This window comes from uncultured Nitratireductor sp. (assembly GCF_913053745.1).
Lineage (GTDB): Bacteria > Pseudomonadota > Alphaproteobacteria > Rhizobiales > Rhizobiaceae > Nitratireductor.
Genome location: NZ_CAJXGF010000001.1, coordinates 1 through 56,540, shown reverse-complemented (window position 1 = coordinate 56,540; position 56,540 = coordinate 1). Strand labels below are relative to the sequence as shown.

At 59.5% G+C, this 56,540-nt stretch carries 55 protein-coding genes and 1 pseudogene (1 of these 56 running past the window's edge); 30 read left to right on the top strand and 26 right to left on the bottom strand.

The window, feature by feature from the left end; all coding sequences use genetic code 11:
* Positions 1-561, bottom strand: partial view of an ABC transporter substrate-binding protein gene (locus QZ638_RS00280; RefSeq protein WP_295805651.1) — the 5' portion only. 489 nt of this gene lie to the left of the window's left edge; 561 of the gene's 1,050 nt are visible here — the first part of the coding sequence; the start codon lies at positions 559-561; its stop codon lies off the left edge, out of view.
* Positions 562-670: 109 nt separating this feature from the next.
* Between QZ638_RS00280 and QZ638_RS00275 the strand changes: the two genes are divergently transcribed.
* Positions 671-1,594, top strand: a complete 924-nt coding sequence (locus tag QZ638_RS00275) for a LysR substrate-binding domain-containing protein (RefSeq protein WP_295805650.1) — start codon at positions 671-673, stop codon at positions 1,592-1,594.
* On the opposite strand, the pseudogene istA reads toward QZ638_RS00275, so the two are convergent.
* Positions 1,569-2,345: pseudogene (gene istA, locus QZ638_RS00270) on the bottom strand (IS21 family transposase); the annotation flags it as partial. The gene QZ638_RS00275 and the pseudogene istA overlap by 26 nt on opposite strands.
* Before the next feature lie 128 nt (positions 2,346-2,473).
* Here istA and QZ638_RS00265 point away from each other — a divergent pair.
* Positions 2,474-2,638, top strand: a complete 165-nt coding sequence (locus QZ638_RS00265) for a helix-turn-helix domain-containing protein (protein WP_295805647.1) — start codon at positions 2,474-2,476, stop codon at positions 2,636-2,638.
* Positions 2,639-2,991: 353 nt separating this feature from the next.
* Here the strand turns inward: QZ638_RS00265 and QZ638_RS00260 are convergent, their stop codons facing one another.
* Together QZ638_RS00260 and QZ638_RS00255 are read right to left on the bottom strand one after the other, a co-directional pair.
* Positions 2,992-3,303, bottom strand: coding sequence for an FAD-dependent monooxygenase (locus QZ638_RS00260; RefSeq protein WP_295805644.1), 312 nt, complete (start codon positions 3,301-3,303; stop codon positions 2,992-2,994).
* Between the two features lie 246 nt (positions 3,304-3,549).
* Positions 3,550-4,035 carry a helix-turn-helix domain-containing protein gene (locus QZ638_RS00255; protein ID WP_295805643.1) on the bottom strand — a complete coding sequence of 162 codons (486 nt, stop codon included), beginning with the start codon at positions 4,033-4,035 and terminating at the stop codon, positions 3,550-3,552.
* A gap of 299 nt (positions 4,036-4,334) precedes the next feature.
* Between QZ638_RS00255 and QZ638_RS00250 the strand changes: the two genes are divergently transcribed.
* On the top strand, positions 4,335-4,658 hold the full coding sequence (locus tag QZ638_RS00250) for a YciI family protein (protein WP_295805641.1): 324 nt from the start codon (positions 4,335-4,337) through the stop codon (positions 4,656-4,658).
* A gap of 27 nt (positions 4,659-4,685) precedes the next feature.
* The gene (locus tag QZ638_RS00245) at positions 4,686-5,216 is read left to right on the top strand and encodes a dihydrofolate reductase family protein (RefSeq protein ID WP_295805637.1); all 531 of its coding nucleotides are present in this window, start codon (positions 4,686-4,688) and stop codon (positions 5,214-5,216) included.
* Positions 5,217-5,299: 83 nt separating this feature from the next.
* On the opposite strand, the gene QZ638_RS00240 is transcribed toward QZ638_RS00245, so the two are convergent.
* From QZ638_RS00240 to QZ638_RS00220, 5 genes are read right to left on the bottom strand one after another with little or no spacing between them, the layout of a single operon-like run.
* Positions 5,300-6,043 (bottom strand): amino acid ABC transporter ATP-binding protein, encoded by a 744-nt coding sequence (locus tag QZ638_RS00240; protein WP_295805636.1) that lies wholly within the window; start codon positions 6,041-6,043, stop codon positions 5,300-5,302.
* On the bottom strand, positions 6,040-7,131 hold the full coding sequence (locus QZ638_RS00235) for an amino acid ABC transporter permease (protein ID WP_295805634.1): 1,092 nt from the start codon (positions 7,129-7,131) through the stop codon (positions 6,040-6,042). The genes QZ638_RS00240 and QZ638_RS00235 overlap by 4 nt, the downstream gene beginning before the upstream one ends.
* Complete coding sequence (locus QZ638_RS00230) at positions 7,131-8,279, bottom strand: ABC transporter permease subunit (RefSeq protein ID WP_295805632.1); 1,149 nt, start codon at positions 8,277-8,279, stop codon at positions 7,131-7,133. The genes QZ638_RS00235 and QZ638_RS00230 overlap by 1 nt, the downstream gene beginning before the upstream one ends.
* A gap of 13 nt (positions 8,280-8,292) precedes the next feature.
* Complete coding sequence (locus tag QZ638_RS00225; protein ID WP_295805630.1) at positions 8,293-9,306, bottom strand: amino acid ABC transporter substrate-binding protein; 1,014 nt, start codon at positions 9,304-9,306, stop codon at positions 8,293-8,295.
* 23 nt (positions 9,307-9,329) lie between these two features.
* Entirely contained in the window at positions 9,330-10,511 is a 1,182-nt protein-coding gene (locus QZ638_RS00220; protein ID WP_295805628.1) for a PLP-dependent transferase, read from the bottom strand.
* Between the two features lie 94 nt (positions 10,512-10,605).
* Between QZ638_RS00220 and QZ638_RS00215 the strand changes: the two genes are divergently transcribed.
* On the top strand, positions 10,606-11,511 hold the full coding sequence (locus tag QZ638_RS00215) for a LysR substrate-binding domain-containing protein (RefSeq protein WP_295805626.1): 906 nt from the start codon (positions 10,606-10,608) through the stop codon (positions 11,509-11,511).
* Positions 11,512-11,694: 183 nt separating this feature from the next.
* Here QZ638_RS00215 and QZ638_RS00210 read toward each other — a convergent pair whose 3' ends face one another.
* Complete coding sequence (locus QZ638_RS00210) at positions 11,695-13,161, bottom strand: MFS transporter (RefSeq protein ID WP_295805624.1); 1,467 nt, start codon at positions 13,159-13,161, stop codon at positions 11,695-11,697.
* A gap of 127 nt (positions 13,162-13,288) precedes the next feature.
* Between QZ638_RS00210 and QZ638_RS00205 the strand changes: the two genes are divergently transcribed.
* Positions 13,289-13,903, top strand: coding sequence for a TetR/AcrR family transcriptional regulator (locus QZ638_RS00205; RefSeq protein WP_295805622.1), 615 nt, complete (start codon positions 13,289-13,291; stop codon positions 13,901-13,903).
* A gap of 363 nt (positions 13,904-14,266) precedes the next feature.
* Complete coding sequence (locus tag QZ638_RS00200; protein WP_295805621.1) at positions 14,267-15,484, top strand: MFS transporter; 1,218 nt, start codon at positions 14,267-14,269, stop codon at positions 15,482-15,484.
* A 41-nt stretch (positions 15,485-15,525) separates the two neighbouring features.
* Here QZ638_RS00200 and QZ638_RS00195 read toward each other — a convergent pair whose 3' ends face one another.
* Entirely contained in the window at positions 15,526-16,491 is a 966-nt protein-coding gene (locus tag QZ638_RS00195) for a LysR family transcriptional regulator (RefSeq protein ID WP_295805620.1), read from the bottom strand.
* 183 nt (positions 16,492-16,674) lie between these two features.
* Between QZ638_RS00195 and QZ638_RS00190 the strand changes: the two genes are divergently transcribed.
* From QZ638_RS00190 to QZ638_RS00165, 6 genes are all read left to right on the top strand, one after another.
* Complete coding sequence (locus QZ638_RS00190) at positions 16,675-18,537, top strand: ABC transporter ATP-binding protein (RefSeq protein ID WP_295805619.1); 1,863 nt, start codon at positions 16,675-16,677, stop codon at positions 18,535-18,537.
* Positions 18,538-18,581: 44 nt separating this feature from the next.
* Positions 18,582-20,114, top strand: coding sequence for an ABC transporter substrate-binding protein (locus QZ638_RS00185; RefSeq protein ID WP_295805618.1), 1,533 nt, complete (start codon positions 18,582-18,584; stop codon positions 20,112-20,114).
* A gap of 57 nt (positions 20,115-20,171) precedes the next feature.
* Entirely contained in the window at positions 20,172-21,092 is a 921-nt protein-coding gene (locus tag QZ638_RS00180; protein WP_295805617.1) for an ABC transporter permease subunit, read from the top strand.
* 9 nt (positions 21,093-21,101) lie between these two features.
* Complete coding sequence (locus QZ638_RS00175) at positions 21,102-21,998, top strand: ABC transporter permease subunit (protein WP_295805616.1); 897 nt, start codon at positions 21,102-21,104, stop codon at positions 21,996-21,998.
* Between the two features lie 8 nt (positions 21,999-22,006).
* Positions 22,007-23,056, top strand: coding sequence for a P1 family peptidase (locus QZ638_RS00170; protein WP_295805615.1), 1,050 nt, complete (start codon positions 22,007-22,009; stop codon positions 23,054-23,056).
* A gap of 83 nt (positions 23,057-23,139) precedes the next feature.
* Complete coding sequence (locus QZ638_RS00165; protein ID WP_295805614.1) at positions 23,140-24,069, top strand: isoaspartyl peptidase/L-asparaginase family protein; 930 nt, start codon at positions 23,140-23,142, stop codon at positions 24,067-24,069.
* Between the two features lie 48 nt (positions 24,070-24,117).
* On the opposite strand, the gene QZ638_RS00160 is transcribed toward QZ638_RS00165, so the two are convergent.
* The 3 genes from QZ638_RS00160 to QZ638_RS00150 form a co-directional block, all read right to left on the bottom strand.
* Positions 24,118-25,998, bottom strand: coding sequence for an acetyl-CoA hydrolase/transferase C-terminal domain-containing protein (locus QZ638_RS00160; RefSeq protein WP_295805613.1), 1,881 nt, complete (start codon positions 25,996-25,998; stop codon positions 24,118-24,120).
* 272 nt (positions 25,999-26,270) lie between these two features.
* Complete coding sequence (locus tag QZ638_RS00155) at positions 26,271-26,516, bottom strand: dodecin family protein (protein ID WP_366936187.1); 246 nt, start codon at positions 26,514-26,516, stop codon at positions 26,271-26,273.
* Positions 26,517-26,634: 118 nt separating this feature from the next.
* A complete protein-coding gene (locus QZ638_RS00150; protein WP_295805612.1) occupies positions 26,635-27,204 on the bottom strand; it encodes a hypothetical protein in 570 nt (189 codons plus the stop codon).
* Positions 27,205-27,231: 27 nt separating this feature from the next.
* On the opposite strand from QZ638_RS00150, the gene QZ638_RS00145 reads away from it, so the two are divergent.
* On the top strand, positions 27,232-28,908 hold the full coding sequence (locus QZ638_RS00145) for a hypothetical protein (protein WP_295805611.1): 1,677 nt from the start codon (positions 27,232-27,234) through the stop codon (positions 28,906-28,908).
* Between the two features lie 58 nt (positions 28,909-28,966).
* On the opposite strand, the gene QZ638_RS00140 is transcribed toward QZ638_RS00145, so the two are convergent.
* A complete protein-coding gene (locus QZ638_RS00140) occupies positions 28,967-30,304 on the bottom strand; it encodes a PLP-dependent aminotransferase family protein (RefSeq protein WP_295805610.1) in 1,338 nt (445 codons plus the stop codon).
* Positions 30,305-30,404: 100 nt separating this feature from the next.
* On the opposite strand from QZ638_RS00140, the gene QZ638_RS00135 reads away from it, so the two are divergent.
* The 5 genes from QZ638_RS00135 to QZ638_RS00115 are packed head-to-tail and all read left to right on the top strand — an operon-like array spanning position 30,405 to position 34,813.
* On the top strand, positions 30,405-31,397 hold the full coding sequence (locus tag QZ638_RS00135; protein ID WP_295805609.1) for a nitrate ABC transporter substrate-binding protein: 993 nt from the start codon (positions 30,405-30,407) through the stop codon (positions 31,395-31,397).
* A complete protein-coding gene (locus QZ638_RS00130) occupies positions 31,394-32,185 on the top strand; it encodes a deaminated glutathione amidase (protein ID WP_295805608.1) in 792 nt (263 codons plus the stop codon). Before QZ638_RS00135 ends, QZ638_RS00130 begins: the two co-directional genes overlap by 4 nt.
* A gap of 33 nt (positions 32,186-32,218) precedes the next feature.
* The gene (locus QZ638_RS00125) at positions 32,219-33,109 is read left to right on the top strand and encodes an ABC transporter substrate-binding protein (protein WP_295805607.1); all 891 of its coding nucleotides are present in this window, start codon (positions 32,219-32,221) and stop codon (positions 33,107-33,109) included.
* Position 33,110: 1 nt separating this feature from the next.
* Positions 33,111-34,040 carry an amino acid ABC transporter permease gene (locus QZ638_RS00120; RefSeq protein ID WP_295805605.1) on the top strand — a complete coding sequence of 310 codons (930 nt, stop codon included), beginning with the start codon at positions 33,111-33,113 and terminating at the stop codon, positions 34,038-34,040.
* A 2-nt stretch (positions 34,041-34,042) separates the two neighbouring features.
* The gene (locus QZ638_RS00115) at positions 34,043-34,813 is read left to right on the top strand and encodes an amino acid ABC transporter ATP-binding protein (RefSeq protein ID WP_295805603.1); all 771 of its coding nucleotides are present in this window, start codon (positions 34,043-34,045) and stop codon (positions 34,811-34,813) included.
* A gap of 234 nt (positions 34,814-35,047) precedes the next feature.
* Here QZ638_RS00115 and QZ638_RS00110 read toward each other — a convergent pair whose 3' ends face one another.
* The 3 genes from QZ638_RS00110 to QZ638_RS00100 form a co-directional block, all read right to left on the bottom strand.
* A complete protein-coding gene (locus tag QZ638_RS00110) occupies positions 35,048-37,324 on the bottom strand; it encodes an Ig-like domain-containing protein (RefSeq protein ID WP_295805602.1) in 2,277 nt (758 codons plus the stop codon).
* Positions 37,325-37,890: 566 nt separating this feature from the next.
* Entirely contained in the window at positions 37,891-38,859 is a 969-nt protein-coding gene (locus QZ638_RS00105; RefSeq protein ID WP_295805601.1) for a helix-turn-helix domain-containing protein, read from the bottom strand.
* Between the two features lie 292 nt (positions 38,860-39,151).
* Positions 39,152-39,958, bottom strand: coding sequence for an LssY C-terminal domain-containing protein (locus QZ638_RS00100; protein WP_295805600.1), 807 nt, complete (start codon positions 39,956-39,958; stop codon positions 39,152-39,154).
* A 360-nt stretch (positions 39,959-40,318) separates the two neighbouring features.
* On the opposite strand from QZ638_RS00100, the gene QZ638_RS00095 reads away from it, so the two are divergent.
* The 7 genes from QZ638_RS00095 (at position 40,319) to QZ638_RS00065 (ending at position 43,969) form a co-directional block, all read left to right on the top strand.
* Positions 40,319-40,561, top strand: a complete 243-nt coding sequence (locus QZ638_RS00095; RefSeq protein WP_295805599.1) for a hypothetical protein — start codon at positions 40,319-40,321, stop codon at positions 40,559-40,561.
* An 18-nt stretch (positions 40,562-40,579) separates the two neighbouring features.
* Entirely contained in the window at positions 40,580-40,933 is a 354-nt protein-coding gene (locus QZ638_RS00090; RefSeq protein ID WP_295805598.1) for an EF-hand domain-containing protein, read from the top strand.
* 306 nt (positions 40,934-41,239) lie between these two features.
* Complete coding sequence (locus QZ638_RS00085; RefSeq protein WP_295805597.1) at positions 41,240-41,491, top strand: hypothetical protein; 252 nt, start codon at positions 41,240-41,242, stop codon at positions 41,489-41,491.
* A gap of 38 nt (positions 41,492-41,529) precedes the next feature.
* The gene (locus QZ638_RS00080; RefSeq protein ID WP_295805596.1) at positions 41,530-41,970 is read left to right on the top strand and encodes a hypothetical protein; all 441 of its coding nucleotides are present in this window, start codon (positions 41,530-41,532) and stop codon (positions 41,968-41,970) included.
* Complete coding sequence (locus QZ638_RS00075; protein WP_295805595.1) at positions 41,970-42,263, top strand: hypothetical protein; 294 nt, start codon at positions 41,970-41,972, stop codon at positions 42,261-42,263. The genes QZ638_RS00080 and QZ638_RS00075 overlap by 1 nt, the downstream gene beginning before the upstream one ends.
* Before the next feature lie 32 nt (positions 42,264-42,295).
* Positions 42,296-42,745: a hypothetical protein gene (locus tag QZ638_RS00070; RefSeq protein WP_295805594.1), complete on the top strand. Its 450-nt coding sequence runs from the start codon at positions 42,296-42,298 to the stop codon at positions 42,743-42,745.
* A gap of 66 nt (positions 42,746-42,811) precedes the next feature.
* Entirely contained in the window at positions 42,812-43,969 is a 1,158-nt protein-coding gene (locus QZ638_RS00065) for a transporter substrate-binding domain-containing protein (protein ID WP_295805593.1), read from the top strand.
* A 150-nt stretch (positions 43,970-44,119) separates the two neighbouring features.
* On the opposite strand, the gene QZ638_RS00060 is transcribed toward QZ638_RS00065, so the two are convergent.
* Genes QZ638_RS00060 through QZ638_RS00040 form a run of 5 tightly spaced genes read right to left on the bottom strand, consistent with a single transcriptional unit; the run spans position 44,120 to position 48,840 of the window.
* Positions 44,120-44,956, bottom strand: coding sequence for a siderophore-interacting protein (locus QZ638_RS00060; RefSeq protein WP_295805591.1), 837 nt, complete (start codon positions 44,954-44,956; stop codon positions 44,120-44,122).
* Positions 44,953-45,771 (bottom strand): ABC transporter ATP-binding protein, encoded by an 819-nt coding sequence (locus QZ638_RS00055; RefSeq protein WP_295805590.1) that lies wholly within the window; start codon positions 45,769-45,771, stop codon positions 44,953-44,955. The genes QZ638_RS00060 and QZ638_RS00055 overlap by 4 nt, the downstream gene beginning before the upstream one ends.
* Positions 45,768-46,808, bottom strand: a complete 1,041-nt coding sequence (locus tag QZ638_RS00050; RefSeq protein WP_295805588.1) for an iron chelate uptake ABC transporter family permease subunit — start codon at positions 46,806-46,808, stop codon at positions 45,768-45,770. The genes QZ638_RS00055 and QZ638_RS00050 overlap by 4 nt, the downstream gene beginning before the upstream one ends.
* On the bottom strand, positions 46,805-47,848 hold the full coding sequence (locus QZ638_RS00045) for an iron ABC transporter permease (RefSeq protein ID WP_295805586.1): 1,044 nt from the start codon (positions 47,846-47,848) through the stop codon (positions 46,805-46,807). Before QZ638_RS00045 ends, QZ638_RS00050 begins: the two co-directional genes overlap by 4 nt.
* Complete coding sequence (locus QZ638_RS00040) at positions 47,845-48,840, bottom strand: iron-siderophore ABC transporter substrate-binding protein (RefSeq protein WP_295805584.1); 996 nt, start codon at positions 48,838-48,840, stop codon at positions 47,845-47,847. Before QZ638_RS00040 ends, QZ638_RS00045 begins: the two co-directional genes overlap by 4 nt.
* Before the next feature lie 316 nt (positions 48,841-49,156).
* Between QZ638_RS00040 and QZ638_RS00035 the strand changes: the two genes are divergently transcribed.
* The gene (locus tag QZ638_RS00035) at positions 49,157-51,289 is read left to right on the top strand and encodes a TonB-dependent siderophore receptor (protein WP_295805746.1); all 2,133 of its coding nucleotides are present in this window, start codon (positions 49,157-49,159) and stop codon (positions 51,287-51,289) included.
* A 4-nt stretch (positions 51,290-51,293) separates the two neighbouring features.
* Here the strand turns inward: QZ638_RS00035 and QZ638_RS00030 are convergent, their stop codons facing one another.
* On the bottom strand, positions 51,294-52,229 hold the full coding sequence (locus QZ638_RS00030) for an AraC family transcriptional regulator (RefSeq protein WP_295805582.1): 936 nt from the start codon (positions 52,227-52,229) through the stop codon (positions 51,294-51,296).
* A gap of 378 nt (positions 52,230-52,607) precedes the next feature.
* Here QZ638_RS00030 and QZ638_RS00025 point away from each other — a divergent pair, with 378 nt between their 5' ends.
* From QZ638_RS00025 to QZ638_RS00015, 3 genes are all read left to right on the top strand, one after another.
* Positions 52,608-52,970 (top strand): ArsC family reductase, encoded by a 363-nt coding sequence (locus tag QZ638_RS00025; protein WP_295805580.1) that lies wholly within the window; start codon positions 52,608-52,610, stop codon positions 52,968-52,970.
* A gap of 213 nt (positions 52,971-53,183) precedes the next feature.
* Positions 53,184-53,690: a hypothetical protein gene (locus QZ638_RS00020; protein ID WP_295805579.1), complete on the top strand. Its 507-nt coding sequence runs from the start codon at positions 53,184-53,186 to the stop codon at positions 53,688-53,690.
* A complete protein-coding gene (locus QZ638_RS00015; RefSeq protein WP_295805578.1) occupies positions 53,683-54,762 on the top strand; it encodes an AI-2E family transporter in 1,080 nt (359 codons plus the stop codon). The genes QZ638_RS00020 and QZ638_RS00015 overlap by 8 nt, the downstream gene beginning before the upstream one ends.
* Positions 54,763-54,775: 13 nt before the next feature.
* On the opposite strand, the gene panC is transcribed toward QZ638_RS00015, so the two are convergent.
* Both panC and panB read right to left on the bottom strand, forming a co-directional pair.
* Positions 54,776-55,633, bottom strand: a complete 858-nt coding sequence (gene panC, locus QZ638_RS00010) for a pantoate--beta-alanine ligase (protein ID WP_295805577.1) — start codon at positions 55,631-55,633, stop codon at positions 54,776-54,778.
* Positions 55,630-56,475 (bottom strand): 3-methyl-2-oxobutanoate hydroxymethyltransferase, encoded by an 846-nt coding sequence (panB, locus tag QZ638_RS00005; RefSeq protein ID WP_295805744.1) that lies wholly within the window; start codon positions 56,473-56,475, stop codon positions 55,630-55,632. The genes panC and panB overlap by 4 nt, the downstream gene beginning before the upstream one ends.
* Positions 56,476-56,540: the final 65 nt, after the last annotated feature.

Here is a 56,540-nt window from a genome sequence, read left to right as displayed (position 1 = left end):
GCCATTCAGGCGTGCCATCATCACGAGCGTATGCAAGCCATATGTGTTCGAGATCGGCGGAATGGAGAGTATCTGGCTGTATTTTTCGTCTGCCAGGTCCATCCAGCTCGATGGCAGTTCCCAGCCTTCACGCTCAAACCATTCGGTGTTGTAGGTAAAGCCGGTGGCCACGAATCCGATGCCGATGGAATTGGGGCCAAGCTTGGCAATATCGTATACATCATCGCCCGGCGTGGAAGACTTCATGGGAGCGCAGAATCCGAGCGCATCGGCCTGATACATCGGGCCGTCGTCGAGAATGACGACATCGAGTTCCTGATTGCCCTTCTGAGCCTGCAGGCGCGCAAGGTTTTCCGTCGAGTTCCCTGGCACGAACTGGATCTCGACCTCATGCCGGCTTTCAAACTCCGGGATGATAAGTTCCTTCATCAACGTTTCGAAAGAACCGCCATATCCCCCGACGGTCAGCGTCTTCTCCTGGGCCAGTGCAGATCCGAAGGCCAACACAGAGCAACTCGCAGCCAGCATCCCATGCGCCAGCGATCGCCAAATCGTTTTCATTTGCTTCCCCTTTGTTCTTGTATGGTGGCGAGCCCATTCAAAGGAGAGGTTGTCTGAATTTCAAATCATATTATTTGCGATTATTATTCCAAAAGGTTATGACAAATCCATGCGGAAGACCAATGTCCGGCAGATCGAAGCCTTCAACGCGTTTATGACGAGCGGTTCGGTGACCAAGGCCGCCGAGGCGCTTCATGTCAGTCAGCCTGCCGTCAGCAAGCTTTTGAAACTGTTCGAGGACTCCTGCGAGATAAGGCTGTTCAACCGTGACACCGGCCGGCTTGTCCCGACGCCCGAAGCGCGTGTCCTCTATACGGAAACCGCAAAGCTGGAAGCGGGGGTGCTTCGGGTTCATAAGGCAGCAAGGGAAATTCGCGAATTTGATCGGGGGCAATTGACGATCGTTGGTTTCCCGGCCATCGGCCTTCAGCTCATACCGCGCGTTGTGGCCGATATGCTGGGCCGAGACACGGGGCTCAAGGTCACGCTTCTGACCCGCACCTCGCCGAGCATCGCTGATGTGATGCTGACGCGGTCGGCGGATTTCGGCCTGTCTCTGGTGCCTGCCACTCACAGCATGTTGCATTGCGAGCCCTTTGCGCAACTGCCGATGATTTGTGCCCTTCCGGTAGATCACCATTTGGCCAGCAAGCAAGTGATCTCGCTACGCGATTTGTGCGACGATCCGTTCATCGCGCTCGGGCGAAGCGACATGTCGTATCCAGCGATCTATGAAGCCTTCCACGCTATCGGCATCAGCCCACGGGAAGTTGCCGAAGTTCAAATGTTGGAAGCGGCATGTGCCATGGTGAGCGCCGGTTTCGGAGTGTCGATCATTTCAAGTCTGGCACTGGTTGCCCCGCAGGATTCAAGGGTTGTGTTTCGTCCCCTGGCAGAGCGCATTGAAACCTCCATCTGGTTGATCACCTCCCGCGTGCACGAATTGCCGCTCGTTGGACGTGAAGTGATCAGTCGCATAAGGGATGCGGTCTCCCGGATCGACATTATGCGTTCAGCTCCTCGTAGTTCCTGAAGCGCAATCGCGGTGTGAAGAAGCGCTTGCGCACGAGCCCGACCTAGTCGTCAACCTGCCCCTTCTACCAGCCCAAGGCCGGCGTGCAGGCGACGGCTCGACGAGATGGTGACTGCACATCTACCCGAAGCGGCGGTTGAACTGGCGGTCCTTGCCGACGAAGACCGCATCCACGGGCTAACTTCATGTTGTCGCAGATGCCGCGCCTGCAGGTACTGCGGAAGAAGGCAAACGCCCGATCATGGCATCGAACACCATCTCCTGCGTCTCGCGCGGATAGGCCCGCAAGAACTGCGTCCGGATGTAGCACAGACGAACATGGGGCGACCTTCACCATGGTCGTCGCCCGCCCAGCACAACGATCTCGTGGCTCCAGTCGAACCGGTAGGCTTCGCCCGGTGCAAAGCTCAGCGGCGCATAGGCGGCGACGGAGGTGTTGCCGCGCTTCTCTTTCCGGGCCTGCGCATGCCGCCAGATCGAGCTGTAGCTGCCTCGTAGCCAAGGCCTCGAAACTCTTCAAAAATCCGCACCAGGGTCAGCTTTTCGCGCGATGGCTTGGCCGCATTGGCTGGCAACAGTCACTCCAGCTCATCCCGCCAGGCACCCATCTTGGCATCGGCTCATGTTTGCGTTCGTAGCGAAACTCCGTTGCCTCCGGGCGCGCGACCTTCAGCGCCCGGAAAATCGCCTTGATCGACTTGTGGTGAACGAAATAGGCCCGCCGTATCTTCGCGATCGTTTCCACAACCAACGTCCAAAAACAAATGCCTCCGATGATAATCGAAGGCAGTCTGATGCCCCTCTGTCTAGGGGTTCCTTTTGGATGAAAATTACCCCTCAGACGGGGTCCCTATTCCACGAAGAATCACATTCGCCGAGGTGGCTCGATTCGATGCCGCACGCCTGCTGCTATCGCGCGGCCTCTCACTCAAAACGGTTGCCGCGCAGGTCGGTCTGTTCCCCACCGCGCGCTTTTCGGAAGCCTTCGAACGGCGCTTCGGCGCCGCGCCTAGATTGTTCCGCGACATGCATGCGGGGCTGTGAGTGGAGATATTTGCGGTCGACAACCGCTTTGTGCCCCGGAGGCGACCCATCCGTCGCGCAAAGCGCTGGTGGGCTCAATGTCGTGTGTTCACTCCAAAGAAACAGTGTTCCCTTCGTCGAGACTTCCATGGGCAGCCGTCTTAATCATCGGATCCAATAGCCGCTACCGAATTAAGCTGGCGATTTCGCATCCTCGGGACGCGCGACGCGCGCGCCTCGCGACATTCGACGGAGACCGGTTTGCGATCCGCCGGGCGACACTCGCCGAGACCATCTGAAGAACCGGAAGTCCGCTATTGCCTCGAGAATCCTGCAAGATTGGCATAGCCACGCACAACGGCTTCGCGCTCGTCCTACGACGCGACCGCTCCAATGTCGGTAAATCCGTCGGGAGCGCGCGCCTCGATCATGTCGATCACGCTCTCCGGGCCGCCGTTGCGGTTCGGTTGGATAAGGTCATGTGTCCGGATGCCGATTGCGTCCGGTTCTGCCAGCAAACCCAACTCGGCCAGAGCTTCCACGGCATGGGGCAACATGTTGATACCAACGCAAAGTTCGCGGATCTCTTCGGCGCGTTCGAGTATTCCGACGTCGATGCCGACTCTGTGAAGATACAAGGCCGCAACAATACCGCCGATGCTGCCTCCCGCGATCAGCGTTTTCATCTGCGTGCTTCCTTTGCGTGCTTGTTGCCTGCACCTACCCGCGAGACGCCATAGTGAAACGGTATTCCGACACGGTCGGAAGATTTTCCGCAGAACTTATGTCGCAATTCACGACACTGAGTTTTCGACGAAAGGTTCTGTTGCCGACTTCTGGCGCCCCACGTCGTCGAAATGTTCGCGCGAGGTCGGTGCTCATAACGGTGTACGAAACAGCAATGCCGACAACAGTTTCAAAGCTTGTGGAGATCAGCTGGCTAAGGCCACCAGATAAGCATCGGTCAGTTCTCTGATCACAGAGCGTTCCGGTGACGCCGCACCGAGATGCAGGCTGCGCAATTCCGCCATGAAAGCGCCCCACATCTCCGGCCCGCCTTCTTCGAGCAACTGAGCACGGATTGAGAGTTCTTGCGTTGCTGGCGTAAATCGCCGACCCCAGGCGCCCATCTGGACAAGCAACGGCACGAGTTGGATGGCTGGCTCTGTAAGACTATAGACGGTTTTCTGCTTGTGCGCGGGATCCGGACTGATCGACAGCAAACCTGCCCGCACCAGCTTCCTTAACCGGTCGGCGAGGATGTTCGAGGCGATGCATTCCTCGGAATTGTTCAGGAGGTCGCGATAATGCCTGCGGTTCCCGAACATGATGTCGCGGATAACGATCAGGCTCCAGCGGTCCCCCAACGTTTCCAGCGTCAGGTTGATCGGGCAACCGGAGCGGATTGGCTTGTTCATGCGGATCTCCGTAAACTGCTTGCAATATAGATACGGTTTTGTTACATCGCAACTGCTTGCAATATGCTTGCGGAAAGGAGCCGGCATGGGCGCGATTATCGTCGCGAATTTCCGGCTATCCGTTGATGTCTATGGAGCCGGACAGAAGCGGCGCGCGACTTTGGTGGCGAGAACCCGCGCGACTGGCAACTGGCCATCACGGACGTTCCAGAAGATGCACAGCTACCGCGTTACCAAGCACAGCCACGGAAGCGGTAACCCACATCATGCCGGCAAAACAGGCGTAAGGAGTTCACACCATGCCCAAATTCGTCACCATCGGTTATGGCGACCAGGCCGGCTATGACCGCACGTCTCAACCTGTGAAGGACGCCGCTCACGCACAGGACGCGAAGCTCGTGGCGGAAGGGGCAATAATCGGGGTCGCCGGCACGCCGGTGCAGGTGCGCAATCCGGAGGCGGTCGGCGTTAAGACACAGGCCGGCCCGTTCACCGTCTCGGATCTGCCAATTGCCGGTTTTACGATAATCGAAGCCGCCGATATGGCCGATGCGATCACGAAAGTCTCGGGCGTGCCCTGCGCGGTTGCGCATGGTGTGGTCGAGATATGGCCGCTGAAATAGCAGTTCAACAATGCGACGGAGAAAGAGATGGCGAAGTTCGTATTCGGTATGAACGTGTCACTGGATGGCTATGTCGATCACACGGCGTTTCAGCCGGACCCCGCGCTCTTCCGCCATTTCATCGACGAAGCCGATAAGCAGACAGGCAGTATATACGGCCGCGAGATATACGAGATTATGCGGTACTGGGATGAAGACCACGCCGACTGGGAGCCGGAGGGAGCAGCCTTTGCGGCGGCCTGGCGGAAGCAGACGAAATGGGTCGTCTCACGGACGCTGAAGTCGGTCGGTCCCAACGCAAGGCTGATCGAAGATGATCTCGAAGGCACGATCCGCAAGCTGAAGGCCGAGCACGACGGGGAAATCGAGATTGCCGGTCCGAACCTGGCGCGAAGCCTCACAGATCTCAACCTGATCGACGAGTATCGAATTTACCTTCACCCAGTCGTACTCGGTCACGGCAAACCCTACTTTGGCGGTCCCCGGCCACCGCTTCGTCTGGTATCGCATCAACGGTTTGGCGAGGACGTGGTTCGGTTAACCTATGTTCCGGCATGATCTCTTTTCCTGCCGGGCGGAAAGCATCGCTGGCTTCCAATCGTTGATCGCACGCGTGCAGGTAGATTGCGAGGTTGTTCGCATCATGCCGAAGCGGCGATCGTTGACATGAAGCGTTGCGTCCTTGGATCCCGGGCATTCCCGAACATCTCCTTCGGTGGTCCGGTTTCAACGATTTCGCCAGCCTCCATATAGACGACGCGATCAGCAACGCTGCGCGCAAATCCCATTTCATGTGTCACGACCATCATGGTCATCCCGCCCTCTGCCAACTCGGTCATTGCGTCGAGCACTTCATGGATCATTTCCGGATCCAGCGCGGATGTCGGCTCGTCGAAAAGCATGATCTTCGGCCGCATGCACAAAGCACGGGCTATCGCAACGCGCTGCTTCTGGCCGCCCGACAATTGCCCCGGATATTTCTCCGCCTGATCGAGAATATGAACCCTGTCGAGATACGCCCGCGCGTTCTCTTCCGCTGCCTTGCGTCTCGTTCCGCGCGAGAGAATCTGCGGCAGGGCGCAGTTCTCCATCACGGTCAGATGGGGAAAGAGATTGAATTGCTGGAACACCATGCCGGCTTCACGGCGAACGGCATCCAGGTTGCGTAAATCATCACCCAGTTCGACGTCACCGACGAAGATTCGGCCGCCGTCATGTTTCTCCAGACGGTTTATGCAACGTATGATGGTGGACTTTCCCGAACCAGACGGCCCGCACACCACAACGCGCTCTCCGAGCGACACGGAGAGTGAAGCCCGTTTCAAGGCATGAAAGCCACCGTAGAACTTCTCGACGCCCTGCAACTCGATCGCGTTTCGGCTCATCCGTGGGCCCTCGCCGAAACCTTCAATTCCAGATGACGCGAATAGAGCGAGATTCCGAAGCATATGAGGAAATAGATAAGTGCAACGAACATGTAAGCTTCGGTGGAGGGGGCGGGCCAGGCAGGGTCCGTCGTCGCGCTGCGTGCCGCGCTCAGCATATCGAAAACGCCCACGATCAAAACCAGGGACGTGTTCTTCACCATCACGATTGCCGTGTTCGTCAGTGGAGGGATGACGTTCTGGATCGCCTGCGGCAAGACGATGTGCCAGATCATCTTCCAATATGGGATGCCGAGCGCCTCGGCGGCCTCGATCTGCCCGTCATCCAGTCCCTGCAATCCACCACGTATGACTTCGGCGAGATAGGCTGCGGCGAAAATCGTCAGAGCTGCGAGCGTTCGGCCCAGCTTATCGATCGTCCAGCCTGCCGGCAGGAGAAGAGGGAGCAAAATTGCGGCGACGAACAATAGGCCCACAAGCGGCAGACCACGAACCAACTCGATGACGGCGACGCTGATGGAGCGGATGACGGGAAGGGGGCTTCTTCGTCCAAGCGCAAGCAGAACCGCCAAGGGGAAGGCCAGTCCCAGCGAAAGAACCGCGAGCAACAGTGTGACCGGTAGGCCGCCCCATTTCGATGTCGGTACGAAACGAAGTCCGGCAATGCCGCCGCCCATCAAGATGAGCATCACACCGATGGCCGTGGCCCATACGGCGAGAAGTTTCGCATTCCAAAGCCGTGGGGAAAGCGATGCCAGGATCATCGCCAGAATCAGCAGGATCACTGCCACCGCACGCCATTGCTCTCCGGGAGGATAGAGGCCGAACATGATGAGCCGCGCCTTGGCGCGGATGAAGGCCCAGCACGCGCCGCCGTCCTGGCACTCTGCCGGCGAGGCGACGTTCCAATGGGCATTGATCAAAGCCCAATTCAAAACCGGCAGGATCGAGAGGATTATCGCGATCGCGACAATGGTGAGTGTGGCTGAAAGAAAGTCGCCAAAGACGATTTTGAGAAGAGGCTTCCTGGCAATATGTGGAGGAAGCTGTGGCTCGATGTAATTGTATACGGCACCTGGAGCGTTCATCAGCGCACCACCAAGGCCACACGGGCGTTATACCAGTTCATAAAGACGGCGACGGACAGCGAGATCGTCAGGAAGACGCCAAGCATAACCATGATGCTCTCGATTGCCTGACCGGTCTGATTGATCACCGTGTTCACCACAAGGCCGAGTTCCGGATATCCGACAGCAACGGCGAGTGTGGTGTTTTTGACCGTCGACAGATACTGCGTCGTCAAAGGCGGAACGATGATGCGAAGGGCTTGTGGCAGCACCACCTTGAACATGATGCGCCGTTCGGACAATCCGAGCGCGCGCGCTCCTTCCCATTGTCCTTTGTTGACCGCCTCGATGCCGCCGCGAATGATCTCTCCGACGAAGGCCGATGTGTAGATGGTCAGTCCGAGAATGATGGCGGCGAATTCCGGCGACAACGTCGTTCCGCCGCGAAAATTAAGGCCTTTGAGTTCGGGAAATTCTAGGCCGACGGGTGTGCCGAGAGCCTTGAAAAGCGCCACCGAAACCACCGCCCACGCGGCCGTGGTGATGAAAAGCAACCATGGCCTGCGGATCGAACTTGGCCGAGGGTATCGCCACGCCGCGACCATCGCCGCGATGAAAAGCAAGGTGCAAGACATTAGAAAGAATGCGCCCGTAGGAGCCAGCGTCAGACTCGGGGCGTAAACTCCGCGGATCGACAGATAAAGACCCGGCAAAGGTTGCAGCGCCTCACGCGGGGCAGGAAAAAGCGATGTGGCAACACCGTACCAGCACAAGAGCTGTACGATCAGTGGTATGTTTCGAAGTGTCGTGACATAGATGCCCGCCAGTCGGGACAGAAACGGATGACTGGAGCGTCTGGCGAGCCCTACGAAAAGCCCGAGAACCGTCGCCAAAACGATTGCGATCACAGATAGCCAAAGCGTGTTGGCGAGGCCGACGACATAAGCCCAGAAAAAGCTGTCCGACGGGTTGTAGGTCACAACCGATTCAGAAATGGGGAAGCGGGCAGGGCGCCAGAGATAGTCGAAGCCGGTGCGAATTCCGCGTTCAGCGAGGTTCGTGGCCGTGTTGCCGGCGATCCAACTGACGAACAGCACCACGCCCGCGACGAGGGCCGCCTGGGCGGCCCATGCGCGGAGGCGGGCGGAATACCACAATGAGGAAAACACCGCCCACCGCCTCTTACTGGAACGCGAGCGGGAACATCAGCCCGCCGTCGCTGAACAAAGCGTTGCGGCCTCGCTCGAGCTTGAGCGGGCTTCCGCCGCCAACATTGCGATCGAACATCTCGCCGTAGTTTCCGAGCGCCTTGACGATCCGGTAGGCGAAATCCTCCGAAAGCCCGAGGGCGGAACCGTTGCCGGGGTCGAGCCCGAGGAAACGGCGGATTCTCGGGTCCTCGGTCTCGGCGAAGCTGTCGATGTTGTCCTGGGTGATGCCGAAGGCTTCGGCCGCGATTAGCGCCTGAATGGACCATGTGACGATATCCATCCACTGGTCGTCACCGTGCCGTACGGCCGGCGTGAGTGCGTCCATGTAAGGCGTTGCGGGAAAGATGACGTAGTCGTCGGGATTGTCGGCCATGGTGGCGCGCACCGATGCAAGCGCCCCGGCATCGGTAATCAGTGCGTCGCAGCGTCCAGAAAAGAACGCCTGTCGTGCAGCCGTTGTGTTGTCGAACACGACGGGCTGCAGGTCGAGACCGTTCTTCGTCGATGTGTCGTTTACGACGAGCTCTGTGGTCGACCCGGTCTGGACGCAAACCGAGGCGCCGACCATGTCCTCGACCTTGGTGATTTCGAGAGATTTCGGCATCATGAACCCGGTGAATTCATAATAGTTCGGGGTCGTGAAGTTGATGCCGTTGCCGTCACGCTGCAGTGTCCAGGTAAGTGTCCGTGGCAGAATGTCGATCTCGCCTGTCTGCAGGGCTGGGATGCGTTGTTGACCGGAGAGCGGGACGAAATCGACAGCATCCTTGTCGTCGAGAACCGCAACGGCGACGGCTCTGCAGGTCTCCACGTCGAGACCGCGCCAGTATCCGTCATCGTCTGGAGCCCCGAACCCGGGGGTTCCCTGGCTGGCACCACAAATGAGCCGTCCGCGCTCAATGACGGTGTCAAGCGTGGTTTGGGCCAAAGCGGTTGTTGTCAGACATGCTCCGACGGCCGCCGTTGCAAGTATGGTTTTCAGCATTGCAGTTCCCTTCTCTTGTAGGTTCAGGCGGTTCTTGCGACCGCTTCGTTCAGGAGTGTGTCGAAGAAAATCGCGAGGTCTTCCCTCAAATCGTCGGGATGTTCCAGGCCGATATTGACGCGCAGGATGACCCGTTCGTTGCGCGTATGCTCGAACGTACGGGACAGCTTGATCGACATTGGGGCTATCAGGCTGCGCGTGCCTCCCCAGGATGCGCCGATCGAGAAATATCGCAGACCATTGAGGGCCGCGTCGAGCCGCGGCTCGGCCCGCCTCGGCAACACGACCGAAAACACTCCGCTGGCGCCTGAGAAATCGCGCTTCCAGATTGCATGACCGGGGCTGCTCGCCAAAGCCGGATAAAGCACTTCGCCGACGCCGCGTGCCTCCAGTTTAGTGGTGATTTCATGTGCAACCTTGCCGACATGCGCGATGCGGATTGCCATGGTTTCGATACCGCGAAGTACGAGCTGTACGGCATCCGGAGCGATGCCCAGGCCGAGCATGCGCATGGTGTCGCGCAAGCGCTTTCGCAGTGCGAGATCAAGAACCGAAACCGAGCCCATCAGCAAGTCGGAATGCCCACCGGGATACTTGGTCAGGGCCTGCATGGAGAAGTCGACACCGTGGTCCAGCGGCTTGAAAAGGAGCGGTGTGGCCCAAGTGTTGTCGATGCCTGTGAGTATGCCTTTTGCACGGGCGATGCCGGTAATGGCGGGGACGTCCTCCATCTCCATCGTGGTCGAGCCCGGAGATTCCATCCAAATGAGCTTGGTTTGCGCGCGGATATGGTCGTCGATACCTGCAGCGATGCCGGGTGGATAGACTGACCAGCCGATACCGCGCGGCTCAAGATAGTTTCGACAAAACCCGATGACGGGCGGGTAGGCGGTGTCCGGCACGAGGACATGATCGCCCGGCATCAAGACCGAGAGGAAGACGACGGCGATTGCTGCTTGCCCTGAGGGAAGGAGGACCGTGCGTTGCCCATTCTCGAGTTGCGTCAACTGGGCTTCCAAAACGCGTTGGGTCGGGGTCCCGTGCAAACCGTAGGAGAAACCGTCGAGATCGCGAGAGCCCCGCGTCGCATAGCTTTCCGCATCAGGAAAAACGATCGTGGACGCCCGGTGGGTGGGGACGCTGAGCGAAGCGTAGCCGCTTTCGTCGATGACGGGATGATGAACGCTTGCCGTTGCGTCGCGCATGAAGCCTCCTGAATGTGCAGTCGTCACTATTGCGCACAGGAGGCAGCAGGAATACTGATCATGTCGTATATCTCTATGCGGATACCTTATAGCTATGAATTTTCGTCAGCTCGAAGCCTACAACGCCGTCATGATCTCGGGGTCGACCGTTCGGGCTGCGGAGTTGATGGGCATTACGCAGCCTGCGGTATCGCGATTGATCGCCGAACTGGAGAACGCCACGCGGTTCCCTCTGTTCGACAGGGTCAGGGGACGGCTTGTGCCGCCGCCGGAAGGTCAGTTGTTTTTCCGTGACGTCGAATCGAGCTTCAAGGGGCTCGATAGGCTACGCACGTCCGCCGCCAATATTCGCGACTACGGAGCCGGCACGTTGAAGGTGGCCTCGCTCGCGGCTGGAGGAGCCGTCCTCGTTCCAGAGGCCATTCGTCATTTCAGGGAGCGACATCCGAAGGTGCGGATCACCTTCCACATCACCTGGTCGGCCGCGATCCGCAATGGCATCACGGATGGGCTGTATGATCTGGGTTTGGCGGCGGACGAGGCCGATCGGTCAGGCGTAGACAGTCAGCTTTTCGGCAATTTTCCGGCGCTCGTTGCAATGCCGCCCGATCATCCGCTGGCTCGACATCAGCGCATTACGCCACAGCTTCTTCACCGTCAGCCTCTGATCGGGCTTGTGCCGGAAGATCGCGCCAGACAACGCTTCGATCATGTCATGGCGGAAGCCGGAGCCGAGACCTTTTATGTGATCGAAACGCCAAGCGCCGGGACGGTCTGTTCTTTGGCACTTTCCGGCGACGCTGTCGGGATCACGAACCCGATGGTCATCCCCGCGTTTCGCGACACGGAATTGATTTTCCGTCCATTCGATCCGTCTGTCATGTTTCGCGCTTACTTGCTCTACCCGGCAAACAGACAAAAATCGCAACTTGTTCGCGATTTTACCGGCTGTTTGTTCGAATTGCGCAACAGATTCAAAGCGTTCACGAGCAGAGAATAGGATAGTTCGACGCTGTTCACCAGCGAGTATTTCTGAGGGAGTGGGCGAAGCTCCATTGATCAGTAGCATGACCATCGTCATGCCTTTTCCGCCATCTGTCGCGCCAATCACCGATTTCTTCAGGGGCTTCCTCAGCGTCGCGTTTGCGTGGAAGCCCCTGAAGGCAACAGATACGAAGACGTTCTATTCCGGCAACGTTCGCGGTAGCCAGAACCAGGCAACAATGCCGATAAAAAAGGTAAGCAGCGCGCCCGTTCCGACAGCGATATGCAGGCCTGCAAGGAAGGCTTCTTTGGCTTGCTCCACGGCCTGCGGCGTTACGCCGGTATGATCGAGCGTTTCGTCGAGTGTTCCGGCCACTCCGGGGCCGAAAAGCCGGAAAGTCAAAGCGGCCAGGGACCCCAGCAGAGTTATGCCCAATGCGTTTCCGAGCTCATTGCTGGTTTCTGCAATCGATCCGGCCGCGCCAGCCCGCTCGGGCGGAACCGCCGACACGGCAACCTCCGCAACGAGACTGAAAGACAGACCGTATCCGATGCCGGCCACAACCGTTGAGGCGACGAAGGCGGCGACACCCGCTTCGGTGCTCGTGAACAACAGCATGAAGACGCCCGCGCTTATCAGCAGATGTGTTGCCACAAGCGCTCCCTTACGCCCGACCCACTCGACGATGCGGGCAGTGTTTACGCATGTTATGGTCAGCACGGTCGCTCCCGGCAGCGTCAACAGTGCGGTCGTGAACACGTCGAAACCGAGAACCGACTGCAGATAAATTCCGGAGAGATAGCTGGCAGCGGACCAAACAACGAGCGAAAGAAGCCCGGTCAGAATCGCGATGGAGAACACCCGGTCATGAAACAAACGCAGATCCAGAAGTGGATAGGCGATGTGAGTTTGCCGGCGCAGGAACATTGAAAGAGCAATGACACCTATGATTCCCCCGACCGATTGCTCCACCGTAAAGCCCTGGGCGGCGGCGGTTTTGAGCGACCATGTGATGAGGAGTATGCCGGCGAACGACAGGACGAGGCTCAGTGAGTCGATCCGGCCATAGGTTGTCGTACGGACCTCACGGAGCAAAATCGGCGCGGCAATCAGAAATGCGAGCACGACGGGGATGTTGACCAGGAAGACTGCGCCCCATTCGAACTGCCTGAGCAACATGCCGCCGATGAGAGGCCCGAGGGCAAAGCCGGCCGCGAAGGTTGCCGCAAAGATACCGATCGCGCGCGCCCGCTGGCGCGAATCTGGAAACAGGGCCGTGACGATGGCAAGCCCGGAGGGAAGCAACGTTGCGCCCCCCAAGCCCATGAGAGCCCGAGCGGCGATCAGCATGAGCGGGGATTGCGACAAAGCGGCTCCAAGCGATCCTGCGCCGAAGATTACGGCGCCGATCATGATGAGCTTGAGCCGTCCGTAGCGGTCGCCGATATTGCCGAAAGCGATCAACAACGAGCCGACCACGAAACCGTAAATGTCGAGGATCCAAAGCGCTTGATCCGCCGTCGGTGTAAGCGCGGATGTTACATGAGGCATGGCAAGGTAAAGAATCGAACCGTCCATGGCGACGAGAAGAACGAGCGGAAGCACGGCCATAAGGCCGAGCCAGGCATTTCGATTTACGGAGCTTGGGAGTGCCGTATCTGTCATGGGTGAAAATCCTTTGTGAACGGCGCGCGAGCACACCGCATCGGCCGCCGAACCGGGAGCCGGCGGGTGGTTGCGTTCAAATGAATGGGCGTATATACTTCAGGTAACTTACTTATGGTATATAAAGATGTCAAGCAAGCAGAATGACAATCGGGGCGGCGCCAAGCGCGTCCGTTTGAGCCGTGAACAGCGTTATCGCCAGCTTCTCGACGTTGCATGGCGGCTCGCGCGGGAGGAGGGCACGGACGCGCTGACGTTGCCGCGCATGGCAGACGAAGCCGGTGTGACCAAACCGGTGATTTACGACCATTTCGGAACACGCAACGGTTTGCTGACCGCGCTCTATCAGGATTTCGACTTGCGTCAGACAGCGATGATCGATGCCGCGCTCGATGCCAGCGGACCGACACTGCAGGCGACAGCCATGGTCATTGCATCCGCATATGTCGATTGCGTTCTTGCCCAGGGACGCGAAATTCCCGGCGTTCTGGCGGGGCTTGCCGGCTCCCCCGAACTGGAGGCGGTCAAGCGCGACTATCAGGTGGTTTTTATAGAGAAGTGTCGAAGGGCGCTCGCTCCCTTCACCGGGGCAAAGGGGATATTGCAACCCGGCTTTTGGGCGATGCTCGGTGCAGCCGATGCCTTGTCCCATGCGGCCGCGCGGGGAGAAATTTCGGTCGAGCAGGCCCACGCGGAGCTGTATGAAGTGATCGTCGCGATGGTTGCCAGAAGCAGTCGCTAGCCGATGATGAACGAACGACATCGTGAGCGCGCCGCCATGTTCGACCGACGGTTCCATCGGGTCGATACAGGCTGGCGCCATGAATTTCGGTAAGCCGGCCGAGGCGCAGACCGCCATAAGCGGCTTCTCGCGCAGACTTCCTGAGCGGGAGCAGAGCCGGGGAGCCAAGAACGTAGCTTGTCGCTGACTGGAATCCCGCCACACTTGTAACTCCTGCCATTTCGCCGGCCTGCGCTAAGTCTGTCTCCTGAACCATCTGGTCGTCACAAGGAGACGAGAACGATGACAAGGGATAACACCGAAACAAGCAACGAGCGGTCGGCAGGGCAAACTTGCGCTCTCTCTCCCTCTCCGGATGTCAATATGTCCGACACCGAACACTCGGGCCGTCCGTGGGCGTTCTCGACATGGCTGTCGGTCGTCTCACTCACTTTCGGAAGCTTTGCCTTGATCAGCAGCGAATTGCTGCCCATGGCCGTGCTTACGCCGATGGCCGCGGATCTCGGCGTTACGGATGGCGCCGCGGGGCAGGCAGTAACCCTCACGGCACTTTTCGCCGGCCTTGCGGCACCTTCGGTGGCGCTCATTGTCGGCCGCCTGGACCGAAAGCTGATCAATCTGATCCTCTGCCTCCTGGTGATTGCGTCCAACATCGCGGTCGCGCTGACGTCAGACTACATCGTGCTGCTTGCCGCGCGTATGCTGCTGGGCATCGCCATCGGCGGATTCTTCGCCCTCGCCGGTGCGACCGTCGTCCGGCTTGTCTCAATAGAGGACATGGGAAAGGGCATGTCGATCGTGTTCATTGGCCTCTCCGCGGGGCTTGTTGTCGCTCCAGCGCTCAGCACCGTGATCGGCGACGCCTTCGGTTGGCGAGCCGCATTCATGGCCGCTGCCGGAGCCGGTTTGTTCGCTTTGCTTTTGCAGGCCATCTGTCTGCCGAGCGTGCCTGCAACAAGCGCGACAAGTCTTCCGAGCCTGTTCGGCTTGCTGAAACGGCGGAATGTACGCGCCGGATTGGTCGTCGGATTGCTGTTCTTTGGCGGAGAGGTCTGCGGTTTCACCTTCATGCGGCCTTACCTGGAAACCAATGGCGGACTCGATGCCACAGCCATCGCCCCTGTTTTGTTGGTGCTCGGTCTGGCCAGCTTGCTGGGAAGTGCAATCGCCGGCGTCTTCGCCGATCGGGTTCTGCGCCAGGGCTTCGGTGCGACGTTCATGGTCCTGGCGGTTGCCACGGCCGGCTTGTTGTCACTTGGTACCAGCTACGTCGCGGTTCTGGTCTTCGCCGCCGCGTGGGGCCTCGCCATAGGCGCAGGACCGGTAATGACCCAGACATGGATGGGGCGATCCGCGCCCGATCAACTCGAGGGTGTGGGCGGGCTTTTCCTGGCTGTCATTCAGTTCGGTGTCACGCTGGGCGCCATCGCCGGCGGTATCGCCGTCGACAGTTACGGAACAAGCGCACCGCTTTACGTGACCGCCGGTTGTGCCGTGCTTGCGACGGTGCTGATCGCCACGCAGCGGACCCCAGATGTGGTTTCGCAGACGTCGGCTTCGGCGCTGGCGCCTGCTGAGTGAGCGGATGTGCGCATCCGTTTTCTCGGGGACGGGAACGCCGTTCACCGCTCATGCAGAACCCGGTGCTTTCCCTTGACCTCAAATGTCTTCGCGAATGCCTGAGCCTGTTGGTCAAGCGCAGCCCAAAGTTTTCGAACTGCGGAGCGACGGGTGTCGCGCAGGCGAAACAGCCTGATCTCGAGACTCACCTGCCATTCGGGTCCGCCAACACCAATCAGCTCGCCCCGTTCAAGCGCATCCCTGGCGCAGCTTTCCGGCAACATGGTCAGGGCCCCATATCGCAGCGCCATGCGTTTGAGGACTTCCGAAGTCGGACTCTCGCCCAATCGCTGAAAAACTTCCGGTGTCGTCCCGTTCCTTTGAAACAGGAGCTGCTCGACACCGGCGAAATAGCCGTCGGGCGAGTATCCCATGAAAGGAAAGTTCTGTGTTTCTCCTTCGAACGCAGGGTCATAGCGCGCCGTTCCGTCTTCGGCCGTCGGCGACACCAGCAGCATCGGTTCAAAGGCCAGGACTCTCGAATCGAAGCGTGAGGCCTCGAAGAGAAGCGGCACGTCGCTATGCGCATATTGCAGCACCAAATCGATCTCGCCCTCAGCAAGATGGTGCACCATGTCGTGGAAGTTCTGCGTAAAGATATGTGTCGTGAAATGGCCCGTATGGGGTTCCAGCCCGTGCAGCCAGTCTGGAATGAAGTTCAGGTTCAAGGTGGTTGCGGCGGCAATTCGCAGGTCTGGTCGGTTCACATGGACGCTCTGTTGAAACTGAGCGCGGTCGGCATAGAGCGACGAGACCATGCTTTCGGCCGTTTCGCGAAAAGCGCGCCCTTCCTCCGTCAGGGTGACGGGATAGGTTCGACGGTCGAAAAGAGCGACACCCAGCCAGCCTTCCAGTGCTCTTATACGCCGGCTGAAGGCAGGCTGGGTGACGTTTCGCTCTTCCGAGGCGCGTGAGAAATTGCGCGTCTGGGCAAGTGTCAGAAAGTCTTCCAGCCATTTGATTTCCATGTGCCCGAAAGCACCACGCCAACGGTAAACAGGCAAGCGTCAAACTATGCCAAATCGGCATAATCCATGCGAAAACGGCGTTGGCCAGCCGATCCCCCAACGGTTTCACTTGCGTCATGCGCGGCAAAAAGCGCTGCAAACTTCGGAGAGGGACCGGGCGAACGGGTGGCGGAAAACACGAAAATGGCGGCGGCGAACGTTCTTGAACTCGCCGACCTAGACATAGCATTCGGTCAGGGTGATTACACGTTCAGTGCCGTAAGGAAGCTTTCACTCGACGTGAAGCGCGGGGAAACCGTTGCGATCGTCGGCGAGTCGGGATCGGGCAAATCTGTCAGCGCCTTGTCCATCATGCGCTTGGTGGAGTTCGGTGGTGGACGTATCGAAAACGGCAAGATCCACTTTCGCCGCCGCGATGGACGCGAGATCGATCTGGCATCCCTCGATCCGGAGGAGTCACGGCGCATACGCGGCAACGAAATCGCGATGATCTTCCAGGAGCCGATGACATCCCTCAACCCGGTCTTCACGATTGGAGACCAGATTGTTGAAGCCATCGTAACCCATCAAAAGAAAACGCGGCGCGATGCATCGCGGATCGCGCTGGATACGCTTCAGCGCGTGCGCATTCCAGATGCAGCACAGGTGATGAAGCGGCATCCGCACCAATTGTCCGGTGGCATGCGGCAGCGCGTGATGATCGCGATGGCGCTGTCATGCAAGCCACAGCTTCTGATCGCCGACGAACCCACCACGGCACTGGACGTCACGATACAGGCACAGATCCTGCGCCTCATAAGCGAGTTGCAGAAGGAACAGTCCATGTCGGTGCTGTTCATCACCCACGATATGGGTGTGGTGGCCGAGGTCGCCGACAGGGTCGTGGTCATGTATCGCGGCGAGAAGGTGGAAGAGGGCGATGTGGAAACCGTGTTCCGTTCGCCCAAACATCCTTACACGAAAGCCCTGCTGAAAGCCGTGCCGCATCTGGGCGCGATGCGAGGCACCAGCGCCCCCGCGCCTTTCCCGGTGCCGGGCAAGGACGAGAACGCTCCCGCCGCGTCCGCCGATCCGGCTGCGCCAGTTGCTTATGAAAGCGAGCCGCTCCTTTCCGTTCGTGGTCTGACGACCCGTTTCGATGTCGGCGAGGGGCTCTTGGGCCGTGTCACGAAACGGGTCCACGCCGTCGAGGGGCTGGATCTCGACATCTGGCCCGGCGAAACGCTCGGCCTTGTCGGGGAATCGGGATGTGGAAAATCCACGACGGGCCGCTCGATCCTTCGTCTGGTCGAAGCGGAAGCGACGAAGCTTCATTTCGACGGCGAGGACCTGACCCGGTTGTCGAAAGGCGATCTGCAAAGGCTGCGCCGGCGCATCCAGTTCGTGTTTCAGGACCCCTATGCCTCTCTCAATCCTCGACTGACGGTTGGATATTCCATTTCCGAACCGATGCTGCTGCACGGTCTGGAAGACCGGAAAAATGCCTTCGACAAGGCTGTCTGGCTGCTTGAACAGGTCGGGCTGCAGGCCGACCACGCCAACCGCTACCCGCATGCGTTTTCCGGTGGACAGCGGCAGCGCATCGCCATCGCGCGTGCGCTCGGCACCGATCCCAAGCTGATCATCGCCGATGAAGCGGTTTCCGCGCTCGACGTTTCGGTTCAGGCCCAGGTGATCAACCTCCTGATGGACCTGCAGGCGCGCTTTGGCCTAGCCTATCTCTTCATATCGCACGATATGGCCGTTGTGGAACGGATCAGTCATCGCGTGGCGGTCATGTATCTGGGGCAGGTTGTCGAAACCGGACCCCGCGCATCGGTGTTTGAAGACCCGAGACATCCTTATACCAAACGCCTCATCTCCGCGGCCCCGATCCCCGACCCGCAGAAACGGATCACCGACAGGCCGCTGATCACCGGCGAGGTGCCGAGCCCTGTTCATCCGCTCGGCAATCCGCCGGCCATCAACGAGATGCTGGAAGTCGGGCCCCGTCATTTCGTGGCGCGTGAGGAGACCGGTGGCCGAACAGCGCCCCGCGCCGCTTGAGGCATCTTTTTCAACACCATCACCAATACAGGGAGGAAGACGAGATGAATGTTCTGAAACGCGCCGCTTTGGGTGCTGCGCTCATGGCAAGTACCACCTTCGCGCTGCCGGCCATGGCAGCAGATCTTGCGATAGCGATGGACCAGATCTTTCAGAAGATGGATCCCCACAATTCCAATTACAATGTCGACTATGTGGCCGCGAGCGGTGTGGTCGAACGCCTGATAGGGTTCGACAAGAACATGAAACTCATCCCGCAATTGGCGACAAGCTGGGAGGGGAGCGAAGATGCAAAGACCTTTACCTTCAAGCTGAGAGAAGGGGTTACGTTTCACGACGGGACACCGTTCAACGCGGCTGCGGTAAAAGCCAATTTCGACCGCCTGGCAGATCAGTCGCAGAACCTTGCGAAAAATAGCCTTTTCAAGGTGGTGGACAGCGTCGAGACGCCGGACGACTTCACTGTCGTGCTTAAACTCAAAGAGCCGTTCGGCGCGATGATCAACACGGTGGCGCATCCCTCCGTTGTCATTCACAGCCCCAAGGCGCTCGAAGAACTTGGCACTGGCGTCGAAAAGAAACTGGTGGGCACCGGTCCGTTCAAGTTCAAGGAATGGGTTCCGGGCGAGCGGCTGGTTTTGGAAAAGAACGAAAACTACTGGGACAGCGGGTGGCCGAAAGTCGACAAGGTAACGTTTTTCCCGGTGACGGAGAGCGCGACGCGGGCGTCGATGCTGTTGTCCGACGAAGTCCAGTTCGTCCACATCATGCCGGCCGAACTCTCCGAAAGGGTGGAAACCTCGGGCGGTTATGAAGTGCTGGAAGTTCCCGGCATCACCGTTTGGACGGCATCCATGAACATGCTCAAGGAGCACTTCAAGGACGAGCGTGTCCGGCGTGCCTTCAACCTGGCCGTTGACCAGCAGGCTTTTGTTGACGTGGTCTATTCGGGCCACGGTGTCGTGCCGGATTCGCCGATCGCTCCCGACACCCGCTTCTACGAAGGTCAGGAACCTTTGACGACGGATATCGAAGAAGCCCGTCGCCTCATGGAAGAGGCCGGCCACGCAGATGGCTTCGAGATCGAGATATGGGGCACCAACAGCTCAACCGGCGTTCGCATGCTGCAATTCCTCCAGCAGCAGCTTTCGCAGATCAATGTGCGTGCGAAGATCATGCCGATGGAAGGGGCGACCCGTTCGGAAAAGGTTTTCTCTTCGATGGTTCCCGAGGAGTCTACCTTCGATATGCTCTTGGGTGGGTGGTCGCCCTCGACCGGCGATGCCGACTGGCATCTGCGCCCCGTCTACGCAACGGAAGGCTGGATCCCGAAAATCTACAACATGGCGTTCTACTCCGACGAAACGGTGGACAAGGCCATTCAGGACGCGCTCAACACGGCCGATCCGGAAAAGCGCAAAGCGGCCTATGCCATTGCCCAGAAGCAAATCTGGAAGGACCAGCCGGTGGTCTGGCTCGCCATCGAGAACAAGATGGCAGGCCGCAAGAAGGGGCTCAGTGGCGTGTTCCAGATGCCCGACGGCACGATGCAGTACACCAAAGCCGCCTTCGAATAAGCCCGTACTTTACGCTGGCCCGGCATTTTTTACCGGGCCGGCATCAGGATAATTCCGATGCTGCACTATTTCCTGCGCAGGCTGGCCGCACTGGTGCCGGTCCTGTTTCTGATCTCCATTTTCGTGTTTCTCTTCATTCACGCTCTGCCGGGCGATCCCGCGCGGCTGCTTGCAGGTGAAGCGGCGACGCAGGAAGAGGTTGAGGCTGTGCGCCGGGCTTTGAAGCTCGACCGACCGCTCCTTGCTCAATATCTCGATTTTCTCGGCAATATGGCGACCGGAGATCTGGGCAACTCATTGCGCACCGGCGAGCCGGTGTCATCGATGATCGCGCGTGCCTTCTGGCCGACTTTCTGGCTTTCGGTCTGCGCGCTTGCCTGGTCTCTGCTTTTCGGATTGGTGGCCGGCGTCGTGTCCGCCGTGCGGCGTGGAAGCGCTGGCGATCATGCGGGAATGTTTCTGTCGGTTTCGGGCATTTCGATGCCCAATTTCTGGCTCGGTCTTCTTTTGATGCAGTTCTTCTCGGTCAATCTGGGCTGGGTCGGAACCAGTGGTTTCGATGAAGCCTCCGACCTGATCCTGCCTTCGATAACCCTTGGTGCCGGTGTTGCCGCCGTGATGGCCCGTTTCACGCGATCGGCGGTTATCGACGTCGCCCGCGAGGATTTCATCCGTACCGCCCGGGCGAAGGGGTTGCGGGAGAAAGTGGTTATCTGGAAACACGCCCTGCGAAACGCCCTTATCCCGGTTGTGACCATGGCCGGCCTGCAATTCGGCTTCCTGCTCGGCGGCTCCATCGTCGTGGAGAAAGTGTTCCGCTGGCCGGGACTTGGCTCCTTGCTGCTCGATGCCATCAACTTCCGTGACTATGCGGTGGTACAGGCCGAGATCATGCTGTTTTCACTGCAATTTCTCTTGATCAATCTGGCGGTGGATATGCTCTACGGCTTCATCAATCCCGCTATCCGCTACAAATAGGTTTCAGCAATGGCCCTCGTTTCCGACACATCGCCGGCTGTGCCGAAAGAGAAGACGGCAAGATCGCCCTTCAGCGAATTCTGGCGTCGCTTCGTAACCCGCCACGCCGCGTTGGCCTCCGGGTTCTTCCTGCTGCTCCTGCTGGCCATGGCACTGGTCGCACCGTGGATCCTTCCGTTCGGGCCAAATGAGTTCGATTACAAGAACACACTGGCTGGCCCTTCGGCCTTGCACTGGGCCGGAACTGACGAGTTCGGACGCGATATTTTCGCGCGCGTTTTGAATGGGGCGAAACTGTCCATGTTCATTGGCTTTCTATCGGTCACAATCGGCGCGGTGGTCGGCGTGGTCGGTGGGCTTTTTGCCGGTTACTACGGCGGTTGGCTCGATTCCATCGTCATGCGCATTTCCGATGTTCTGTTCGCCTTTCCCGGCATTCTTCTCGCCATCGGCATCGTTGCCATCCTGGGGGCAGGGTTGACCAATGTCATCATCGCGGTCGCGGTCTTCAGTGTTCCCGCCTTCGCCCGCATTGTCCGCTCCGGGACGCTTGGCCTGAAGGAAACGACCTATGTGGAGGCGGCGCGCGCAGCCGGCGCGCCAAATGCCATCATCATGTTCCGCCACATTCTTCCGGGCGTTCTCGGGGCGGTGATCGTTTACTTCACCATGCGCATCGGCACGTCCATCCTGACGGCGACCAGCCTGTCCTTCATCGGCCTTGGCGTTGAGCCCTCTGTGGCCGAATGGGGCGCGATGCTTTCCACCGGGCGGGAATATATGCTGGCGGGAGAGTGGCACCTCACCTTCTTCCCCGGTCTGGCGATCTTCCTGACGGTGCTGTGCTTCAATATTCTGGGGGACGGGCTGCGGGACGCGCTCGATCCGAAACTGGACGATAACTGAGTCAATTCATGCGAAACACATTTCTGCGCGAGGGCTGGTGGCAGGTGCCAACCGGCCCCACCAACACGATTTGCGATGTTGCCGGCGTCAAGGTCGGTCACGCCACTCTTCAGGACGAAGGCGCGTGTACGGGGGTTACAGCGGTCTTCCCGCATGAAGGCGATCTCTACCGCAGGCCGGTTCCCGCCGCCGCATCGATCCTGAATGGTTTTGGCAAAAGCCTCGGCCTGATCCAACTGATGGAGTTGGGCGAGATCGAAACGCCGATCCTTCTCACCAACACGTTCGGCGTGCCGGCCTGCGCCACAGCGCTCATCAGACAGGCCATTGCTGCAAACCCGGCCATTGGAAGAAAGGCAGCCACGGTCAATCCTTTGGTGATGGAATGCAACGATGGACAGGTCAACGATATTCAAGCCCTGCATGTGAACGAGGCATTGGCCGGCGAGGCGCTGTCCAATGCCGGAAACGCCTTCGAACAGGGGACGGTCGGAGCCGGAAGCGGGATGAAAACATTCGGCTTTTCGGGAGGCGTTGGTTCTGCTTCGCGCGCGATCGATTTGAAGGAAGGCGCGCATTTCAGGCTTGGCGCGCTTGTCCTTTCCAATTTCGGCCAGCGGGCCGACATGCGTGTTTTCGGTGATGCCGTCGCACAGCGGGTGGTCGAAGCAACCGAGGAAGAAGACAAGGGTTCGATCATCATCATCCTGGCGACCGACGCGCCGATGGATTCGCGCCAACTGAGACGGCTGTGCCAACGTGGCGGAGCGGCCCTGGGCCGGCTGGGCAGCTATTTCGGCCATCAGAGCGGCGACATCGCGGTGGCTTTCTCCACCACCAATGTGTTTGAGCGCGACACCGCCGACACTCATGAAGTATTGCGCCTTTGCGAAAGCCGCATGAACGCCTTCTTCAAGGCCGCTGTCGAAGCGACAGAGGAAGCGATCCTCAATGCGCTTTGGCATTCAAAGCCGCGTCGAGGCTATGACGGTGGCCTTCTGCCTTCGTTCCGTGAAACCATCTCGGGCCATATGAAAGGACATGCACGACCGGCATAGCATGAGCCGAAACGGCATTGGCTCTACCGCGGCAAAGGCCCGCATAAGAAGCCGCGACAGATGGACCGGATAAGGGGGTATTTATGAACGGCACACCTTGGGCGCTCGCCTTGCACGGTGGCGCAGGAACCATCCTGCGCAGCAAACTCTCGGTGGAGGAAGAAAGCCGCTTTCGCGATGGATTGGCAGAGGCGCTCCAGGCCGGCACTCAGGTCCTGCAGAAAGGGGGGGCGGCAGTCGAGGCTGTTGAATGCACGGTGATTGCGCTCGAAGAGAACCCCCTGTTCAATGCCGGGCGAGGATCGGTTCTGACAACGGAAGCGAATGTCGAGATGGATGCCGCCATCATGGATGGCCGCAACCTCGAAGCAGGCGCTGTCATCGGTTTGAACACGGTGAGAAACCCGGTGAGCCTGGCGCGGATGGTAATGGAAAGGAACGATCACGTCGTTCTGGCAGGCCAGGGTGCAGAAGTGTTTGCGCGTCTATGCGCCCTTGAGTCCAAGCCGACGGACTGGTTCGTTACCGAGCGACGGCGCAACCAGCTCGAAGAAGCGAAAAAGGCACAAACCGTTTCCCTCGACCACAATGACGGTAAATACGGTACGGTCGGCGCGGTGGCGCGTGATACAGGCGGCAATCTCGCCGCCGCCACGTCGACCGGCGGCATGACCAACAAGGCGTGCGGGCGCGTCGGCGATGCACCGCTGATCGGTGCTGGGACCTATGCCAGCAACAAGGGCTGCGCCGTGTCCGCCACCGGGCACGGTGAGATCTTCATTCGCCTGACGGTAGCGCGCGACATTGCCGCGATGGTGGAGTATCTGGGGCTCAGTCTCGAAGAGGCGGTGCGCCGAAAGGTGCATGCAGAACTGCCGGCCCTTCAGGGGGCGGGCGGCCTTATCGCGGTGGGCGCGGAAGGGGCTCCAGTGCTGAGTTTCAACACGCCGGGTATGTACCGTGCAAGCCAGGCTGCCGGGGAGAGCGAGAAGATCGCCATATTCGACGATTGATGCGTAAGCCAATCGTCATTAGGACATCTCGCGGGCGCGTGCGGCCGGTCACGACGATGCACGGTCATGCGTTGTGTCGTCATCCGTGTGCGAGAGGGCGCCGAGAACCAGCCAGGCCGTTGCACGCTCATGCAGTCCAGAGGGAGCGGCGAGGGAGAGGCGTTCCAGACACGCCCGGTGTTTCTCCGGGGGTTTGCGCGTGCGCATGCCAGCCAAAAGCAGCCGCGCCAGTTCAAGGCGCGAACCGGAGGCCTTTTTGAGGGTTTCCAGCGCGGGCAAAAGCCGTTGCTCGGTTTCCGTGAAATCGGTGCCGAAGGGGTAGGCCGGCAAGCGGCCGTCGGCGCGCGCCGTATGGAGCCATCGTTTGAGCCGCCGCGGCGTGTTTTCGCGTTGCTCGTTGGGAATCGCGCAATTGCGACTGACTTTGCCCGCGGCTTTGGCGGCGTCGAGCAGTGTCCCCTGGAAGCGGCTGTCGGCAACGGCGATCACCGCCATGATGCAGGCTTCGTCGCTTCGGCCACGCAGGTCGGCGATGCCGTACTCCGTGATCACAATGTCGCGCAAGTGTGCCGGGATCGTCGCATGCGGGTGCTCCCAAACAATGTTGGAGACGGTTCGGCCGCTCTCGTTGCGAGTGGCGCCGAGGGCGATGATGGAGCGCGCGCCCTTCAGCTCGAAGGCCTGGGTAACGAAATTGAACTGTCCGCCCACGCCGGAAACGACACGCCCATCGCCGAGCCTGTCGGAGGCGATTTCGCCGAGGCATGTCGCGTTCATTGCGTTGTTGATGAAGCGTGCGTCCTTGCGCGCTTTGCGTTTCGCCTTTTCGTCCGCGTAAAGCGCGTTCGTGAACGACACCGGCGTCATTTGGATGCGTGACCTTTTGGGGGACGGCATCGACCGCAACCGCTCGTAAAAATCTCTGCATTCCAAGAAGAAGCCCGCATGGATGGCCGCGCCGTTGACTTCGCGGCGCAGAATGTCTGCCTCGAACAGTTCGAGCAGTCCGCCCGCAAGCATCTCCGTGGCGCAGTAGAGACCGTCGTGAAAGGGCGCGCGATGGTCTTCTGGTGGCTCTCCGGCGAACGGGCAGGCATTCAGCAGCTCCTGGTAGCCGCCATTGTCGCGGTCGCGCAGCAGAAGGGCTTGTGCGACCGCATCGCCGATCGAGCCGATGCCGATCTGTAGCGTTCCGCCATCGGGCACGAGGCGGGAGGCATGCAGCCCAATGGCCAGTTCCGCCTCGCTGACGGGGCGCCGCGGCACGGAGAAGAGTTCGAACTGGTCGGCGGGGTCGTCCAACAGCAGGTCGATGTCGTCCTCGCCAATCAGCGCCGCTCCGTTCATGAAGGGAAGATGGCGATTGGTCTCGCAGGCGAAAAGGAAGTCCGTCTCGCCGCGTTGCCGCATCTCCAGCAGGTCTGCGGTGATGTCGGTGTTGCAGCTCAAACTATAGTGTCCGCTACCGTCCGCGGCCACAAGCTGGGCGATTACGTGTGGCCGGAAATCGACGATGAAGTCGAGGGCGTGCGTATAATTGGCCGCGATGTACGCCTGCTGGGCCGACGGTGTGTCGAGCCAGGAGCCGGCCTGAAAGAAGAACTCGTGTATCTTGATGTTGGCCGGCAGTTTTTCTTGTTCCAGCAGTTCTGCGTAAAGCAGCGGTTTGTAGCGACCGAACAGGCGCTCGCTCGCAGGGTCGAGAAAGCGGCGGTGGAGGTCGCTCGCCGGGCGTGGGCGGCGAAGGGTCAAGGCGGTCAAGATCTCCAACTCGACCGAGGGATCGTCGCGGGCGATCAGCGTGAGGGCGTTCGCAATGCTGTTCGCCTTGCCGAGCCCAAGCGGTAAGGCGAGGCGAATGTGTCCGCCCGCTTTCTCGACGATTTGCCGGGCCAGATCGTCCGCGTCGCGGTGAAAATTCGTCCGCATTCAGCCCAACTCCTTCCACCCTCTATCGGGCCACCCTGTATCGGGGTGGAAGCGTTCCGCCATGCTTGCCGCGAACGGTCGTGAAAGGGCGAGGCGCATCCTTATCCCTGTCGGTGTGCTCGAATGTCGAGGCCCGGAACAGGGTAGTGACTTACCGGCATGTCTGACAACACCGGACCTGCCCGATCCACCGCTCCTGTCAAGCTGATGCGTCAGGGCGCATCCTCATTCTTGAGATCTGGCGAGCGGCAGACGTCACCGCTTTCCCTTCGCTATTCCTTGAGGACGAAGGTTACTTTCATGTCGACGCGATACTCGGCAACGGATCCATTTTCGATCTGTGCCTTTACGTTTTTCACCCATACCTGCTCGATGTTTTCAAGCGTTTGGGACGCGCGCGCTACGCCGTTTTCGATTGCGTTTTCGATGCTGGTCCCGGATGCATTGATTTCGGTAATTCGTGCAACAGACATCATCTTTCTCCCTTGTCGGGTTACGTGCCCCAACGCCTCGGACATGCCGGTGTTCCATCCTTTACGGATTTTGTTGCTAGCCTCTCGGCCTTTCTCAAATCTTTGGCGAGAGCGTCTGCCATGCATCGCGGCAAGTCGTCCAAAGCCTCAGGATGCAGACGCGTTACGTGCGGTTGTGTGAGCCGCCTGCGTGATCTCGTGTATTCTTCCTGCCCTCGTTTGTGCTTTCGGACTTCAAAGAAGCGTTGATTTCACCCGACAGCACCGCGCGGGGACCGCACTGGGAGAAGGAACTGTCTTCCATTTCGATGACTGTATAGAGTTTGTCGTCACGGAAGGCGCTGGCGAAGCGGGTCGACACTCCGTCACCTGGCCGGGTGTCGGTTTCCAGGAAATCCAGCTCGGCTTCGCTGGCCACTATCCGCGCGTCGGCGGGTGACAGGGCCCTTACAACCACTTCGCCATGATTGGGAGCGCGGTCCCAGTTTGAGTCCCACGGAGCGGCTGCGGGTTTCAGCTTGAAGATTCGTTTATCCATGTTGGATAAACCATCGACTTTCCATGTTGTTCCAGGAAAGGAGCGCTGGACTGGGTGATCCCGCGTCGGAGAATTGAAGGCAGGACGATTTTTCAACGAAACCAAACCACACTTGCTCCTTCGCGAAAGTGACTTAAATTCGTCATAACGAAAATTGGCTGCGGCATGCGGACCGAACTCCCGCCAAAAATACATCGTCGCGCTTGATTGGAGAGGGCGCCAGTGACTGGTGAAGCGAACGCGGCGCAGGAATCGCGAATTGTCGCTGGCGGGGTCTGGGACAGAAGCTATCCGTTCCATCCATTCATGTTCGCCGTGGCAGCCGTGCTCAGCTTATGGGCGCGCAATCTGGACCACGTTTCGCCTGCGGATATCGCGCCGTTTCTTCTGGGCTCAGTCGGATGGGCGCTTGTCGTTTACCTGACCGTTTCCATTTTCCGGCAGCGCTTCGATGCCACCGCAGCGGTGGTCGCGAGCGTATGGGTGTTCGGCTTTCTCTTTTATGCCGAACTGTTCGGGGAGGTGAACCGTTTACTCGACGGCGGTTATTCCATGGTGCGGACACTGCCTGCCGCCGTTGCCCTTTTGGCATTGCTGACTTTTGTCGCGCTTCGCCTCGGTGGACTGTCGCGGTCGATCAACAGCATTCTCAACTGCGTTGCGCTGGTGCTCCTCATCGCGCCGACCTGGCAAATAGCGACTTATGAATGGCGCAACGGGGCTGCCCGTGCGGCCTATGACGGCGAGCGAGCCTATGCGGACATCAGGCCGTATCTGCCGGAGATCACGAACAAGCCGCGCCCGCCGGATATCTACCATTTCGTCTTCGATCGCTATGCTTCACAGAAAATCCTGGCGCGTCATTACGGTTTCGACAATGGTGACCTCGTCGACTTTCTGAATGAGCGCGGATTTTACGTCGCGGACGACAGCCATTCGAACTATCTGAAAACCGGCCACTCCCTCGCTTCGACTTTCTATATGGGATATCTCGAACCGCTGGCGCGGGATCGTCGCGTCAAGGGAGCGAACTGGCATCCCATCTACGAGATGCTGGAAGACCACCGCGCCGCGCGGTTTCTGAAAGAGCGCGGTTACGCCTTCGTCCAGTTCGGCTCCTGGTGGGTCGGCACGTTTCAAAATTCGCTCGCCGATGAAAACCGGCCGCACGGCTTTAGCGAATTCGGCATGCTTTACCTGCGCCGGACCGTTCTGAAGCCTGTCTTCCATCTCCTTCCCGACACGCCCTTCACCATGCGCCTCGATTGGGACAATGCGCAATGCCAACGGGTTGCGCGCCAAGTGGAGGAAATCAAGACCATCGGCGAACGGGAGCGGCCAGTCTACGTCTTCGCGCATATTCTCGTGCCGCACGGCCCCTACAGCTTCGCTGCCGATGGGCGCTGCCTGAATGAGCGGGAGTCCGCTGAACGTGGCGACAGGCAGGGCTTTGTCGATCAGATCGCCTATGCCAACCGCCTTATCGAGGATATTGTCACCACATTACAGGCCGATGACCGGAGGCCTCCAATCATCCTGATTCAGGCGGACGAAGGACCCTTCCCGAAGCGCGATGGCCGTGTGCCCTGGCAGGCCGCGCAGGCCGAAAAACTGCAGATCAAGACCGGCATTTTGAATGCCTATTATTTTCCGAACGGAGATTATGGACTGCTGTATCCCGACATCACTCCGGTCAACAGCTACCGCGTTCTCTTCGACACCTATTTCGGCGCCGAGTTTCCCATGCTCGCCGATCGCATCTTCGCTTTTCCGAACGACCGTTCCCTGTACGAGTTTCACGACGTGACGCAAAAGGTCCGAGGCACGGCCCACGTGGCGGGCACTGGGTCGGGTGGCGTTTCCGAATCAGGCGGGGAGTTCGCGCCGACGCCATTCTAGGAGGTGCGTTCAAAGCCTGACTGTCGGCGCGCTCATCGCTTTGTCGCTTGCTCTCCGCTCAGCGCAATTGCCCCGGAGATCTGGATGCCAGCGCGATTGCCCGGCTGACCTCGCCATAATTTCCGTCGAGCATGCTCGTACCAACACGAATGAAGCCGTTTCCATCGAGAAAGCATTTTTCTCCAGGTAGGACGGCGATCTTGTGCGCAGCCAAAGTGATCACTGCATACGCTTCCGATGGCACTTCCAGCCAGATGCAGAGACCGTCGCCCCGAAAAGCTTCGATGCCCTGTCTCTGCAACGCGTCGATCAACGCGGTGCGGCGCTGTTTATAGACATTCCGGGCCGTCGCCACTTCACGTGCTGTTCGTTCGCTCGACAAGAGTGAAGCGGCGACGTTTTGAAGAAGCCGGCTGGTCCAGCCCGCGCTGAACAACCTGTATGACTGGACCTTCTCCACGATTTCGTCGGGCGCCGACATGACGGCAAGACGCAGATCCGGGCCGTACGTCTTGGAAAAGGAATGAACGTGAATGACGCGTTCGGGGAAACGCGTCCCGAGACTTTGGGAGGGATATGCCGAGATGTCGCCATGCCCATCGTCTTCCAGGATCAGCGCGTTGCACGAAGCAAGAAGATCGCCAAGCGTGTCGAGCCGTTCGGGCGTGACGTGCCGGCCCGTCACGGAATGCGTACGAGGCTGATAGACGAACAAGACTGGCTTCACGTCGAGAGCCTCACGGAGACTTGCCGGCAGCGGACCGTGATCGTCGCATGCCACGGGCACAATTCTGGCGCCAGCATCCTCGAGGATGTCGAGAAGACGGATGGCGGTCGGTTCTTCGCAAGCGACGAGGTCCCCGGGCTGAACCAGTGCGTGCACGGTCGTATAAACGGCATTGTAGCCGCCATTGGTCGCCAACAACGCTTCATAGCGGTAGGGCCAGCGCGGTTTGAGAGCTTCTTCGAGCGCGGGCTCGATCCGTGAGCGCTCATAGCTGTTGAGCGACGCGCTGTGCGCAGCGGTTCGCAGCGCATCGGTCAGGTCCGGGAGCAGGGCGGGGTCCGGCACCGCAAAACTCAAATCCAATGCATCGGGCGTATAGTGTCCCATGCGCCCGGTACGCGCCGGTGCTTTGCCGATCGTTTTGTCGGTAATCAGAGTGCCGTTACGGCCGCGTCCCGAAATCACCTTCTGCCTGCGCAACTCCGCCCATGCGCCCGAAAGCGTCGCGGGACTGATGCCGAGGAAATAGGCCAATTCGCGTAAGGCGGGAAGCCGGGCGCCCACCGGAAGTTTTCCGGTGCGGATCAGACGAGCCGTCTCAACGGCAATGCCTTTGGCGTCGCGCCCTTCCAGCCGGTCGGCCAACCATCTCGCCTCGATTCTTTTCACGAAATCTCCCGACAATTAAATGTTCAATAACATAATAACATTTGTATCGGAATCCCTGAACATTTAATTGTCGTCTCACTTCAACAGCGGATGAGAGGACATGCCGGTTCAACTGCGCATCGCCATGAGAGACTGGGACTTCCTGACGCCAATCCTGTTAGGGGATGTGTCGGATGAAAGATTCGATCTGACGCTGATGCGCGTGGCGTCGTTGCCCGGCAATCCATCGGGGGTGGAAGGCGTCGATGGGGCCGAGGTGTCGCTCAGCCGGTTCGTTCAGCAGAAGATTGCCGGGCATGGCGACGACATCGGTATCGCGAACTTCCCGATGCGGGCGTTCCGCCATCGTTGCATCATCACCTGCAAAACGCACACCGCGCGCAGCCTGACCGACCTGAAGGGCGGGCGGATTGGCGTGACCGGTTGGCAAGATTCGGGCAACACCTGGACCCGGCATGCCTTGCTCGATGCCGGCGTCCGGCTGGAAGACGTGCGCTGGTTCGCCGGGCGGCTGACAGCGAACCATCCCTCCGTTGACAGGCTCGGACCGTTCGCACAGCCAGGCTGGATCGAAGCGATCGATGGCGATGTTCCGATGCTGGAACTGCTTCGATCGGGGACGTTGGATGCAGTCTTCACACCTTTTATGCCGGAGGGTTTTTTCGGTCCCGACTCCGAATTCCGTCCGGTACTCGATGATATTCCAGCGGCCGAGGCTGCCTATTTCGATACATATGGCTTTGTCCCGGGCATTCACGCAATGGCTTTGGCATCGGAGGTCGTTGCCCGGCACGCCTGGCTTCCGGAGGCGCTGAGCGATCTTCTCGATCGCGCCTGGGCGTTGTGGTCGGCAAAGCGATTGCGTTACTCGGAAACGTCGCCCTGGCTTTTCGATGAGCAACTGCGTGTCGGACGCTTGCTGCCGGAAGGGTGGAACCGCAGCGGTGTCGAAGAGAACCGCGCGATGATCGACGCCTTCGTTGATACAGCGTACCGCCAGAAGCTGATACCGAAACGCGTCGCCGCAGACGATATTTTTTCACCGGAGATCAAGCGGGCGGAACTCCAAAACTACGAGGAGGACAACGCATGAAGGTTGCGCTTGGCCAATTCGCAGCAGCGAATGAATGGCGTGCGAACGCCGCAACGGCCACCGCCATCCTGGCGGAAGCGAAGGACGCCGGTTGCGCGCTGTTGGTTCTTCCCGAAGGCATTCTGGCACGCGACATCGCCGATCCCGAGATCGTCCTCAAGGCAGCGCAGCCTTTGGACGGACCGTTCATGACGGAGATGCTGCGTGCCAGTGAAGGTTCGCAGATGACGACCATGTTCTGCCTCCATGTACCGGTCGCGGGCGAAGCGCGCGTACACAATGTGCTGGTCGCTCTGCGCGATGGCGAAATCGTCGCCGCATACAAGAAACTGCATCTTTACGATGCTTTTTCAGCCCAGGAATCCGAGCATGTAATGCCGGGCGCATCCATTCCGGACCTCGTGGAGGTGGACGGTTTCAAAGTGGGGCTTATGACGTGCTACGATGTTCGCTTCCCCGAACTGGCGCGACGTCATGCCGTGGCCGGAGCCGATATTCTGGTGTTGCCGGCAGCCTGGGTGAAGGGTCCGGGCAAAGAGCATCACTGGGAGACCCTCGTTACAGCCCGAGCGCTTGAGAACACCTGCTATATGGTGGCTGTCGGTGAATGTGGTCCGCGCAACATCGGTGCGAGCATGGTTGTCGATCCGCTCGGTGTAACAACGCATAGGGCTGGCGAAACACCCACGGTGATCTTCGCCACGATAGACCGCGAACGCATTGCCCACGCAAGAGCGACCTTGCCGGTGCTGGCCAATCGCCGGTTCGCGCAATTGCAACTCGCTTAATCGATCGAGAGAATGAGAAAAGGGAGAAGATAAATGTCCAACACATTGTTGAAATGCGGTGTCGCCATGATTGCAGCCGGCTTTTTTGCCGGTGCGGCACAGGCGCAGGATGGCGATGTTCCCGCACAGGAATTGAACAAGGAACTGAATGCCCAGCTTCCGGAAAAAATCCGCGAGAAGGGCTATATGACCGCCGTCAATTCCGGCTCGTTTCCGCCCTACGATTTTGTCGAGAGCGCCGACAAGGTGACCGGCGCCTCAGCCGACATCGCCACGGCGATCGGTGGGATTCTTGGCGTCGAGATTCGACACGCTTCGGTGGCCGGCTTGCCTGCCCTTTTGAGCGGCATCGGCGCGGGTCGTTATGAATTCGCCATGGGGCCGGTGGGCGATTTCGTCTCGCGGCGCGAAAACAACGATTTCGTCGATTGGGTTCAGGAATATGTCGTTTTTGCCGTGCGCGCGGGCAACCCGACCGGCATCGAAGGGCTGGAGACGGCTTGCGGGAGCCGCATTGCCGTCCAGGCAGGCGGTTCCGCCGAACGCGTCATCACAGAGCAGGCGGAAAAATGCGAGGCCGACGGCAATGAGCCCATCGAGGTGAAAAGCTATGCGGACCAGCCGACGTCGATCCTCGCCGTACGGTCCAATCGGGCGGATGCGTTCTTTTCCTCCCAGGCGCCCCTGACCTACTTCGTGCAGCAGTCCGACGGAGAGCTGGAACTGGCGGGTGTCGGCAAGAGCAACGGCTTCAAGGATCTCTTCCAAGGCGCTGTGGTTCCGAGCGAATCTCCGCTCGGTCCGGTCTTGTTGTCGGCCATTGAGTCTCTGCACGAGAACGGCACCTACGACACGATCATGAAAAAGTGGGGACTTGAGAACAACGCCCTGGCCGAACCCGGCATCAACCTGTCGACTTGGTAAAATGAACACCGCAAGACAAGACATAAGCGCATCGCCCGGTCAGGGCGCTGCGCGGCGCACTTCGCGGGATGTCGCCAACGCATATCGACCGTTCCCGATCTGGCGCCTGGTGGCGTGGCTCGTTCTGGGCTGGATCGTTCTGGAAGCGTTCATGCTGGTTGGTCAAAACCCGAATTTCGGTTGGGCGACGGTTGGCAAATACCTCTTCCACGAAAACATACTCGACGGTCTCAAGATCACTCTCGGATTGAGTGTGGTTTCGATGGCGCTGGGTATTCTTTTCGGACTCGTGATCGCCTTGATGCGGATGTCGCCGGACCGTCTCCTGTCGGGTTTCGCTGCCGGCTTTCTGTGGTTCTTTCGCGCGGTTCCGCTGCTTGTCCAATTGATCTTCTGGTACAATCTTTCGGCTCTGTTTCCGGAAGTGAAGATCTCGGTCCCTTTCGGACCGGAGCTTGGTGCCTGGGAGACGAACAGCCTGATTTCTCCGCTCACGGCGGCGATTATCGGTCTGGCACTTCATGAGGCGGCCTATATGGCGGAGATCATCCGCGGTGGCCTGCTTTCTGTCGATCGCGGGCAGATCGAGGCGTCGCAAGCGTTCGGCATGTCCCGTGCACGCGCCTTGCGCCGGGTTATTCTGCCTCAGGCCATGCGCTCGATCGTGCCGCCATCGGGCAATCAGTTCATATCGATGGTCAAAGCGACGTCGCTTGTCAGCGTCATCGCCATGTCCGATCTCCTCTATTCGGTGCAGGCGATCTACAATCGAACCTTCGAAGTCATTCCGCTGCTTCTGGTCGCCGTGGCTTGGTATCTCTTTATCGTTTCGCTTCTCAATGTGGGCCAGGAGTTCCTGGAGCGGCATTTCGGCCGCAGCGAACGCGGCGTGGTCGATGACGACGCTCTTTCCGATGAGGCTGAGAGTTGAAAATGAGTTCCGACGCACCTGTCGTCAGCGCCGTGGACGTTCACAAGTCCTTCGGCAGCAACAAGGTCCTTAAGGGGATCGACATAGATGTTTCCGCCGGGGAGGTGGTGACGGTTCTCGGCCCTTCGGGTTCGGGCAAGTCAACCTTCCTGCGCTGCATCAATCAGTTGGAGGAGATCGACAGCGGAGCGATCTTCGTCGATGGCGAGCAGATGGGGTACGAGTTGCGCGGCGAGCGGCTCTATCATCTGCCCGACAGCGCCGTGCGGCGCCAGCGCCGGAAAATCGGCATGGTGTTTCAACATTTCAACCTGTTTCCGCACATGACCGCGCTTCAGAACGTGGTGGAAGCGCCGATAGGCATTCATGGCCGCGACAAGACCGAAGCGCGCGAAGAGGCGATGGAATTGCTGCGGCGGATCGGATTGGCCGAGAAGGCGAATTCCTATCCGCGGCAACTTTCCGGTGGCCAACAGCAGCGTGTGGCGATCGCCAGAGCCCTTGCGATAAAGCCGCAGCTCCTGCTCTTCGATGAGCCGACGTCGGCACTCGACCCCGAACTTGTCGGTGAGGTTCTGGCGACCATGCGAGACCTTGCCGAGGGTGGTTTGACAATGCTGGTTGTCACGCATGAAATCAGTTTTGCGCGCGAAGCGGCGCATCGCGTGGTCTTCATGGATGGCGGCGTGGTGGTCGAGGATGGCAAGCCGGACGACGTGCTGAACGACCCTCAGCATGCGCGCACGCGTCAGTTCCTCAATCGCTTTATATGATCGCGCTTGCGCAATGCGGCCGTGCATTTCGGCCCGTTGCGGCTGCGCTCCGGCAAGTCTGCGACGACCGGCGCAGGCAAAAAAGCCGAGCAAGGTGATCCTGTCTGCACTGTGGCGGACTGAGTAGGGGGTTGCGGGGCCTTCACAGGTTCCCGGCGCCGCTGGTCATATAAGGAGGTCAGCGCCGTATCCGCTGGAGCGATAACCAACACCGATACGGCGTCACCTGTCCTTCTATCGACCACCGTCGCCGGCGCGAAGCTCGGCTATCTGCTCTTCGAGCGCCGCCAAACGTGCTTCGAAGCGTTCCAACAAGGAGTCTTGCGGCACCCAATCCTCGTTCCCCGAACCGCCGGAGCGGGTGTACATCGTGGAATCGTTCATATCGAGATATGTGTCGCCTTGAGGCTCCATGTCCTTCTTCGGAACCCCGTTTCCAACCATAAAGGAACGGCCTGGCGCACCGTTGCAGACGTAAGCCTTCTTCGTCTCGCCCTCACTTTCGACGCTGATCCGCACACCGCCGTGCCGGCAGCTTCCATTGGATCCGCTGAACGTTTCCGCGTTGATGGTCGGCATCGCTTTGCCGATCTGTGAGGAGACGATGCCGCTGATTGCTCCGGAAATCGCTCCGCCAAAGGTCCCACCCGCGGTTCCCGCGAGATTGTCGAATTCGGATTTCAGTTTATCCTCCACCTCGGCAGCGGCGTCCGCCGCCATACTCTCTGCTGCATCGCGCACATCTTTAAGCGCTTTTTCGAGCGTGTTCGAATTGCAGTAAATCTTGCCGTTGTTGTCGGTCGCTAGAAACTCGTTTTCATCTCCGCAGCCGGTGAGGCCGTTCAAAACGGCATCGGAGGCGTTCATGTCTCCGGGAAGATGCAGCCCCCCATCGCTGTCGATCTCGACGTGATTTTTGTCGTTCACACTGAAGCGGAACCGTTTGCGGCTTAAGTCGTAGCTGACAATTCCCTCGTTGTTTTCTTCCCCGACGTGCAGGCTGTTCGATTTCAGGCGCAACTTGTTGGCTTTGATCGTTTCGGCGGAGAATGCTCTGGCATCCAGTTCGCCATTTACCCTGAGGTTGTTCTTGACCGTAAGGCCCCCGTTTATGCCGGCGACAGAGTCGGAACCGATATCACCCGGATGACCTCCAAACGTGTTTGCAATTTGTGATCGGTCGCCGACGATGAAAGCCTCGCGTTTGTCCAGCGAAATGCTCGTCGCGTTGCCGTCGCGTTGAATGGCGGACGTCTTTTCCTCCAGTGCATCGAGCCTTTTCCCGTGGGCGGAAATGTTCTTTCCATTGTTTCCGATGGTCGTGTTGGTGAGGATGGAATCTATGTCCTGCATCGCCATCCATGCGACGCCGACATTATCGAGAGATTTTTCAGCCAACGCCTTGCGGTGATAAGAAATTCCGGAACCGGCTATGATCGCATTTGCGATCGTCCGCACCGCCGCGGTTTTGGCGCCCCATTTGTCCCATTTGGAAAAGTCGTATTTGAGGTTGGTTGCCAGGGCGATGAGGGTTTCACCCGCCAAGGTCCTGATAACCGGAGAGGCTATGGTCTCATAGATTACCTTTGCGTCTGTATCCTGTAGCCATGCAGGTGTTTCGACCTCATGCCACCCTCCGTTTCTCCACTCGGAATAGGTCCAGGTGCTTAGATCGAGGTACAAGCTTCGGTCCCGGGGCTCCACGTCGAAGTCGCCCAGTTTCGGTGGAATTTTGCCGGCATAGAGCGTTCTTTCCGCTGTGGAGGCGCCGATGATGATGTTCGCTGTGGCCGCTTCGCTTTTTCCTTTTTCGTTCTTCGCCACATAGGTAAAGCTGTCGCGGCCATTGTAGCCTTGGTTCGGCGTATAAGTGATTGCGTTGTCTGCGATCTGTGCGTTGCCGTGACTCGGTGGGCTGGCGAGTTCCACGCCTAAGATCTCGTAGCCATTGATATCGAGGGTAATGCGGTTGTTTTTACTATCGGGCCGCACAGCGGTATAGGTGTCGCCGACAGTCGGTTTTTTGTCGACCACAACGTTGATGTGCAAAGTATATTCCGGGCATATCGCTTGTTTTGATTTGAATGTCAGGGTCGATTTTCCAGGTTTTATGGTCTCAGCGATCTTTATAATGGGAGAAGGGTGGTCGTGAATTTTTATGATATTAGAGTTGCTGTTTTTTATATTTGATATTTGAGGGTCTGGTATGGTTGCGTTGGGGATATGTCTGGGATCCGGATTGAAAAGGAAAACAAGCTGCCTGGATCCGGAACGGATGGGCCATTCGACCTGCGATCCGGAATTCGCCCTGTGACTTTTCCCTTGCTCGAGAGAATACACGATCGCGCATCTTTCCTGCGCTTGTGCATGGAGTGGAACGCCGACGCCGGCCAATAAAACGACAAACAACAGAATGCGCCGGAGCGCATTGTGTGGCGCATCGACACAATCTTTCATGCCCGACCTGTCTATTCTGCGGTAACGAAGCGGAAAAGTCCCGTTCCCTGCCATGCCTGTTCTCCTTGGTTGCCCGATCACACGGCCTGTTTTTGCCATCACCCTTAGCGCCGACCCTCTTTGGCTTTCTCAATTGCAGATGGAGAGCCGATTTCCATTCCGCTGAAATTCCGAGCGTTCAGCCTCTCAATTTGACGCAGCACCGCCGAATGGACCCTGTTCGGACGAAACGATATGTCCTGTCTGTCGTCCGCAGGACTGCATTTGATGTGACAGTCGAGCCAGGGATTGCGGTGTTTGCCGACCGCGTCTGCGAAGCCAGCGCAAACTGCCTTCGGCTCGGTTGCCAGGCCATCCTTTTCGATCCAATCCGATGGAGGCCGAAAGAGCCCGCAGTTCTAAAACCGGAGATCTGTTGGAACGCCGCCGCGCCGATATCGACCCGAGACGCATCGCCACCGATTGATTTGCCTACCCCGGAGCGCTGGCCGGCTTTCGGTCGAACCTGACGGGGCGAAGACGATGAGAGCTTAGCAGATAGCCCTTATGCGGGATGTCTAAAGTCAATGCACAGTGTCCAGTTTGCCGGAAAAGCGCTGGCCTTTCCGCGCAGCCGTTAGTCAGCATTGGCAGAACTCCCGGTACTCCCGAGGTGACATGCCTCGATGGGTACGGAACGCGCGTGCAAAGGCGGCTGCGTCGGCATAGCCCGATCGAAATGCAACCAGTTTGACCGGCATGTCGGCAAAGGCAAGGAGCAGAGCGGCCGCCCGTTCGAGTCGTGCTGCTCTGAGCGTATCGCCGACCGACAATTCCTCTACTGCAAAGGCTTGATAGAGATACGCGCGTGAGCAACCGACGGCACGCGCAATCCCTGCCGCCGTCAGCTTGTGGTCGCCGCATTGCAACTGGATATACCGCCGGGCGGCGGCGAGAACGGCAGCATCGTGCCCAGGAACCTGTTGACCGTCCTCGCGGTTGTCCACCTGCGCCAAAGTGGCGAGCGCCATATCGGTGGCGGCCTTCATAGCAATGTCGGCAGAGCGGCGGTCGAGGCGTTCGCCTTCCATGGCCATGGTATGAAGGTGCGAGGTTAGAAGATGCGTCATACCCCGATGGGGGAGGCTTACGGGCCCTTCCCGAAGCACGGTAAGGTCGTTGCCCAGGGCGGCAACGATTTTGTCCCGCGGCAGCATCAATGAGATAACGCTGTGATCGCGCGACACGGTTGTCGACTGTTGCCCACCGTCGAGGGCGAGAAGCCCACTGCTCGGCCTGAAAATGAAGCGCGTGTCGAACCCATGTTGCACCTTGGCCGAGCCGGCAAGGGTCAGGCTCAGCATCACGAAGTTGCCTTCCGATTGCCCGAACCGGGCGCGCGTGTCGTCGTTTGTGCAGAAGACGAAGGCGGTGCCGTCCTGGGCGGCATAATGCAGGACGTGGCCTTCGAAATCCCGTCGGCTGTCTTCTTCCACGGGGTCCAGCTCGATGCGAGGAAACAGGCTGCGCCAGAAATCGAAACGCTGGCGGGGGCTTTGACTGCGGGTGGAGAGCGCGCGAAAGCTGCTGCGGGCCCTTTCAAATTCCACAGGATGGCGTGCGGCATGCCTTTCGCGCGGACCGGTCAAGCTATCCCCAGCAATTCAGCTTTCAGTGCAATAATATGCAAGTGTTACAGGAACGATTTACTGGTGCAACCCATGTGAGCAAGCTTCCGTCCGGCAAATTTACAGGAAAAATTGCCTTTGGATGACGCCGTCCGAATTCAGGATCGGAATGAACGGCACCGACCGGTTTTGGCAATCGGCACGCACCGCTTTCACGGTCGGCGTTGAACGCATCGCTGAGCGGAGCCCGGATCGGCGTTCCCAGTGCCGTGGCCTAGGGAGCGAGACGGGCATGAAAGATGCGACCGTCGGTTATGAAGCGGGTTCCCACAGGCGCATCCGCTTCGATATAGCGGCCGTCCAGAATGCGCCCGGCGTCGCCGAGCGCAGCGACAATGTAATCGCGCTCGAAATCGGCATGGCGGTCCACGCGATGTGAGACCTGCCATGTCATGTGTTTCAGTCCAAAGCCAATGTCGGTTGTGCCGGCCCCAACCCAGATATGCGACCGCGAAGGGTCTATGTTCCGTCTCCACGTCCAGTATGAGAGATCGCCGATCCCGGATTCCGGATCCGCATCGGCTGCCCAGAAACGAATGTGGTGTCGTTTTCTCGGACTGTCCTCCATATCTTCCTGGAAGCCGATATCCTGTTTGCGGGCGAACAGATAGAGCGCGCTGAACGGGGCGGTCGCATAGGAGCGGTTGAGAACGAAACAGACGATCATTTTTGCGGCGGAGCGAAGCGTCAAAGGGTCCGCTGTGTTCCAATCCGCGGCGCTGAAAGCCGATTGAAGTTGTTTCAGAGAACCGATCAGAACGAGATTGACGGGATCGGCGGGAAGGCCATCGGCCGAGCGTGTCACCCTGGGGATCCGGTTGCGACGCAGCAACACCACGCTCGCACGGACGATGAGCGGCAATATCACATAGGCTGCGAGGGCGTATGTGATGAGCAACGCGGCAAATACGGGAACGCGCTGCTCGAATCGATCGAACACCTGGGTGACGATAAACCAGAAAGTCGCTGCGGCGATCAGGAAGATAAGTGTGCGTTGGAACCAACGGGCGAGGCGTGTCATCGGGTGCATCCCGGTAGAATAACATGAATGAACAACCAGGTTTCACGTCGAATTGCGCCGGCTGATGCGTTTCACGCCAAAGCTGATTACCCCGGTTTCAATAGAAAACGCGGTTGGCCAAGAAACCGCACGCCAAAATCAGGTTCTTCAATCTTCCACACGAAAGAAATTATGCAAGCTTCGTTTCGATGACGCTTAAACCGGGTGAGCCGCCGGGAGACGTTACTATGCAATAAAGTGTAACTGTTTTTGATCGTTCCGAAACTATGAACCAGACCGTTTTTTGTTTTTTTTGTGAGCGTCACGATATCTGTCGCTGGTTGTCCTGCGATGGGTGCAATCGAGAAACCGGAGGGACGCATGAAACGGCAAACAATCGGCATTGTCGCAGCGGCCGCGCTCTTGGCCGGCTGCCAAGCCAGCCCTGATCCGCAAGTTCAGGCGCGAAATCATGAATTCGGCTGCATTGCCGGAACCGTTGGAGGCGCGATCGTCGGCGGATTGATCGGCAGCACGATCGGTGGCGGCGCGGGCACTGTTTTGGCCGAAGCTGCCGGCATCGGTGGTGGTGGCTATCTCGGCAACCGCCTGGCCTGCCGCTAGGAAGAGGAGACAAGTATCATGAAACACATGCTTTCCATTGCTGCTGTGTCGCTTCTGCTCGGTGCAGGCACGGCTGTCGCCCAGCAGAGCTCGACCATGCACGATGCCCATCTTGACCAGGTTGACCAGAATGACGATGGCGCCGTGACCCAGGGCGAATATCAGACCTTCATGACCTCTGCGTTTTCCAGACTGGACGCCAATGGCGACGGCCAGTTGGACCAGAACGAGGCGTCAGCGGTTCTTTCTTCCAGCCAGTTCGGTTCCACGGATGCGAATGGCGACGGCAATGTCAGCCAGCAGGAATTCATGAGCCAGGTGATGCGGGATTTCCAGACCGCCGACAGGTCTGGCGACGGCCAACTCAGATAATTGTAACGGCCACGACATTCAAAGGCGGTTTCCGGCATGGCGGTCGCGAGCGGCCATGCTGTCCCCGGCGTATCGGGATCGCCGGGGTTACGGGCCTGGTCGGAATTCACGCTGGGCTCAACGATCCCTAAGGCGCGCGACCGTATAGGCTGGCAACGCGCGTTCGGTGAGAAAACACCCCGAATCGGCCCTGTCTTCAGGGTCAGTTCGCCTTGGACGCCCGGGAGCACGGATTCAACGATAAACTGTTGATCCAATTCTGAGGCTCGATGAGACATATCGAACTCGCATTTAGGAGAATTTGCATTGAAACCCGCACTTTGCGCGACCCTGGTTTCCACATTGCTGGCAATCGCCGGCTGTACAACCGACGACGGCTACGATGGCTGTCACGGCGTCGGCTGCATGGTCGACGACCCCGAGGTTGAAGATCGGACCATAGACGAGCGTCCGCAGTTCGACCGGGAAGGCAATCCCAATTTCGATGAGCGAGGCAATTATCAGGGATGCCACGGCATCGGTTGCGAGGTCGATGACCCCGACGATGTTTCTGCCTGAGAAAAGACGCTTGCAGAGTGTAGAAGGAGTGGCAACGCATGGGCGCTGGCAGAAACACGATTTTCCGACATGGCAGGGTCGCTGCGATGACGCTTGCCGGACTGTTCATCACGCTCACCACCGCCTTTGCCGCCGGCGGCGCATGTGACGGTGTTAAAGTCGAGATGACGAAAGCACGCAAGGATCGGTATGCTCCGCTCGTCGTCTCGGCGATGGAAGCAAAGATCAAGCCTGCTCAGGTGGAGTTCAGCGCGATTCTGGAAAACGGCAACTGGAGTGCGACCTATGTTTCCACGCCGGCAAGCGATGACGGCATGATGTTTTTTCACACGGTCAATGGAAAAATGCATTTCCGCGAGGTGTGGGGCGGCTGGGCCGAACCGTCGGAACGCCCGGAACTGGTTGCCTGGGCAAGGAAGCTGGGGGCGCCGGTCGCCCTGGCCACATGCTTCGCCGAAACCGTTACGGAGGGGGAATAATGTTCCTTCGTGTTTTACTCCCTTTGTCGGCCGTTCCGCTGATCCTGGCCGGTTGCGTCAGCGATGGCGACAACGCATGGGTCAAGGATGACACGGCTCGTTCGGACACTCAGCAGGCATTGGCCGAATGCAAGTACGAGGCGGAGGCGGCGACCATCGGTATCGGCGCAAACGATCACCCGAAGACCTGGGGCGAAGCCGTAGGGGATGGGATCGGCGATGCGGTGATTCAGGCCATGGACGAGAACGAACTCATCAAATCCTGTATGCGTGCCAAAGGGTTCCGGCGGTAGGACGCTCGTTCAATTCGTAGGAGGATACAATCATGGGTATGCTGATCCGCATGATCGTTGGAGGTCTGCTTATAGGGCTTGCCGGAACCACCGTCGCCGCGGCCCAAACCGCCGCTGAGATGAACGAGACGCTCGATGAGATTTTCGGCGATCACGCGCCGTATAGAGCCTTCTTCGAGAAACTGAAAAAGGCCGTCGCCGACAACGACAGGAAAACTGTCGCCTCCCTGGTCGAATATCCTTTCAAGGCACGGATCAACGACAAATCCGTGACCATCGGAGACGCCGCGCACTTCACCGCCGACTACGACAAGGTCTTCACCGACACGGTCAAAAAAGCCGTTAACAACCAGACTTATCCAAAGCTTTTCGCCAATTGGCAGGGTGTGATGGTCGGCGACGGCGAAGTCTGGTTCAATGGTATCTGCGGCGACGATTCCTGCAGCCAGCAGACGGTGAGGATCATTGCCGTCAACGACTGATGCGTTGAACGAGCAAGGCCACTGCGGGGGCTCAAGTCGCACAGGCAACCGACGGAGAAGGGGGTAATGCAGCAAATTTGTACTGTCGCCGTGCGCTCGTTGTTCGAGCGTCCGAAACGGTTCGCCGCAATGCTTGTCCTATGCGCCGCCGCTTTGCTCGGCGGCCTCGTCGGTTTCGCTCCCCAATTGCGGGCACAGGAAGCCGCGGACGCGCAAAATCTCCCTCTCGATGTGGGCGTCTATGTGAATGCGCCATTCGTGGAGAAGGAGGAAAATGGCGATTATACCGGACTTGCGGTGGAACTTTGGGAAGGTCTGGCAGAATCGCTTGGCCGCGAATACCGCTTCATCGAATTCGAGAGCGTTCACGATCTGATGGGGGCGGCCGCTTCCAGCGATATCGACGTCGCGGTCTCCAACCTGACGATCAACGAGCCTCGTGCTCAACGGGTGGATTTTACCCAACCCTGGTATGATGGCGGCGATCGCATCATGATCAGGACCGAACAGGGGCAGGGATTTGCCAATCTGATTGCAGGATTGAGCGACGCCGGCTTCCTCAAGGCCTATGCCTGGATCGCCGCGGTGATCGTGATTGCTACCGTTCTTCTCACTCTGTTCGACCGCCGGTTTGACAACAGTTTTCCCACACGCTGGCGTGATGGCATTGCGGAAAGCTTTTATGCGGTTATGTCGGTAGCGACATCCGGCAAACCGCCTTCACGCAAAAATCTGTTCGGATGGGTGGGCCGTATCTGGCAGGGCCTGTGGCTGGTCTGCGGAATTGCGGTTCTTGCCTATGTGACCTCCACCGTGACCAGCGTCATGACCACACTGTCGCTCACCAGTCAGATCACGAGCCTCGACGACCTGTCCAACAAACCGGTGGCGGTGATGACCGGCACCGTACAGGAGGATTTTGTGCGTGGTGAGGGGCTTCAAGCCAGGAGCTATCCCGGGCTCGGCGATGCGGTTCAGGGGCTTTTGAATGGCGATGTCGATGCAATCGTCCACGACGCGCCGGTTCTCGAATACTACGCGCATACCCACCCCGATCAGGCCGTGGAGGTGGTTGGGCGCTTGTTCGAGAAAGACAAATACGGCTTCGCCCTTCCGCGCCGCAGTCCCTTGACCCGGCCTTTGACGCTCGAAATCCTGGCAGCCATCGATGCCGACACGGTCGACGAATTGCAGACCAAGTATTTCGGCGCGGGCCAGCAATGACCTCGGATGAACGGTCGAAGGTGCAGGCGAAACTTGGGCGCCTTTTATGCGAATGGGCATAAGGGGACCGGCGGAGGCCAAGTCCGCAGCGTGGCTGCTTTCGTGGCTGGGGATCCGCTGTGGCGATGAGATGTTGTCGTCGACGGGTGCCTATAAGCCGTCGACGGGCGACAGGTTCCGGTCCCAATACCACGCAACGTAGGTGTCCTCTCCGTTGCGCCCCAGCGTTTTCAGCAAATTGCGCATGGACCGTACGTCCTGCTTTTCGCAGGCCACCCAGATGAAACTTGTTTCGTCCGCATTCTCGATCAGCTTGCAACCCTCCCGTGCCAATCGCCCCTTGGCTCCTTCGGGGTAATATCTGCGATGCAGCCAGCGCACCTCGAGCGAGCCGGCCGTGGGAAGCGGCTGCTCCTCGGCCTCGTCGAAGACTTCGATAATGCCTCGCATGCGCGTTCCCGCAGGCACTTCCGCGGCGATGCGCGCGATGGCCGGAAGCGCGGTCTCGTCCGCCACGAAATGAATGACACTGGATGGTGGCAGGCGTCCGCTGCCCGGTCCCAGAAGTGCGATCCGGTCGCCGCGCCGGGCGGCGCGCGCGAAATCGGCACCCGGTGTTGCCACGCCCGATGTGGGATGCAGCAGGAAGTCGATCCAGAGCTCGTTGCGCTCTGCATCGACGGCGCGGATCGTATAGGCCCGCAGACGGATTTCGTTCTCGCCCTTCGGCCATTTGAAGCCGCCGCCCTCGGCGGCTTCGGGCCAGACTGGAAGGCGCCCGTGGCGCGGCAGGAGCAGGCGGACATGCATTTCCCCGCCGATGAATGGTTCGACATTGGCGCAGGCGAACTTCACCCGCAGCATATGTGGCGTCACCCGCTCTTTGGCGACGACGGTGACAAGATGGATTTTGTCGGGCAGGACGGAGGTCATCGGTCGTTGGTCTATACTCTTGGGCAATGTCTGAATGCTGGTGTTGCCGCTCATGGATTGTCCGTTTCGGCCCGGGCAATTCGGTGTCGGCCGATCGGCGTCATCATCGGTCGTCCCGAGGCCGGGTCGAGGATGATACGGCTGTCGATATCGAAAACGTGGCGCACGTTTTCGCGTGTCAGCACCTCTTCGGGCGAACCGGATGCGTGTATCTTGCCTCTGTGCAACGTCACAAGCCTGTCCGCGTAACGGGCCGCGAGGTTGAGGTCGTGAAGAACCATTGCGATCGTTGTCCCGCGTTCGTGATTGAGGTCCGTCAGAAGGTCCAGCACCTCGATCTGATGGCTGACATCCAGAAAGGTCGTCGGTTCGTCGAGAAGGAGAATGTCGGTCTCCTGTGCCAGCGCCATCGCGATCCAGACGCGCTGACGCTGCCCGCCGGACAGTTCGTCGACAGGGCGCTCGGCCAGCGCTTCGATCCGCGTCGCCACGAGAGCCCGCGATACGGCCGCATCGTCTTCACGCGACCAGCGCGTAAACATGCCCTGATGCGGGTGGCGGCCTCGGCTTACGAGGTCGGCGACGGTAATGCCCTCCGGCGCCGTGGACGATTGGGGAAGCAGGCCGAGCGTCTGCGCGAGTTGCCGCGACGGCAACCGGTGAATCGATTTTCCGTCGAGCAGAACGCTCCCGCGCCTCGGAGAGATCAGCCGGGACATTGCGCGCAACAAGGTGGACTTGCCACAGGCGTTTGCGCCGACAATCGCCGTAATCCGCCCTGGCGCGATCTCAAGATCGAGCCCGTCCAACACATCGGCCTCGCCGTAGCCCGCCGAGATTCCACTGACGACAAGAGACTGGGAATTCACAATGAGCCTCCGTTCCGGTTCGCTCGGATGATCAGGAACAGCAGATAGGGTGCCCCAAGAGCCCCGGTGACGACGCCAACGGGAAAACGCGACGGCAAGAGAAACTGTCCGCAATAGTCCGCGGCCAGTACAAGAACAGCCCCCACAAGGGCTGCGGGAATGAGAAGCGACCCGCCATTGCCGAACAGGCGTGCGGCAATGGGCCCAGACAGAAAGGCAACGAACGATATGGGCCCGGTTATTGCCGTCGCACAGGCGATCAGACCCACGGCCGCGACCATGATCGTCATGCGCGTTCTTTCGAAGGAAACGCCAAGTCCCGCCGCCATCTCGTCGCCAAGCCGCAATGCCTCGAGGTCCCTCCCGCGTGCGAGGAGCAAGCCACCGAAGATAACCAGCGCCAGAAGCAAAGGCGCGACCAGGTCGATCCGAGCGCCGTTGACGCTGCCCGTCAGCCAGCGCATCGCCTCCTGCAGGCTCCAGGCCGGAGCCTGGGACAACACATAGGCCACAAAGCTTTCCAGCATCGCGGAGACAGCAATGCCGACCAGAATGAGACGTGCTCCGGCAACCCCGTTGCGCGAGGCGAGCCCATACACCGTGAGTGCGACACCGAGACCCGAAAACACCGCGATCAAGGAAACGGCCGGTCCGTCCAGAGACAGGATGACGATCGCGAATACGGCGGCGGCGCTTGCGCCGAAACTGATACCGATGATGTCGGGACTGGCCAGCGGATTGCGGAGCATAACCTGGAACGCGACACCTCCAAGGCCGAAGCATAGGCCCGCAAGAACGCACAGAAGTGCGCGCGGCAATCTCAATTGGCCGACGGTGAAGGCTGCGCCGGGAATATCCTCGCCAAGGAGAACGCCGATGACCTGGTGGGGCGGGGTGTAGGACTGGCCAAGCGACAGCGTCAGCGCGAAAAGGGCGATTACAATCGCTGCAAGGGTTGCAAGCATTGCCGCCCGCTTGACCTTGCGGCGGCGGCGGTTCGCCACGACGGCGTCGAAAGTCGACTGAACGATCGTCACAGCTCGCGCACCCGCTGGCGCCTTACGATCCAGATGAAGAACGGTGCGCCGATAAAGGCCGTCACGATGCCGACTTCGAGTTCGGCGGGCCTGGCGACGACGCGGCCGACAATATCGGCGGCCAGAAGGAGCGAGGCTCCGGCGACAGCGCTGAAGGGCAGCAGCCACCGATGATCGACGCCGGCGAGTTGCCTGCAAAGATGAGGAACCACAAGACCGACAAAGGCGATCGGTCCGCAGACCGCCGTGGCCGCACCGCAAAGGAATACCGCTCCCAGGGCCGCGACCGCTCGCGCCGCCGCGACACGCTCGCCAAGGCCGGCTGCCAGTTCGTCTCCGAGGGCAAGGGAATTCAGCTTGCGGGCAGAGATGAACGACAGCGCCGCACCGAAAGCGATGAAGGGAAGGACGGGCACCGTCTGGTCGAAGGTCGCGCCGCCCACTCCGCCGATCTGCCAGGACCGAATGCCGCCGGCGATGTCGTTGCGAGGCAATATGACAGCCACCATCATCGACCAGAACGCCATCGAAGTCGCCGTTCCGGCAAGCGCGAGCTTGAGCGGCGTCGCACCGCCGCGCCCGAGGGATCCGACCGTGTAGACGAAGACGGCCGCGCATCCCGCACCCAAGATCGCGGTCCAGATGTATGCCTGCGCGGATGTCATGCCGAACCACGCCACACCCACAGCCACGGCAAGCGAGGCACCCATATTGACGCCGAGAATGCCGGGGTCGGCAAGGGGGTTGCGCGTTACGCCCTGCATCACCGCGCCCGCCAGTCCGAGTGCGCTGCCCGCCAATGCTGCAAGAACCGTGCGCGGAATGCGCACCGCGACCGCTGCCTGCCCGATGCCGTCGATGTGGCCGCGCATCGCTCCAAGGACGTCCACCCAATCGACCGACCTCGAGCCGATCGAGACGGATGCGGCACCAAGAACGGCGAGGAGAAGGAAAACCGCGCCCAGCCAGAACGTTCTCGTGCGGTTCGAGCGCCGCAAGGAAAAGGACCGGGGCGACGAATGCGCGGCCGAGGGAGTCATCGCGACTTTTTGGCCGCGTCCGCGAGCAGATCGGCATAGTCGCGCAGGACCCAGGAAATGGACAGCGGCGTTGGGTTGGCCGCGGTGCCGACCGGTCCACGGTCGAGCATGACGACCGCCTTGTTGGCAACCGCGGGCATTCGCGAAGTGAGGGGATTGGCGGCCAGCTTCTCCAGAAGCGTTTCATCGCCATAGGTCACGACGATATCGACATCGTCGAAAGTGTCGATGCGCTCGGCGCTTATGGAGCCGGAGAACCTGCCGGGTGTCGACGCCTCAAGCACGCTCGACGGCACGGCCAGGCCAAGATCAGTGAAAAAGCGGACCCGCGTGTCGCTCGTCGTGTAGAAGTTGATTGTGCTCAGATCCGCCGCGCTCAGATGGGTGATGAACATTGCGGATTTGCCTTTAAGTTCGGGATGTTCCGCCACGACCTGCGCGATATCGCTTTCTATGTCGGCAATGAGCGCGTCACCTTTGGCCGGCATCCCCAGTCCGGCGCTGTTGAGACGGATCATTTCGCGCCAGCCGGTAGACCAGGGGGCTTCCGGATAGGCAACCACCGGCGCGATCTGGCTCAGCATGTCGTAATCCGTCTGGCTCAGTCCGGAATAGGCGGCGAGGATCACGTCGGGACGGACGGCAGCCACAGCTTCCAGATCGATGCCGTCCCCCTCGTCGAAAAGAACCGGTGTGTCTGCGCCCAATTCATGCAGTTTCCCGGAGACCCAGGGCAGGAGGCCATCGCCGTCGTCATCGCCGAAATTGGCCCTGGCAAATCCGACTGGAACGACGCCGAGGGCGAGGGGGACCTCGTGGTTGGCCCAGGCAACTGTCGCGACGCGCTCGGGTTTGCGCTCGATGACGGTCGTTCCCAGAGCATGCTCGATCGTGATCGGAAATGCTGTCGCCTCCTGCGCGCCGGCGGGCGCGGCAAACAGGATGGCGGCCCAGGTCAGGATGGACATCGCAGCGAGAAGCGATCGCGGCATCAGGCGAACTCCGAGATCAAACATTTAAGTTGATCTCTAGTTTCAGGTTAATGACGCGCCGTCAATTCCGCCTCAGCTTGCTCCAACAGGCCGCAGCGCATTTAACCGGAGGATCCTACAAAGCGGCAAAAACTTACAATACTGGATTGACGAGCTCAAGTTAATCCGTGAGTGATCTGATCGAGCGCGCCTGGTGGGGACGGACAAGCCGGATGCAGTCGTCACGACCGGGGGCGAACGCGCCTTCATGGTGCGATCGGATCGGAACCGCATCGCTACCGGCCGCTCCGCGCCGCCAGAAACCTGGAACGTCGAAATGACCATCGTGAGTACATCGCCCGACAACCGATCCGTCTTAGATCGTCGCAGCCTTGCCCTGCTGGGGTGTACGTCGTTTGCCGTGCTTATGCCTGCCGGCATATTCGCGCAGGAGCTGGAAAACGCGAACGATACGACGATGCTTCAGCCTCTCGTTGTGGAGAGCGGCGACTTTCTGGATGCCGAGAATGATGCACGTTCGATTGTCGCCGGCCGAACCACGGGCGGCAGCCGGATGGTCACCGACATTCTGGACACACCCGCCTCCGTTTCGGTGATTACCTCGAAGGAGATCCAGGATCGCGGCGCGCAGAACGTGGAAGAGGTGTTGCAGTATACGCCGGGGGTTCTCACAGGCTTTTACGGAAGCGACGATCGTTTCGACTTCTACAAGATTCGTGGTTTCGACGCACATGCCTATCGTGATGGCCTCCCGCTCGGGCGACCGTTCGGCGGGGTGCGCGAAGAGGCGTATGCATTCGAGCGCGTCGAGGTTCTCAAGGGTGCCAATTCGACCGTCTTCGGCGTTTCCGATCCTGGTGGTTCGGTAAACTACGTGACGAAGCGGCCGCGAAGCGAGCGTTTCGGCGAGGCCTATGTCACCGGCGGTTCGTTCGAGCGCAAGGAAATCGGCTTCGATTTCGGCGACAACATCACCGCCGACGATACGTTGTCCTACCGCCTTACCGGCAAGTTCAAGGATTCCGACGCTGAGTACGATTACTCGCGCGACGACGAGCGGTTCATCATGGGCGGATTGACGTGGCGACCGACCGCCGACACCAACGTCACCGTCGTCTTCGACCATCTCAGCCGCGACGCCGTACCCGGCAGCGGTGGTCACCCCGTGGGCAGCGACTTTCCGCGCAGCCGGTTTTTCGGCGAGCCCGACTACAACTATCGCGGCACGGATCGAAGCACGCTGTCCGTCATGCTCGACCACCATTTCGGCTCTGGGCTGACATTCGGGGCCAATGCCCGCTACAGCCACGCCGAAACGGACTTCGGCTATGCCTACATCTCGTCAACACCAACTGACGGCACGACGATTGCGCAGCGCTCCTTCTTCGGCAATGACACGACGACCGAGAATTTCGTTGCCGATGCATATCTTCAATACGAAGCGAGCTTCGACAGCATCGACAGCCGCACCCTGGTGGGTGTTCTCTACAACGACTTCGTATCGGACAACGACACCTTCTTCGGGCCCGCGCCAACGATCAACTGGAGCGATCCAACTTATAAAGGCGCTCCCGCTTCGGTTCCGTTGTATTCCAGCGCTCGCACGGATCAGACGACCAAGGCGATCTATCTCCAACAGGAACTGACGATCGCCGACAGGTTCATTGCCACTTTCGGTCTGCGCAACGACTGGATCGATACCGAAAGAACGAACAAGCTGACGTCCGTCACATCCGTCGGCGACATCAGCGAATTTACGACTCGCGCCGCACTGACCTACAGAATCACGGACGAGCTTGCCGCTTATGTGAGCTATGCGGAATCCGTGGTTCCTGCGTCCGGCCTGACGGTCGAGCCCGAGCGCGGCGAACAGTATGAACTGGGCGTGAAATATCAGCCGGTCGCGTTTCCAGCCCTGTTCACAGCGTCGGTCTACGACCTGTCGAAGAAGAACATCACGGTTACCGATCCCATCACGATGCTGCCTTCCACCATTGGCGAGGTGCGTGTGCGCGGTGTTGATCTGGAAGCGAAGGCGGAATTTGGTAACAATTGGAGCCTTACGGCCGGGTATTCCTACCTTGACGCCGAGATCGTCGAAAACGGCGCTGGCGGAAACGTGGGCAATCGTCCCCAGTTCGTTCCAGAACATATGGCGTCGGTGTGGGTGAATTACCGTCTACCGGAGAGCGGCATGCGCGGCGACATGAACTTCGGTCTCGGCGCGCGTTATACCAGTTCATATTTCTTCGATGCCGCGAACACGATGTCGACCGACAGCAGCATCGTCTTCGACGCGTCCCTCTCCTACGCGGTCAAGGAAAACACCGAACTGGTGGTTAACGTCAGCAATCTGTTCGATGAGAAACACGTCGATTACGGGGGCTTCGGGGCGGACTTTTACAATCCGGGGCGCGCCATCTCGGCGACCTTGCGCCATAGCTGGTGATGGATCATCCAGGTTTTGCACGTACGGTCTGGCCAGCCACCGTCGATTGCGCTGGCTGATGAAGCTTTCGCCAGGCAGCCGGAGTGTGTCCGACGGTCTGGCGGAACACCTTGGTAAGGTGCGCCTGATCGGAAAAGCCGAGTTGGGCTGCGACGGAAGCGACGGAAAGGCCGCCGTCTAGAAGCAGTTGCTTCGCAACGTCGATCCGCTTGCCGAGTTGCCACTGCACCGGCGTGGTGCCGGTCGTGTGTTTGAATGCGTTGAAAAACCAGCTCTCGGACAGGCCGACCGTAGCCGCCATCTCGGCCACGGACAGGCGATGGTGGCTTTGCTCCTCCACGCGCGAGACGAGCTTGTTCATTTGCGCTTGGGTAAGCCGGATATTGCCATCCGCGCTTGTCTCCTGTGGGATGTCCAGCATTCCGGTCACGATGCTGCCGACAAGGCTCTCGGCATAGATGCCGTGCCTGGTCGGGTTCCCGACTTCATCGACCAGAAGCCCCGCAAGCGTCTCGATGGTGTCGGCGTCCTGTATCTCCACCGGCTGGCGTAGCGCAGCCAGTGCGGCCGACCTTCCCAGCGAAGGGGCCAGATACCGAAGCATGCGGTCTTTGTGGATGTGCAGATTGAGATGCGAGAAATTGTGCGTCGCGCGGCTGTTCGTCCAAAGCGGCACACGGGCGGGTACATAAACCGCACGCGTCATGGGGCGTGCAGAGCGCACAAACGTTGCGTCGTCGTTCGACATGCGGATGTGTTCCGACACGTCGCAAAAGAAGATCATGATGCGTGGATCGTCGGCCATGTAATAGCCCTTGGCGCCGGCTTCGCTTCTGGCCTGCCAATATGCGCCGACGATACCGTCCAGGCACCGCCACTTGACGGGCTCTACGACCCGAATGCCCTCGGTATGCCAGGTCATGGAATGCCAGAAACTCAAACTCGGCCTCTTGTGACATGCCGACAAAAACAACTGCTACATGCAGCCGCAGCCAAGGGTTTTCCGATGAAATCGGGCGAATGGTACGTCTCGGCCAGCATAAAAATCATGATCAGATTTATCATATTTTTCTCGGTCGACTGTCAACGGTGCGGTGAAACTCGACCCTAGACGGTGCAGAGTTCGGCCGATGCGTGTGCGAGCCGCAGAGCGCCGGAAGGCGTGTCTGGTGATATTGCTGTGCACTGATTGTTGTTATTCGGGCGCTGTCTGCTTACACTGACGGCAACGGGGAATGTCATGATATTTCTTTGCTATAAGTGTTTAAAGTCAACAACATAAAAGTTGTTTGAATGAATGTTCGGGAGTGATTTAACGATGCCGATTGCCAACCCTGTCGTGATCTACGGCATCAAGAATTGCGACACGATGAAGAAGGCGCGATCCTGGTTGGAGACACATGGCGTTGCCTATGCCTTTCATGACTACAAGACCGCCGGAATCGAGGGTGAACGGCTTGAAGCGTGGGTCGGTGAAATCGGTTGGGAGAAGCTTCTCAATCGTGCCGGCACAACCTTTCGCAAATTATCCGACGCCGACAAGGCGGATATGAATGCGGCCAAGGCCGTGCATCTGATGCTGGAACAACCGAGCATGATAAAGCGTCCGGTGCTGGATCTTGGCGACCGCCGTATCGTCGGTTTCAAACCGGAAATCTACGCGGCTGCATTCGCTGACTGAGTGAAGGCGGCGGATTGTCCACGCTAGCAGTATATGCGGCGTGGTCTATCGATGCAGGCAGGTGCGGATATTATCCTGCGGGGCTTGCGTATCGCCGCCCGCGGGACGGCGCCTGTTGGCGTCGATCGACACCTTAGGACAAGATGGTCTGGGTGGAGGGACGCGTGGTAAAGAGCCGGAGATCCATCGAAGGGGCGTCGAATGGAGGGGAATATGAGGCACTGGATACTTTGGCTGCTTGCCGGCATAGCGGCCCTTATCGGCGGGCTTGCGGCGCTTTTCAACCTGAATTCCGCATCCAACATGACGTTGACGGTTGGGGGTTGTGCGCTGGTCGTTGTGGGCGCCTTGCAGGGTTGGGCCGCTTACAGGGCACCCGATCTCCGCACCGCAACAGGGGCAGCGGTGCTGGCGGCGGCCGGTCTTTTCATCGGATTCTCACTGCTGTTCGGACCCTTCGGCGATGGCCGCATGCTTCGGATTCTCCTGGGAGTTCTGCTGATCGCTTCCGGTTTCGGAAAGGTTTGGGTCGGCCGCAGTCTGCGCAGCGATAGCGTGTTTCCCATGCTCCTTGCCGCCGGCGGTGTCTCGGCGATCCTCGGTTTGCTCGTTTTGAGCGGCATCGGCATCATCGACTTCGGCCTGGTCGTCGCGCTGGAGCTTCTGGCCAGCGGTGTCGCCCTGGTGCTCCTGTCTCTACGGTTGAAAAACAATGCTTGAAAGAAGAGATCCGCTTCGCGCCTTCGCCACGCTGGTGCTTGCTGTCGTGCTGGCGGTCATGATCGGCTGGCTTCTGGTTGTCGGAAGAGCCGTCCTGATGCCGATCTTCATCGCCGTGATCTCGGTTTATGTGCTTCTGACCGCGTCGGAGGCGCTTGGGCGTGTGCCGGTTATCGGCTTTTTGCCGGAATGGGTGCGGCGCGGCCTCGTTCTGGCACTCTTCGTTCTGGCATTGATCATGTTGGCGAGCGTGATGGTCGGCACGGCCGAACAGGTGGTGGCGCGCCTGCCGGTTTATCAGAAGAATCTCACGACGATGCTTACCGATATTCTGTCCCGGTTCGATATCCAGGAGATTCCCAACCTCACGACCCTTATCGAGACCCTGTGGGGACGCATCAACCTGCAGCGCCTGGCCGCCGTCGGGCTCGGTTCGGTCGGCTCACTTGCAGGCATAATCTTCATGGCGGTGGTCTATTCGATCTTCCTGATGGCCGAGCGAGGCGGCTTCGCCCGAAAGATCGCTGCCGCCCTGCCCAGGGAAAGGGCGAGCCAAACCCACACCATCGTGCGCGACATCAACCGCAGCATCGGCGAATATCTCGCGGTAAAGACGCTCGTGAACATCATGCTGGGCATGCTTTCCTTCGTGGTGCTCACCTTCTTCGGGGTCGATTTCGCGCTCTTCTGGGCGGTTCTTATCGGTTTGTTGAACTACATTCCCTATGTGGGCTCGCTGCTTGGCGTGATGTTTCCCGTGCTGTTGACGCTAGCGCAATACGGATCCCTTCAGACCACGCTGTTCGTTGCGGTTCTTTTGACATCGGCGCAGATATGGGTGGGCAATGCGCTCGAACCGAGAATGATCGGCCGCAGGATCAACATGTCGCCTTTCGTCGTTCTGGTCTCGCTCGCCCTGTGGTCGTCGCTGTGGGGTATTCCAGGCGCCATCCTCGCCATACCGCTCACCTCGATCATCGCAATCATCATGGCGAATTTCGAAAGCACGCGTCCGATCGCGCTGATGCTGGCCGACGACGTGCAGGCGCTTCAAAAGTCGGCGGAGGAATAGGACGCCCGCCCTGTCAACTGTTGCGGGGCAGAACGGGGACGTTGTCGATGAGTCGGATCTCGCCAAGCCATGCCGCGGCCAAAAGCCTGGCGTGCCCGCAAACATGCGCGAGCGGCTGGAGAGTCTCCGCATCGCGCAATTCGACATACTCGACACGGTCGAAACCGGCTGTGGCAAGGGTCGCGCGTGCGGCGTCGAGAGTGGAGGTGGCATCCTCGCCGGATGCAAGGCGCTTGGCGCTTTCGAAAAGTGTTCGAGCGATGGCCGGCGCAATTCGACGCTGCTCGGGTGTCAGGCGCGCATTGCGCGAGGACAGGGCGAGCCGGTCTGCCTCGCGGATCGTCGGGCAGCCGAGGATCTCGGTTGGAATATTCAGATCTGCCACCAGCCGGCGTACCACAAGAAGCTGCTGAAAATCCTTCTCGCCGAAGCAGGCGAGATCGGCCCCACTTTGCAAAAGCAGTTTGGTGACCACGGTGGCAACGCCGTCGAAATGTCCGGGCCGATGCGCGCCGCAGAGGCCCTCGCTTACGCCCCCTACGGAAACGGTTGTGGAGAACCCGCTGCCATACATCTCCTCCACACCGGGCGCGAAGAGGACGTCGACATCGAGTGGCGTCAGTTTGGCGGTATCGTCTTCTTCTGTGCGCGGATAGGCGGCGAGATCCGAAGCGTTGTTGAACTGCTTGGGATTGACGAAGAGCGTGACGATTACACGTTTCGCACGGGTCTTCGCCGCTTCAACAAGGCTGAGATGGCCCTGGTGAAGCGCGCCCATGGTAGGCACCACCGCCACGCGTTCGCCCGCGCGCCGCCAGATTTGAACCCGGTCGCGCAGGCTGGCAACGGTACGAAGGACGCTGAGAGTCATTCTTTCTCCTCCTTGTTGTGGGAGGGCATGGCGTCGGTGAAAACATGGGTTTCGTCGGGAAAACGCCGCGCGCGAACCTCCTTCGCATAGGCGGCGATTGCCGCATCCGCCGCGTGGCCGAGTTCGGCGAAGCGTTTGACGAATTTCGGCCGGAAGTCGTCGAACATGCCCAGCATATCGTCGACCACGAGAATTTGCCCGTCGCAGGCCGGGGAGGCGCCGATCCCGATAGTGGGAATGGCGGTCGTGCCGGTGATCCGATCGGCGAGCGCGGCCGGCACCTTTTCCAGAACCATCGAGAATGCGCCGGCGTCGGCCACGGCTTCCGCGTCGCGCAGGATGTGGAAGGCATCGTCGCCGCGTCCTTGAACCTTGTAACCGCCGAAACTGTTTATCGCCTGGGGCGTCAGGCCGATATGCGCCATAACGGGAATGCCGTGGCGGGTGAGAAAACGGATGGTTTTCTCCATCGTCTCGCCACCTTCGATCTTGACGGCGCCACAACCGGTCTCGGCCATGATGCGTGCCGCATTGCGAAAGGCCTGTTCGGGCGTTTCCTCGTAGCTTCCGAAAGGCATGTCCACGACGAGAAGGGCGCGCTCCACGCCACGCCGCACGGACTGGCCGTGCATGATCATCATGTCGAGCGTGACCCCGAGTGTGCTTGGCAGGCCGTGCAGGACCATGCCGACGCTGTCACCGACCAGAACGATGTCGCAATGCTTGTCCACCAATCGGGCGAGGGGCGTGGTGTAGGCGGTCAGGCAGACGAGCGGTTCGCCTCCCTTCCGTGCCAGAATCTCCGGCGGCGTGAGAGCCGCAATCCTTGCGTTGGCGCTCAAATCTTCCTCCCTGTCGCGTTCGCGGCCGGCGCGGAACCAGCCCTGCCAGCGCGATAGCGACAGGG

Coding starts and splice junctions, on each gene's coding strand:
- QZ638_RS00275 (WP_295805650.1), top strand. CDS start 671: ATGCGGAAGACCAATGTCCGGCAGATCGAAGCCTTCAACGCGTTTATG.
- QZ638_RS00110 (WP_295805602.1), bottom strand. CDS start 37,324: ATGGCAGGGAACGGGACTTTTCCGCTTCGTTACCGCAGAATAGACAGG.
- QZ638_RS00040 (WP_295805584.1), bottom strand. CDS start 48,840: ATGCCGCGATCGCTTCTCGCTGCGATGTCCATCCTGACCTGGGCCGCC.
- QZ638_RS00205 (WP_295805622.1), top strand. CDS start 13,289: ATGTCAAGCAAGCAGAATGACAATCGGGGCGGCGCCAAGCGCGTCCGT.
- QZ638_RS00070 (WP_295805594.1), top strand. CDS start 42,296: ATGGGTATGCTGATCCGCATGATCGTTGGAGGTCTGCTTATAGGGCTT.
- QZ638_RS00120 (WP_295805605.1), top strand. CDS start 33,111: ATGAACACCGCAAGACAAGACATAAGCGCATCGCCCGGTCAGGGCGCT.
- QZ638_RS00155 (WP_366936187.1), bottom strand. CDS start 26,516: ATGTCCGAGGCGTTGGGGCACGTAACCCGACAAGGGAGAAAGATGATG.
- QZ638_RS00190 (WP_295805619.1), top strand. CDS start 16,675: ATGGCGGCGGCGAACGTTCTTGAACTCGCCGACCTAGACATAGCATTC.
- QZ638_RS00165 (WP_295805614.1), top strand. CDS start 23,140: ATGAACGGCACACCTTGGGCGCTCGCCTTGCACGGTGGCGCAGGAACC.
- panC (WP_295805577.1), bottom strand. CDS start 55,633: ATGACTCTCAGCGTCCTTCGTACCGTTGCCAGCCTGCGCGACCGGGTT.
- QZ638_RS00195 (WP_295805620.1), bottom strand. CDS start 16,491: ATGGAAATCAAATGGCTGGAAGACTTTCTGACACTTGCCCAGACGCGC.
- QZ638_RS00100 (WP_295805600.1), bottom strand. CDS start 39,958: ATGACACGCCTCGCCCGTTGGTTCCAACGCACACTTATCTTCCTGATC.
- QZ638_RS00080 (WP_295805596.1), top strand. CDS start 41,530: ATGGGCGCTGGCAGAAACACGATTTTCCGACATGGCAGGGTCGCTGCG.
- QZ638_RS00250 (WP_295805641.1), top strand. CDS start 4,335: ATGCCCAAATTCGTCACCATCGGTTATGGCGACCAGGCCGGCTATGAC.
- QZ638_RS00235 (WP_295805634.1), bottom strand. CDS start 7,131: ATGAACGCTCCAGGTGCCGTATACAATTACATCGAGCCACAGCTTCCT.
- QZ638_RS00175 (WP_295805616.1), top strand. CDS start 21,102: ATGGCCCTCGTTTCCGACACATCGCCGGCTGTGCCGAAAGAGAAGACG.
- QZ638_RS00095 (WP_295805599.1), top strand. CDS start 40,319: ATGAAACGGCAAACAATCGGCATTGTCGCAGCGGCCGCGCTCTTGGCC.
- QZ638_RS00245 (WP_295805637.1), top strand. CDS start 4,686: ATGGCGAAGTTCGTATTCGGTATGAACGTGTCACTGGATGGCTATGTC.
- QZ638_RS00240 (WP_295805636.1), bottom strand. CDS start 6,043: ATGAGCCGAAACGCGATCGAGTTGCAGGGCGTCGAGAAGTTCTACGGT.
- QZ638_RS00220 (WP_295805628.1), bottom strand. CDS start 10,511: ATGCGCGACGCAACGGCAAGCGTTCATCATCCCGTCATCGACGAAAGC.
- QZ638_RS00260 (WP_295805644.1), bottom strand. CDS start 3,303: ATGAAAACGCTGATCGCGGGAGGCAGCATCGGCGGTATTGTTGCGGCC.
- QZ638_RS00125 (WP_295805607.1), top strand. CDS start 32,219: ATGTCCAACACATTGTTGAAATGCGGTGTCGCCATGATTGCAGCCGGC.
- QZ638_RS00075 (WP_295805595.1), top strand. CDS start 41,970: ATGTTCCTTCGTGTTTTACTCCCTTTGTCGGCCGTTCCGCTGATCCTG.
- QZ638_RS00020 (WP_295805579.1), top strand. CDS start 53,184: ATGAGGCACTGGATACTTTGGCTGCTTGCCGGCATAGCGGCCCTTATC.
- QZ638_RS00225 (WP_295805630.1), bottom strand. CDS start 9,306: ATGCTGAAAACCATACTTGCAACGGCGGCCGTCGGAGCATGTCTGACA.
- QZ638_RS00185 (WP_295805618.1), top strand. CDS start 18,582: ATGAATGTTCTGAAACGCGCCGCTTTGGGTGCTGCGCTCATGGCAAGT.
- QZ638_RS00035 (WP_295805746.1), top strand. CDS start 49,157: ATGACCATCGTGAGTACATCGCCCGACAACCGATCCGTCTTAGATCGT.
- QZ638_RS00180 (WP_295805617.1), top strand. CDS start 20,172: ATGCTGCACTATTTCCTGCGCAGGCTGGCCGCACTGGTGCCGGTCCTG.
- QZ638_RS00115 (WP_295805603.1), top strand. CDS start 34,043: ATGAGTTCCGACGCACCTGTCGTCAGCGCCGTGGACGTTCACAAGTCC.
- QZ638_RS00170 (WP_295805615.1), top strand. CDS start 22,007: ATGCGAAACACATTTCTGCGCGAGGGCTGGTGGCAGGTGCCAACCGGC.
- QZ638_RS00060 (WP_295805591.1), bottom strand. CDS start 44,956: ATGAGCGGCAACACCAGCATTCAGACATTGCCCAAGAGTATAGACCAA.
- QZ638_RS00200 (WP_295805621.1), top strand. CDS start 14,267: ATGTCCGACACCGAACACTCGGGCCGTCCGTGGGCGTTCTCGACATGG.
- QZ638_RS00065 (WP_295805593.1), top strand. CDS start 42,812: ATGCAGCAAATTTGTACTGTCGCCGTGCGCTCGTTGTTCGAGCGTCCG.
- QZ638_RS00045 (WP_295805586.1), bottom strand. CDS start 47,848: ATGACTCCCTCGGCCGCGCATTCGTCGCCCCGGTCCTTTTCCTTGCGG.
- QZ638_RS00130 (WP_295805608.1), top strand. CDS start 31,394: ATGAAGGTTGCGCTTGGCCAATTCGCAGCAGCGAATGAATGGCGTGCG.
- QZ638_RS00150 (WP_295805612.1), bottom strand. CDS start 27,204: ATGTATTTTTGGCGGGAGTTCGGTCCGCATGCCGCAGCCAATTTTCGT.
- QZ638_RS00160 (WP_295805613.1), bottom strand. CDS start 25,998: ATGCGGACGAATTTTCACCGCGACGCGGACGATCTGGCCCGGCAAATC.
- QZ638_RS00135 (WP_295805609.1), top strand. CDS start 30,405: ATGCCGGTTCAACTGCGCATCGCCATGAGAGACTGGGACTTCCTGACG.
- QZ638_RS00215 (WP_295805626.1), top strand. CDS start 10,606: ATGAATTTTCGTCAGCTCGAAGCCTACAACGCCGTCATGATCTCGGGG.
- QZ638_RS00255 (WP_295805643.1), bottom strand. CDS start 4,035: ATGAACAAGCCAATCCGCTCCGGTTGCCCGATCAACCTGACGCTGGAA.
- QZ638_RS00210 (WP_295805624.1), bottom strand. CDS start 13,161: ATGACAGATACGGCACTCCCAAGCTCCGTAAATCGAAATGCCTGGCTC.
- QZ638_RS00025 (WP_295805580.1), top strand. CDS start 52,608: ATGCCGATTGCCAACCCTGTCGTGATCTACGGCATCAAGAATTGCGAC.
- QZ638_RS00015 (WP_295805578.1), top strand. CDS start 53,683: ATGCTTGAAAGAAGAGATCCGCTTCGCGCCTTCGCCACGCTGGTGCTT.
- QZ638_RS00090 (WP_295805598.1), top strand. CDS start 40,580: ATGAAACACATGCTTTCCATTGCTGCTGTGTCGCTTCTGCTCGGTGCA.